Source organism: Pseudomonas sp. M20 (assembly GCF_045037865.1).
Lineage (GTDB): Bacteria > Pseudomonadota > Gammaproteobacteria > Pseudomonadales > Pseudomonadaceae > Aquipseudomonas.
The window spans coordinates 4,660,901-4,716,754 of sequence record NZ_CP173611.1 but is presented as its reverse complement, the minus strand read 5'-3'; the positions used below and the strand labels follow the sequence as shown (position 1 = coordinate 4,716,754).

The 55,854-nt window shown below is 59.4% G+C and carries 56 protein-coding genes (2 of these 56 only partly in view); 35 read left to right on the top strand and 21 right to left on the bottom strand.

What is annotated here, in order from left to right; genetic code table 11:
* The 4 genes from ACI514_RS21070 to ACI514_RS21055 form a co-directional block, all read left to right on the top strand.
* A protein-coding gene (locus tag ACI514_RS21070; RefSeq protein WP_007915316.1) for an ATP-binding protein crosses the window boundary here: on the top strand, window positions 1-254 show its 3' portion. The gene continues 1,009 nt to the left of window position 1, outside the view; 254 of the gene's 1,263 nt are visible here — the last part of the coding sequence; its start codon lies beyond the left edge, outside the window; it ends in the stop codon at window positions 252-254.
* Window positions 247-807: a response regulator transcription factor gene (locus tag ACI514_RS21065; RefSeq protein ID WP_003221630.1), complete on the top strand. Its 561-nt coding sequence runs from the start codon at window positions 247-249 to the stop codon at window positions 805-807. The genes ACI514_RS21070 and ACI514_RS21065 overlap by 8 nt, the downstream gene beginning before the upstream one ends.
* Before the next feature lie 96 nt (window positions 808-903).
* Entirely contained in the window at window positions 904-2,631 is a 1,728-nt protein-coding gene (locus ACI514_RS21060; RefSeq protein ID WP_160055845.1) for an ABC transporter ATP-binding protein/permease, read from the top strand.
* 190 nt (window positions 2,632-2,821) lie between these two features.
* Window positions 2,822-3,553 carry a FadR/GntR family transcriptional regulator gene (locus tag ACI514_RS21055; RefSeq protein WP_405122307.1) on the top strand — a complete coding sequence of 244 codons (732 nt, stop codon included), beginning with the start codon at window positions 2,822-2,824 and terminating at the stop codon, window positions 3,551-3,553.
* Between the two features lie 527 nt (window positions 3,554-4,080).
* Here ACI514_RS21055 and ACI514_RS21050 read toward each other — a convergent pair.
* Window positions 4,081-4,461, bottom strand: a complete 381-nt coding sequence (locus ACI514_RS21050) for a hypothetical protein (protein WP_160055849.1) — start codon at window positions 4,459-4,461, stop codon at window positions 4,081-4,083.
* Window positions 4,462-4,757: 296 nt separating this feature from the next.
* Here ACI514_RS21050 and kdgD point away from each other — a divergent pair, with 296 nt between their 5' ends.
* The 5 genes from kdgD to ACI514_RS21025 all read left to right on the top strand — a co-directional run bounded on the left by kdgD (window position 4,758) and on the right by ACI514_RS21025 (window position 11,411).
* Window positions 4,758-5,669 carry a 5-dehydro-4-deoxyglucarate dehydratase gene (gene kdgD / locus ACI514_RS21045; RefSeq protein WP_034154457.1) on the top strand — a complete coding sequence of 304 codons (912 nt, stop codon included), beginning with the start codon at window positions 4,758-4,760 and terminating at the stop codon, window positions 5,667-5,669.
* Between the two features lie 75 nt (window positions 5,670-5,744).
* On the top strand, window positions 5,745-7,190 hold the full coding sequence (locus tag ACI514_RS21040; protein ID WP_123375760.1) for an aldehyde dehydrogenase family protein: 1,446 nt from the start codon (window positions 5,745-5,747) through the stop codon (window positions 7,188-7,190).
* Between the two features lie 110 nt (window positions 7,191-7,300).
* Window positions 7,301-8,662: an MFS transporter gene (locus ACI514_RS21035; protein WP_095049741.1), complete on the top strand. Its 1,362-nt coding sequence runs from the start codon at window positions 7,301-7,303 to the stop codon at window positions 8,660-8,662.
* 11 nt (window positions 8,663-8,673) lie between these two features.
* Window positions 8,674-10,227, top strand: a complete 1,554-nt coding sequence (garD, locus tag ACI514_RS21030; RefSeq protein ID WP_405122306.1) for a galactarate dehydratase — start codon at window positions 8,674-8,676, stop codon at window positions 10,225-10,227.
* A gap of 242 nt (window positions 10,228-10,469) precedes the next feature.
* A complete protein-coding gene (locus ACI514_RS21025) occupies window positions 10,470-11,411 on the top strand; it encodes an AEC family transporter (protein ID WP_034154462.1) in 942 nt (313 codons plus the stop codon).
* Window positions 11,412-11,495: 84 nt separating this feature from the next.
* Here the strand turns inward: ACI514_RS21025 and ACI514_RS21020 are convergent, their stop codons facing one another.
* The 6 genes from ACI514_RS21020 to gatC all read right to left on the bottom strand — a co-directional run bounded on the left by ACI514_RS21020 (window position 11,496) and on the right by gatC (window position 16,712).
* On the bottom strand, window positions 11,496-11,873 hold the full coding sequence (locus tag ACI514_RS21020) for a carboxymuconolactone decarboxylase family protein (RefSeq protein WP_007915345.1): 378 nt from the start codon (window positions 11,871-11,873) through the stop codon (window positions 11,496-11,498).
* A complete protein-coding gene (locus tag ACI514_RS21015; protein ID WP_405122305.1) occupies window positions 11,870-12,931 on the bottom strand; it encodes a calcium/sodium antiporter in 1,062 nt (353 codons plus the stop codon). The genes ACI514_RS21020 and ACI514_RS21015 overlap by 4 nt, the downstream gene beginning before the upstream one ends.
* 46 nt (window positions 12,932-12,977) lie before the next feature.
* Window positions 12,978-13,352: a septal ring lytic transglycosylase RlpA family protein gene (locus ACI514_RS21010; RefSeq protein ID WP_160055857.1), complete on the bottom strand. Its 375-nt coding sequence runs from the start codon at window positions 13,350-13,352 to the stop codon at window positions 12,978-12,980.
* A 148-nt stretch (window positions 13,353-13,500) separates the two neighbouring features.
* Complete coding sequence (gene gatB / locus ACI514_RS21005) at window positions 13,501-14,946, bottom strand: Asp-tRNA(Asn)/Glu-tRNA(Gln) amidotransferase subunit GatB (protein WP_034154465.1); 1,446 nt, start codon at window positions 14,944-14,946, stop codon at window positions 13,501-13,503.
* 10 nt (window positions 14,947-14,956) lie between these two features.
* A complete protein-coding gene (gene gatA / locus ACI514_RS21000; RefSeq protein WP_095119488.1) occupies window positions 14,957-16,408 on the bottom strand; it encodes an Asp-tRNA(Asn)/Glu-tRNA(Gln) amidotransferase subunit GatA in 1,452 nt (483 codons plus the stop codon).
* Window positions 16,409-16,424: 16 nt separating this feature from the next.
* Entirely contained in the window at window positions 16,425-16,712 is a 288-nt protein-coding gene (gatC, locus tag ACI514_RS20995) for an Asp-tRNA(Asn)/Glu-tRNA(Gln) amidotransferase subunit GatC (protein WP_007915356.1), read from the bottom strand.
* A gap of 211 nt (window positions 16,713-16,923) precedes the next feature.
* Between gatC and mreB the strand changes: the two genes are divergently transcribed.
* From mreB to tldD, 8 genes are all read left to right on the top strand, one after another.
* Window positions 16,924-17,961 (top strand): rod shape-determining protein MreB, encoded by a 1,038-nt coding sequence (gene mreB / locus ACI514_RS20990; RefSeq protein ID WP_002555108.1) that lies wholly within the window; start codon window positions 16,924-16,926, stop codon window positions 17,959-17,961.
* 141 nt (window positions 17,962-18,102) lie between these two features.
* Window positions 18,103-19,245, top strand: coding sequence for a rod shape-determining protein MreC (mreC, locus tag ACI514_RS20985; protein WP_077571116.1), 1,143 nt, complete (start codon window positions 18,103-18,105; stop codon window positions 19,243-19,245).
* Entirely contained in the window at window positions 19,245-19,736 is a 492-nt protein-coding gene (mreD, locus tag ACI514_RS20980) for a rod shape-determining protein MreD (RefSeq protein WP_077571118.1), read from the top strand. Before mreC ends, mreD begins: the two co-directional genes overlap by 1 nt.
* A gap of 37 nt (window positions 19,737-19,773) precedes the next feature.
* The gene (locus ACI514_RS20975; protein ID WP_160055859.1) at window positions 19,774-20,370 is read left to right on the top strand and encodes a nucleoside triphosphate pyrophosphatase; all 597 of its coding nucleotides are present in this window, start codon (window positions 19,774-19,776) and stop codon (window positions 20,368-20,370) included.
* Between the two features lie 58 nt (window positions 20,371-20,428).
* Window positions 20,429-21,886: a ribonuclease G gene (gene rng / locus ACI514_RS20970; RefSeq protein ID WP_077571121.1), complete on the top strand. Its 1,458-nt coding sequence runs from the start codon at window positions 20,429-20,431 to the stop codon at window positions 21,884-21,886.
* A 75-nt stretch (window positions 21,887-21,961) separates the two neighbouring features.
* Window positions 21,962-25,768: a YhdP family protein gene (locus ACI514_RS20965; protein ID WP_160055861.1), complete on the top strand. Its 3,807-nt coding sequence runs from the start codon at window positions 21,962-21,964 to the stop codon at window positions 25,766-25,768.
* Between the two features lie 131 nt (window positions 25,769-25,899).
* A complete protein-coding gene (locus ACI514_RS20960) occupies window positions 25,900-26,760 on the top strand; it encodes a carbon-nitrogen hydrolase family protein (RefSeq protein ID WP_405122304.1) in 861 nt (286 codons plus the stop codon).
* Between the two features lie 4 nt (window positions 26,761-26,764).
* Window positions 26,765-28,207 carry a metalloprotease TldD gene (gene tldD, locus ACI514_RS20955; RefSeq protein ID WP_405122303.1) on the top strand — a complete coding sequence of 481 codons (1,443 nt, stop codon included), beginning with the start codon at window positions 26,765-26,767 and terminating at the stop codon, window positions 28,205-28,207.
* 117 nt (window positions 28,208-28,324) lie between these two features.
* Here tldD and yjgA read toward each other — a convergent pair whose 3' ends face one another.
* On the bottom strand, window positions 28,325-28,849 hold the full coding sequence (gene yjgA, locus ACI514_RS20950) for a ribosome biogenesis factor YjgA (protein ID WP_007915377.1): 525 nt from the start codon (window positions 28,847-28,849) through the stop codon (window positions 28,325-28,327).
* A gap of 108 nt (window positions 28,850-28,957) precedes the next feature.
* On the opposite strand from yjgA, the gene pmbA reads away from it, so the two are divergent.
* From pmbA to ACI514_RS20920, 6 genes are all read left to right on the top strand, one after another.
* Window positions 28,958-30,304 (top strand): metalloprotease PmbA, encoded by a 1,347-nt coding sequence (gene pmbA, locus ACI514_RS20945; RefSeq protein WP_160055867.1) that lies wholly within the window; start codon window positions 28,958-28,960, stop codon window positions 30,302-30,304.
* A 251-nt stretch (window positions 30,305-30,555) separates the two neighbouring features.
* A complete protein-coding gene (locus tag ACI514_RS20940) occupies window positions 30,556-30,963 on the top strand; it encodes a FagA protein (protein WP_160055869.1) in 408 nt (135 codons plus the stop codon).
* Window positions 30,944-32,320, top strand: a complete 1,377-nt coding sequence (locus ACI514_RS20935) for a lyase family protein (protein WP_160055871.1) — start codon at window positions 30,944-30,946, stop codon at window positions 32,318-32,320. The genes ACI514_RS20940 and ACI514_RS20935 overlap by 20 nt, the downstream gene beginning before the upstream one ends.
* 27 nt (window positions 32,321-32,347) lie before the next feature.
* Entirely contained in the window at window positions 32,348-32,788 is a 441-nt protein-coding gene (locus ACI514_RS20930) for a hypothetical protein (protein ID WP_007953590.1), read from the top strand.
* Window position 32,789: 1 nt separating this feature from the next.
* Window positions 32,790-33,401 (top strand): superoxide dismutase, encoded by a 612-nt coding sequence (locus tag ACI514_RS20925; RefSeq protein WP_160055873.1) that lies wholly within the window; start codon window positions 32,790-32,792, stop codon window positions 33,399-33,401.
* Between the two features lie 30 nt (window positions 33,402-33,431).
* Entirely contained in the window at window positions 33,432-34,325 is an 894-nt protein-coding gene (locus ACI514_RS20920) for a ZIP family metal transporter (RefSeq protein ID WP_405122301.1), read from the top strand.
* 90 nt (window positions 34,326-34,415) lie between these two features.
* Here ACI514_RS20920 and ACI514_RS20915 read toward each other — a convergent pair whose 3' ends face one another.
* The 10 genes from ACI514_RS20915 to ACI514_RS20870 form a co-directional block, all read right to left on the bottom strand.
* A complete protein-coding gene (locus tag ACI514_RS20915; protein WP_008085079.1) occupies window positions 34,416-34,691 on the bottom strand; it encodes an HPr family phosphocarrier protein in 276 nt (91 codons plus the stop codon).
* Between the two features lie 15 nt (window positions 34,692-34,706).
* On the bottom strand, window positions 34,707-35,564 hold the full coding sequence (rapZ, locus tag ACI514_RS20910) for an RNase adapter RapZ (RefSeq protein ID WP_122597937.1): 858 nt from the start codon (window positions 35,562-35,564) through the stop codon (window positions 34,707-34,709).
* Between the two features lie 2 nt (window positions 35,565-35,566).
* Window positions 35,567-36,031 (bottom strand): PTS IIA-like nitrogen regulatory protein PtsN, encoded by a 465-nt coding sequence (gene ptsN, locus ACI514_RS20905; protein WP_405122300.1) that lies wholly within the window; start codon window positions 36,029-36,031, stop codon window positions 35,567-35,569.
* Between the two features lie 11 nt (window positions 36,032-36,042).
* On the bottom strand, window positions 36,043-36,351 hold the full coding sequence (gene hpf, locus ACI514_RS20900; RefSeq protein WP_093435973.1) for a ribosome hibernation-promoting factor, HPF/YfiA family: 309 nt from the start codon (window positions 36,349-36,351) through the stop codon (window positions 36,043-36,045).
* 73 nt (window positions 36,352-36,424) lie between these two features.
* Window positions 36,425-37,918: an RNA polymerase factor sigma-54 gene (locus tag ACI514_RS20895; RefSeq protein WP_405122299.1), complete on the bottom strand. Its 1,494-nt coding sequence runs from the start codon at window positions 37,916-37,918 to the stop codon at window positions 36,425-36,427.
* A gap of 187 nt (window positions 37,919-38,105) precedes the next feature.
* Window positions 38,106-38,831 (bottom strand): LPS export ABC transporter ATP-binding protein, encoded by a 726-nt coding sequence (gene lptB, locus ACI514_RS20890; RefSeq protein ID WP_008085069.1) that lies wholly within the window; start codon window positions 38,829-38,831, stop codon window positions 38,106-38,108.
* Complete coding sequence (gene lptA, locus ACI514_RS20885; RefSeq protein ID WP_007912414.1) at window positions 38,831-39,376, bottom strand: lipopolysaccharide transport periplasmic protein LptA; 546 nt, start codon at window positions 39,374-39,376, stop codon at window positions 38,831-38,833. Before lptA ends, lptB begins: the two co-directional genes overlap by 1 nt.
* Window positions 39,363-39,935: an LPS export ABC transporter periplasmic protein LptC gene (lptC, locus tag ACI514_RS20880; RefSeq protein WP_007912413.1), complete on the bottom strand. Its 573-nt coding sequence runs from the start codon at window positions 39,933-39,935 to the stop codon at window positions 39,363-39,365. Before lptC ends, lptA begins: the two co-directional genes overlap by 14 nt.
* 8 nt (window positions 39,936-39,943) lie before the next feature.
* Window positions 39,944-40,468 (bottom strand): HAD family hydrolase, encoded by a 525-nt coding sequence (locus ACI514_RS20875; RefSeq protein WP_007912407.1) that lies wholly within the window; start codon window positions 40,466-40,468, stop codon window positions 39,944-39,946.
* Window positions 40,468-41,442: a KpsF/GutQ family sugar-phosphate isomerase gene (locus ACI514_RS20870; protein WP_007912405.1), complete on the bottom strand. Its 975-nt coding sequence runs from the start codon at window positions 41,440-41,442 to the stop codon at window positions 40,468-40,470. Before ACI514_RS20870 ends, ACI514_RS20875 begins: the two co-directional genes overlap by 1 nt.
* Window positions 41,443-41,717: 275 nt before the next feature.
* On the opposite strand from ACI514_RS20870, the gene ACI514_RS20865 reads away from it, so the two are divergent.
* The 10 genes from ACI514_RS20865 to hisC all read left to right on the top strand — a co-directional run bounded on the left by ACI514_RS20865 (window position 41,718) and on the right by hisC (window position 49,668).
* Entirely contained in the window at window positions 41,718-42,527 is an 810-nt protein-coding gene (locus tag ACI514_RS20865; protein ID WP_007912403.1) for an ATP-binding cassette domain-containing protein, read from the top strand.
* A complete protein-coding gene (gene mlaE, locus ACI514_RS20860) occupies window positions 42,527-43,324 on the top strand; it encodes a lipid asymmetry maintenance ABC transporter permease subunit MlaE (RefSeq protein WP_003221704.1) in 798 nt (265 codons plus the stop codon). Before ACI514_RS20865 ends, mlaE begins: the two co-directional genes overlap by 1 nt.
* Window positions 43,324-43,791, top strand: a complete 468-nt coding sequence (mlaD, locus tag ACI514_RS20855) for an outer membrane lipid asymmetry maintenance protein MlaD (RefSeq protein WP_007912400.1) — start codon at window positions 43,324-43,326, stop codon at window positions 43,789-43,791. The genes mlaE and mlaD overlap by 1 nt, the downstream gene beginning before the upstream one ends.
* 11 nt (window positions 43,792-43,802) lie before the next feature.
* Window positions 43,803-44,444: a phospholipid-binding protein MlaC gene (locus tag ACI514_RS20850; RefSeq protein ID WP_160055879.1), complete on the top strand. Its 642-nt coding sequence runs from the start codon at window positions 43,803-43,805 to the stop codon at window positions 44,442-44,444.
* Window positions 44,441-44,746 carry a lipid asymmetry maintenance protein MlaB gene (locus ACI514_RS20845; RefSeq protein ID WP_150792348.1) on the top strand — a complete coding sequence of 102 codons (306 nt, stop codon included), beginning with the start codon at window positions 44,441-44,443 and terminating at the stop codon, window positions 44,744-44,746. The genes ACI514_RS20850 and ACI514_RS20845 overlap by 4 nt, the downstream gene beginning before the upstream one ends.
* Window positions 44,747-44,861: 115 nt before the next feature.
* Entirely contained in the window at window positions 44,862-45,101 is a 240-nt protein-coding gene (locus tag ACI514_RS20840; protein ID WP_008085051.1) for a BolA family protein, read from the top strand.
* Between the two features lie 22 nt (window positions 45,102-45,123).
* A complete protein-coding gene (murA, locus tag ACI514_RS20835; RefSeq protein WP_007912385.1) occupies window positions 45,124-46,389 on the top strand; it encodes a UDP-N-acetylglucosamine 1-carboxyvinyltransferase in 1,266 nt (421 codons plus the stop codon).
* Between the two features lie 124 nt (window positions 46,390-46,513).
* Window positions 46,514-47,149: an ATP phosphoribosyltransferase gene (gene hisG / locus ACI514_RS20830; RefSeq protein WP_007912384.1), complete on the top strand. Its 636-nt coding sequence runs from the start codon at window positions 46,514-46,516 to the stop codon at window positions 47,147-47,149.
* 125 nt (window positions 47,150-47,274) lie between these two features.
* Window positions 47,275-48,612, top strand: coding sequence for a histidinol dehydrogenase (gene hisD / locus ACI514_RS20825; protein ID WP_160055881.1), 1,338 nt, complete (start codon window positions 47,275-47,277; stop codon window positions 48,610-48,612).
* 3 nt (window positions 48,613-48,615) lie between these two features.
* The gene (gene hisC / locus ACI514_RS20820) at window positions 48,616-49,668 is read left to right on the top strand and encodes a histidinol-phosphate transaminase (protein ID WP_405122298.1); all 1,053 of its coding nucleotides are present in this window, start codon (window positions 48,616-48,618) and stop codon (window positions 49,666-49,668) included.
* Window positions 49,669-49,876: 208 nt separating this feature from the next.
* Here the strand turns inward: hisC and ACI514_RS20815 are convergent, their stop codons facing one another.
* From ACI514_RS20815 to algW, 3 genes are all read right to left on the bottom strand, one after another.
* The gene (locus ACI514_RS20815) at window positions 49,877-50,596 is read right to left on the bottom strand and encodes a DUF4198 domain-containing protein (RefSeq protein ID WP_405122297.1); all 720 of its coding nucleotides are present in this window, start codon (window positions 50,594-50,596) and stop codon (window positions 49,877-49,879) included.
* 12 nt (window positions 50,597-50,608) lie between these two features.
* A complete protein-coding gene (locus tag ACI514_RS20810) occupies window positions 50,609-52,714 on the bottom strand; it encodes a TonB-dependent siderophore receptor (protein ID WP_405122296.1) in 2,106 nt (701 codons plus the stop codon).
* 88 nt (window positions 52,715-52,802) lie between these two features.
* Window positions 52,803-53,960, bottom strand: a complete 1,158-nt coding sequence (gene algW, locus ACI514_RS20805) for a Do family serine endopeptidase AlgW (protein WP_064387994.1) — start codon at window positions 53,958-53,960, stop codon at window positions 52,803-52,805.
* A 103-nt stretch (window positions 53,961-54,063) separates the two neighbouring features.
* Between algW and ACI514_RS20800 the strand changes: the two genes are divergently transcribed.
* Both ACI514_RS20800 and cysD read left to right on the top strand, forming a co-directional pair.
* Window positions 54,064-54,822, top strand: a complete 759-nt coding sequence (locus tag ACI514_RS20800) for a Nif3-like dinuclear metal center hexameric protein (protein ID WP_405122295.1) — start codon at window positions 54,064-54,066, stop codon at window positions 54,820-54,822.
* 247 nt (window positions 54,823-55,069) lie between these two features.
* A protein-coding gene (gene cysD / locus ACI514_RS20795) for a sulfate adenylyltransferase subunit CysD (protein ID WP_007912374.1) crosses the window boundary here: on the top strand, window positions 55,070-55,854 show its 5' portion. It continues 133 nt past the right edge of the window; the window shows 785 of its 918 coding nt (coding positions 1-785); its start codon is at window positions 55,070-55,072; its stop codon lies off the right edge, out of view.

Below are 55,854 nucleotides of genomic sequence, written 5' to 3'. Positions count from 1 at the left end.
CTCTGGACTGGGACGTCGAGAACCTGACCATCAGCATTCGTGACCACGGCGCCGGTGTGCCGCTGGCCATCGCCGAACAGATCGGCAAACCGTTTTTTACCACCAAGGGCAAAGGTTTCGGCCTGGGCCTGTTTTTGAGCAAGGCCAGCGTGACACGCGCCGGCGGCTCAGTGAAACTCTATAGTCATGAGGAAGGCGGCACGCTCACCGAGCTGCGCCTGCCCCACGGCGCCCGAGGAGACCAACATGAGTGACGAAATCCAAGTCGAAGGCGAAGAACTGCCGCATTTGCTGCTGGTCGACGACGACGCAACGTTTACCCGAGTGATGGCCCGCGCGATGGCTCGTCGTGGCTTTCGCGTCAGTACTGCCGGCTCGGCCGAAGAAGGCCTGACCATTGCCCAGGCCGATCTGCCTGATTACGCTGCGCTCGACCTGAAAATGGACGGCGACTCCGGTCTGGTGCTGCTGCCCAAGCTGCTGGAGCTGGACCCGGAAATGCGCGTGGTGATCCTTACCGGTTATTCGAGCATTGCCACCGCGGTCGAAGCGATCAAGCGCGGCGCCTGCAATTACCTGTGCAAACCGGCCGATGCCGACGACGTGCTGGCCGCGTTGTTGTCCGAGCACGCCGACCTCGACAGTCTGGTGCCGGAAAACCCGATGTCGGTTGACCGCTTGCAGTGGGAGCACATTCAGCGTGTGCTGACCGAGCACGAAGGCAACATCTCCGCCACTGCCCGTGCCTTGGGCATGCACCGCCGCACCCTGCAGCGCAAACTGCAGAAGCGCCCGGTTCGTCGCTGAACCTGCGCTGAACGACTATCGCCAGCCCTCGCGATAAAACGCACCGATCATCTATGATCGGTGCGTGTCTGTTCTTTTCTATATTGAGCCTTATCCATGAATCAGAACGCTGAATATTCCGCGGTCAACGATGCTGTGCGCGGACAGTTTTTTCGCAAGGTGTGGGCGATCATCACGCCGTACTGGCGCAGTGAAGAGAAGGGCAAGGCCTGGACGCTGCTGATTGCGGTGATCGCCCTGTCGTTGCTCAGTGTGGGCATCTCGGTGTGGTTCAACACCTGGTACAAGGATTTCTACAACGCCCTGCAAAAGAAGGACGAAGCGGCGTTCTGGCGCTTGATTCTGTATTTTTGCGGCATTGCGGCCGTGGCGATTATCGGTGCGGTGTACAGGCTCTATCTGACGCAGATGCTGACGATTCGCTGGCGGGCCTGGCTCACTGAAAAGCATTTCTCGCGTTGGCTTGCCGACAAGAATTACTACCAGTTGGAGCAGGGCGGTTACACCGATAACCCGGACCAGCGTATTTCCGAGGACCTCAACAACTTCACCTCCAACACCCTCGAACTGGGTATCGGCCTGCTGCGCAATATCGTCAGTCTGGTGTCGTTCTCGATCATTTTGTGGGGCGTGTCGGGTAGCATCGAAATCTATGGCGTCACCATTCCCGGCTACATGTTCTGGTGTGTGCTGGTGTATGCGGTGGTGGGCAGCTGGCTGACGCATTTGATTGGTCGTCGCTTGATCGGACTGAACAACCAACAACAACGTTTCGAAGCTGACCTGCGTTTTTCCATGGTGCGGATTCGCGAGAATGCCGAAAGCATCGCGTTGTACAACGGAGAGCCGAACGAAAATCGTCGTCTGAGCGCCCGCTTCGGCAATGTCTGGCACAACTTCTGGGACATCATGAAAGTGTCCAAGCGCCTGACGTTCTTCACCGCCGGTTACAGCCAGGCAGCGATCATCTTCCCGTTCATCGTGGCTTCGCCGCGTTACCTTGCCGGCAAGATCGAACTCGGCGAACTGATGCAGATCAGCTCGGCATTCGGCAACGTTCAAGAGAGTTTCAGCTGGTTTATCAGTGCTTATCAGAGCCTTGCTGCGTGGCGCGCTACCTGTGATCGTCTGCTGAGTTTCCGCCAGGCCATGACCGACAACGAGCAACGCGTGCCGGCCATCGATGTGCAGAATCAGGGCAGTGAATTGAAGGTGCACAAACTGGGGCTGGATCTGGCCGATGGCCGTCATCTGCTGACCAGCGCAGACATGACCGTCGAACCGGGTGAGCGGGTGATGCTCAGCGGGCGATCTGGCAGCGGCAAGTCGACCTTGCTGCGGGCGATGGGCCATTTGTGGCCTGCGGGCCACGGCAACATTCGTTTGCCGGCAGCGCGGTATCTGTTCTTGCCGCAAAAGCCGTATCTGCCGATCGGCACGCTGCGCGAGGCGTTGAGTTATCCACAACCGGGCGACACCTACGCGCCGGAACGTTATGCACAAGTGCTGGAAACCTGCCGTCTGCCGCATCTGGTCGCGCGGCTGGACGAGGCCAATCACTGGCAACGCATGCTCTCGCCGGGCGAGCAGCAACGTTTGGCCTTCGCCCGTGCGCTGCTTTACGCACCGCAGTGGCTGTACATGGATGAAGCGACGTCGGCGATGGATGAGGAAGATGAAGCGACGCTGTATCAGGCGCTGATTGACCAGTTGCCGGGGCTGAGCATTGTCAGTGTCGGCCATCGCAGCAGCTTGAAACGTTTCCATCCACGGCACGTGCGGATCGACAGCGGGCATTTGGTTGAGCAAACCGTGACTGCCTGATCACCGCTAAACCCCTGCAGGAGTGAGCCTGCTCGCGATAGCGTTGGGTCAGTCACATTGATGCTGAATGTGCGGACGTCATCGCGAGCAGGCTCACTCCTACATAAAGCGATGTAAACCGGAAAGTGATCGTACAACCCGCTTGAGCTATGATGCCCACAAGCCGAATTTTCGAGACAAGATGCACACCATGGAAAACCTGATCGACACCCCGCGTCTCCCACGCAAGCGCCGCAGCCTGGCCCAGGAACTGGTGACGGTGCTGAGCGAGCAGATCCGCGATGGCCTGCTCAAACGCGGTGACAAACTGCCTACCGAGTCGGCAATCATGGAAGCCCATGGCGTCAGCCGCACCGTGGTGCGCGAGGCGATTTCCCGTTTGCAGGCTGCTGGCCAGGTGGAAACCCGCCACGGCATCGGCACCTTCGTACTCGACACGCCGAGCCCGAGTGGTTTTCGTATCGACCCGGCCACTGTCGTCACCCTGCGTGATGTGCTGGCCATTCTCGAGTTACGTATCAGCCTCGAAGTGGAATCTGCCGGCCTTGCCGCGCAACGTCGCAGCCCCGAGCAACTGGCGACCATGCGCGCCGCGCTCGATGCGCTCAACGAAAGTGCAGCCCACGCCAGCGATGCTGTGGCGTCGGACTTTGCTTTTCACCTGGAAATCGCGCTGTCCACCGGCAACCGCTATTTCACCGACATCATGACCCACCTGGGCACCAGCATCATTCCGCGTACGCGGCTGAACTCGGCGCGGCTGGCCCATGATGATCAACAGCACTACATGGGGCGCCTGAGCCGTGAACACGAAGAAATCTGTCAGGATTCCGATGCGGCGCGTGCGGCGATGCGTCTGCACCTGACCAACAGCCGCGAAAGACTGCGCCAGGCACATGAAGAGGCGCAGGCGCAGGGGTGACGGGTAATTAAAGCTCGAGTTGAACTGTCAGCACTGGCGACTCCGAAATATTACTGGCGCGGGTAACGCTGTAGCGAAGGCTGGCGGTTGCACCTGGAACGAGTTTTTTCTCAAAAAACATCTTTGGGAATGGCGAAGAGCAGTAGCTTTCCTACCGTCGCTGCAGTCAATGTGGTTTGGTCTTTGAAGTTGTTGCCGGTAGTAGTTTCTACGTGCAGCGTAACTACGTCTCCGACAGCTGAGTTGTCGTAGGTCACTTCGCCGTGAGCTTTTCCCTCCAACTTCCCGACATAAAGAACTCCTTTAACTGCTTCTCGGAGTACTGGTGCTGCGAGCTTTTACTTGTGCATTCATGAGTAAATTCCTTTTCGTTATCTCTTCTAACCGTTTTAGGGGCGCAAGCGACGGCATGCGCTGTCGGAGCCGGTTCGTTAGCTCCTGCGTCATTAACGCCAAATCCGTGATCGCCTGGCACCTGTAAGAAATACCAGTTCCGACGAACGGTAATCGCTCCCGCACGACCTCGTTCAGCCCTCGATCCGCAACCTCAACACCTGCGAAAACGGCTCCATACTCGACTCATCGCAAAACTTGTAGCGCAATTCAACCTCTCTGTTCAGGTACGGACGTAGCACCTCTTTAGGCAACTGCAACTCGATCCCCGTCAGTTTTTCCATCTCGTCCTCGGCATCGTCCCAGGTGCCAGTGTCCACTTCCTCGCCTGCCCATTCCGGCTCTTCCGGGTCTTCACCGAGAATCGGGTAGACGCTCCAGTTCGCCGGAAAATCGCTGGAGTCCGGGACTTGTACGATCAATACATCGGGTAGCGCGGATAGCTGAAGGGTGAGGGGGGCAGAGGCAGAAGAGGCGATTTGCGCGAGGGTCGGTGCAGCATAATTCACAAACATTTCGGTTTCCTTCGAAGGTCCGCCACGATCCTTCGTGGCAGTCGTCGCACCTTACCCGGCGTTTCTCCAACGCTCAGTAAACGAATCTTGACCAGACATTTCCGCGCTAGAACCCTTTAAACACGGGCTTTTGCGACGATTTCTGCCAAGCCTTAAACAGCTTTGTCCGACAAAAAAACACCCACAACGATGAAATGCAGTTGACGGTTATTATTTAAGTTGTACGATGACCTACAACTTCAGCGAAGGCTGAACGGACCAATCACAAAAAACGTTGCTACCAGGGTGTTCGAATAATGAATCCACAAGAACTGAAGTCCATCCTCTCTGCCGGCCTGCTGTCTTTCCCGGTGACCGATTTCAACGCGCAGGGCGATTTCAACCGCGCCGGCTACATCAAACGTCTGGAGTGGCTGGCTCCGTATGGCGCTTCAGCCTTGTTCGCCGCCGGCGGCACCGGTGAGTTCTTCTCCCTGGCTGCCAGCGAGTACTCGGAAATCATCAAGACTGCCGTCGACACCTGTGAAACCAGCGTGCCGATCCTCGCCGGTGTCGGTGGTTCGACCCGTCAGGCCATCGAATACGCTCAGGAAGCCGAGCGTCTGGGCGCCAAAGGTCTGTTGCTGCTGCCGCACTACCTGACCGAAGCGAGCCAGGACGGTGTTGCCGCTCACGTTGAAGCCGTGTGCAAATCGGTCAACATCGGCGTAGTCGTTTACAACCGCAACGTTTGCCGCCTGACCGCGCCGCTGCTGGAACGTCTGGCCGAGCGCTGCCCGAATCTGATCGGGTACAAGGACGGTCTGGGCGATATCGAGTTGATGGTGTCGATCCGTCGCCGCCTCGGTGATCGCTTCAGCTATCTGGGTGGCCTGCCGACCGCCGAAGTCTATGCCGCCGCCTACAAGGCGCTGGGCGTACCGGTTTACTCTTCGGCGGTGTTCAACTTCATCCCGAAAACCGCGATGGACTTCTACCACGCGATCGCCCGTGAAGATCACACCACCGTCGGCAAGATCATCGACGACTTCTTCCTGCCGTACCTGGATATCCGTAACCGCAAGGCCGGTTATGCCGTGAGCATCGTCAAGGCAGGCGCGAAAATCGCCGGCTATGACGCAGGCCCGGTGCGGGCGCCGCTGACCGATCTGACCGGTGAAGAGTACGAAATGCTCGCCGCGCTGATCGACAAGCAAGGTGCGCAGTAACACCCGATAAAAGCGAGGCCGCTGAGCAATCAGCGGCTTTTTGCGTGAAGGCTTTGAGATGTGAGGGCTGCCCCTGTGACAACTGCAAAACGCTACGACAACTACATCAACGGCGAATGGGTTGCCGGTGCCGACTACTCGGCCAACATCAACCCGTCCGAACTGAGCGACACCATCGGCGATTACGCCAAGGCTGATCTGACTCAGGTTCACGCCGCCATCGACGCTGCCCGCGCGGCATTCCCGGCGTATTCGACTTCGGGTATTCAGGCCCGTCACGATTCGCTGGATAAAGTCGGCACGGAAATCCTCGCCCGTCGTGAAGAGCTCGGCACCCTGCTGGCCCGGGAAGAGGGCAAGACCCTGCCTGAAGCCATCGGTGAAGTGACCCGCGCCGGTAACATCTTCAAATTCTTCGCCGGTGAATGTCTGCGCCTGTCAGGCGACTACGTGCCGTCGGTGCGTCCGGGCGTCAATGTTGAAGTGACTCGCGAAGCACTGGGCGTGGTTGGTCTGATCACTCCGTGGAACTTCCCGATCGCCATTCCTGCATGGAAAATCGCGCCAGCCTTGGCCTACGGCAACTGCGTGGTGTTGAAACCGGCCGATCTGGTACCGGGTTGTGCGTGGGCACTGGCGGAAATCATCTCCCGCGCAGGCTTCCCGGCCGGCGTGTTCAACCTGGTGATGGGCAGCGGTCGTGTGGTTGGCGATGCGCTGGTGCAGAGCCCGAAAGTCGACGGCATCAGCTTCACCGGTTCGGTGGGCGTGGGTCGTCAGATCGCGGTCAACTGTGTCTCGCGTCAGGCCAAGGTTCAGCTGGAAATGGGCGGCAAGAACCCGCAGATCATTCTCGACGACGCCGACCTCAAACAAGCGGTCGAGCTGTCGGTGCAGAGCGCGTTCTACTCCACCGGTCAGCGTTGCACCGCGTCGAGCCGTTTGATCGTCACCGCCGGGATTCACGACAAGTTTGTTGAAGCCATGGCCGAGCGCATGAAGTCGATCAAGGTCGGCCACGCACTGAAATCCGGCACCGATATTGGTCCAGTTGTTTCGCAAGCGCAGCTGGAACAGGACATGAAGTACATCGATATAGGCCAGTCCGAAGGTGCGCGTCTGGTCAGCGGCGGCGGTCTGGTAACTTGCGACACCGAGGGTTACTTCCTCGCGCCAACGCTGTTTGCCGACAGTGAAGCGTCGATGCGCATCAGCCGCGAAGAGATCTTCGGCCCGGTGGCCAATATCGTTCGCGTAGCTGACTACGACGCGGCGCTGGCGATGGCCAACGACACCGAATTTGGTCTCTCGGCGGGTATTGCAACCACCTCGCTGAAGTACGCCAACCACTTCAAGCGCCATTCGCAGGCCGGGATGGTCATGGTCAATCTGCCGACCGCTGGCGTCGATTACCACGTTCCGTTCGGTGGCCGTAAAGGTTCATCCTATGGATCACGTGAGCAAGGCCGCTATGCGCAAGAGTTTTACACGGTCGTGAAGACCAGTTACATCGGCTCCTGATACACGCAATACCCCTGTAGGAGCTGCCGAAGGCTGCTCCTACAGGGAATAGATGCAAGACCAAAGAAGATTCACCCGCGCATAAAAATAATCAGTGGGAGTACATCTACATGCAATCGTCCAAGCCGACTCACGTCCGCTATTTGATCCTGCTCATGCTGTTTCTGGTGACCACGATCAACTACGCCGACCGTGCGACTATCGCCATCGCCGGTTCCAGCCTGCAAAAAGACCTCGGTATCGACGCGGTCACCCTCGGTTACATCTTCTCCGCATTCGGTTGGGCCTATGTGGCCGGGCAAATTCCCGGTGGCTGGCTGCTCGATCGCTTCGGCTCGAAAAAAGTCTATGCCCTGAGCATTTTCACCTGGTCGCTGTTCACCGTGCTGCAAGGCTTTGTCGGTGAGTTCGGCATGTCCACCGCCATCGTTGCGCTGTTCATGCTGCGCTTCCTGGTCGGTCTGGCTGAAGCGCCATCCTTCCCCGGCAACGCGCGCATCGTCGCCGCTTGGTTCCCGACCGCTGAACGCGGCACCGCTTCGGCGATCTTCAACTCGGCGCAATACTTTGCCACCGTGTTGTTCGCACCGCTGATGGGCTGGATCGTTTACTCCTTTGGCTGGGAGCACGTGTTTATCGTCATGGGCATCCTCGGGATCATCTTCTCGCTGGTCTGGCTGAAAGTGATCTACAGCCCGCGTGAGCACCCGCGTATCAACGAAGCCGAGTTCAAACACATCGCTGAAAACGGCGGCATGGTCGACATGGACCAGAAGGGCAAAAAGTCCGACGGTCCGAAGTGGGATTACATCCGTCAGCTGCTGACCAATCGCATGATGCTCGGCGTGTATCTGGGCCAGTACTGCATCAACGGCATCACTTACTTCTTCCTGACCTGGTTCCCGGTGTATCTGGTGCAAGAGCGTGGCATGACCATTCTCAAGGCGGGTTTCATCGCCTCGTTGCCGGCAATCTGCGGCTTTATCGGCGGCGTACTCGGCGGGGTGATTTCCGACTACCTGCTGCGCAAGGGCCACTCGCTGACCTTCGCCCGCAAAGCGCCGATCATTGCCGGCCTGCTGGTTTCCAGCAGCATCGTTGCCTGCAACTATGTTGAAGTGGAATGGATGGTCGTTGGCTTCATGGCCCTGGCCTTCTTTGGCAAAGGCGTTGGCGCACTGGGCTGGGCGGTGGTTTCCGACACCTCGCCAAAACAGATCGCCGGTCTGAGCGGTGGCCTGTTCAACACTTTCGGCAACATCGCTTCGATTACCACGCCGATCGTGATTGGCTACATCATCAGCTCCACCGGTTCGTTCAAATGGGCGCTGGTGTTCGTCGGTGCCAACGCACTGGTCGCGGTGTTCAGCTATCTGGTCATCGTTGGCCCGATCAAACGTGTGGTACTCAAAGAGCCGCCAACCAATGGCGGTACTGAAGCCACCGGCAAATTGTCCCAAGCGCATTCCTGAGGAGCGGCGTCATGCAGTTGATTGAACATTCCGACTCGCCGCGCCACATCCGCCTGCACGAGCGGGACAATGTGGTGGTAGTGGTCAACGACCAGGGCGCCCCGGCCGGCACTGAATTTGCCGATGGCCTGGTGACGCTGGAATTTGTGCCGCAGAGCCACAAGGTCACCCTCGAAGACATTCCCGAGGGCGGCCAGGTGATTCGCTACGGTCAGGTGATTGGCTACGCGTTGCAGCCGATTCGCCGTGGCAGTTGGGTCAAGGAAGATCAACTGCGCATGCCGACTGCGCCGCCGCTGGACAGCTTGCCGCTGTCCACCGAGGTGCCGGTCGCGCAGGCACCGCTGGAGGGCTTCACGTTCGAGGGCTATCGCAACGCTGACGGCACCGTCGGCACGCGCAATATTCTCGGCATCACTACGACCGTACAGTGCGTTACCGGCGTGCTTGATCACGCGGTAAAACGCATCAAGGAAGAGCTGCTGCCGAAGTATCCGCACGTCGATGACGTGGTGGCGCTGACTCATAGTTACGGTTGCGGCGTGGCAATTACCGCCACCGACGCCTACATCCCGATTCGCACCGTGCGCAATCTGGCGCGCAACCCGAACCTCGGTGGCGAGGCGTTGGTGATCAGTCTGGGCTGCGAGAAATTGCAGGCCGCTCAGGTCATGCACGAAGACGATGCGTCGGTGGATCTCAGCGATCCTTGGCTGTATCGCTTGCAGGATTCCAGTCACGGTTTCACCGAGATGATCGAGCAGATCATGGAACTGGCTGAAGTCCGTTTGAAGAAGCTCGACCAGCGCCGCCGCGAAACCGTGCCGGCGTCCGAGTTGATCCTCGGCATGCAGTGCGGTGGCAGTGATGCGTTTTCCGGCATCACCGCCAACCCGGCGCTGGGTTATGCCTCGGACTTGCTGCTGCGAGCGGGGGCGACGGTGATGTTTTCCGAAGTCACCGAAGTGCGCGATGCGATTTACCTGCTGACTTCACGCGCCGAAAGCAAAACCGTTGCCGAGGAACTGGTGCGCGAGATGGACTGGTACGACCGTTACCTGGCCAAGGGCGAGGCGGATCGCAGCGCCAACACCACGCCGGGCAACAAGAAGGGCGGGCTGTCGAACATTGTCGAGAAGTCGCTGGGCTCGATCGTCAAATCCGGCAGCAGCGCGATCAATGGCGTGCTTGGCCCTGGCGAGCGCTTCAAGCAGAAGGGTTTGATTTTCTGTGCGACCCCGGCGAGTGATTTTGTCTGCGGCACGTTGCAGTTGGCGGCGGGAATGAACCTGCATGTGTTCACTACCGGGCGTGGCACGCCGTATGGTTTGGCGATGGCGCCGGTGGTGAAAGTCTCGACGCGGACAGAGTTGGCGCAACGTTGGCCGGATCTGATCGACATTGATGCCGGGCGGATCGCGACCGGGCGCGCGACGATCGAGGAATTGGGTTGGGAGTTGTTTCACTATTACCTGGATGTTGCGAGCGGCAAACAGCAGACGTGGGCGGAGAAGCACAAGCTGCATAACGACATTACGTTGTTCAATCCGGCGCCGATTACCTGATGTGTGATCGGCTTGCCCTCACCCCAGCCCTCTCCCGGAGGGAGAGGGGGCCGACCGAGTTGTCTTGCGCTGTACATCGACCTGAAAAATCGGGTCGATTATGGATTCAGCGATGTCATTTCAGGTCGGTGGATTTTTAGAATATCCCCCGATCGGTCCCCTCTCCCTCGGGGAGAGGGCTAGGGTGAGGGGCTTTTGCTTTATCATTGGCATCCAACGACGCTCACCCAAGGCTCCCCGGCATGCTGGCAATTTTCCTCGAAACCCTGAACATCACCGCGCCGGTGTTTGCCATGCTGTTTCTCGGTGTGCTGCTCAAGCGCATCGACTGGATCAACGACAACTTCATCCACACCGCCTCGTCGCTGGTGTTCAACGTGACCATGCCGGCGCTGCTGTTTCTCGGCATTCTGCATGCCGACCTGCACGCAGCATTGCAACCGTCCCTGCTGATCTACTTCTCCCTCGCCACGCTGGTGAGCTTTGCCCTGGCCTGGGGCTGGGCGATTTTCAAATGCCCGCGTGAAGATCGCGGCATCTACACCCAGGGCGCGTTTCGCGGCAACAACGGCGTGATTGGTCTGGCACTGGCGGCGAGCATGTACGGCGATTACGGGATTTCCCTCGGGGCGATTCTCGCGGCGCTGGTGATCCTGTTCTACAACACGCTGTCGACCATCGTACTGGCGGTGTATAGCCCGGTGATCAAGTCCGATCCGTGGAGCATCTGCAAAAGCGTGTTCAGCAATCCGTTGATCATCAGCGTGATTGCGGCGGCGCCGTTTGCCTATTTCAAGATCGGTTTGCCGGGCTGGCTGGAGACCTCAGGTCAATATCTGGCGCAGACCACCTTGCCGCTGGCGTTGATCTGCATTGGCGGCACACTGTCGCTGGCGGCGTTGCGCAAGAGCGGTAGCATGGCGCTCAGTTCCAGCCTGGTGAAGATGATCGGTTTGCCGGTGCTGGCGACGCTCGGCGCGTGGTTGTGGGGATTTCGCGGGGCGGAACTGGGAATTCTGTTTTTGTATTTCGGCAGCCCGACGGCGGCGGCGAGTTTTGTCATGGCCCGGGCGGCGCAGGGCAATCATGAACTGGCGGCAGCGATTATCGTGATGACCACGTTGATGGCGGCGATCACTACCAATATCGGGATCTTTGTTTTGCAGTGGGGTGGGTGGATATAAAGGCAAGATCAAAAGATCGCAGCCTGTGTCAGCTCCTACAGGAGACCGCATTTCCATGTAGGAGCTGCCGAAGGCTGCGATTTTTTAGCTTTTCTCGTAACTGTCGATCACTTCCTGCGCCGCGCGAAACGCATCAATCGCCGCCGGTACGCCGGCATACACCGCGCAATGCAGCAGCGCTTCGCGAATCTCGTCCACCGTGCAGCCGTTATTCAGCGCGCCGCGCACATGGCCTTTCAACTCTTGCGGGCACTTCAATGCGGTCAGCGCGGCGAGGGTGATCAAACTGCGGGTTTTCAGCGGCAAACCTTCACGATTCCACACGCCACCCCAGGCATGCTCATTGACGAAATCCTGCAGCGGCTGGGTGAACTCGGTGGCGTTGCCCAAGGCGCGATCAACAAACGCATCGCCCATTACCTGGCGGCGGACTTCAACCCCGGACTTCTTCGATTCGGTCATGGTTTTTCACTCTTGTGGTGTTGGCGGCGCCAGGCGCGGATCGACGTGAACAGCAAAAACGTCAACAGCGTCGGCAAGACATAAAACAGCATCAGCCGCTCCAGCCTGCCGGCCAGCGGCATGCCGGTGGTGAACGACACCACGTGCAGCCCGTAAACCAGATACAAACCGAGCAGCAACAAACCTTCGGCGCGGGTCACGCGGTAGCCGGAATAGAACACCGGCAGGCACAGCGCGGCGACGCCGAGCATCACCGGCAGGTCGAAATCCAGTGCGTTCGGCGATACCGACAGCGGCGTCGGTGCGATCAATGCGGTCAGGCCGAGTACCCCGAGCAGATTGAACAGGTTGGCACCGATCACGTTGCCCACGGCGATGTCGCGTTGCCCGCGCAATGCCGCGATCAGCGAGGTTGCCAGTTCCGGCAGCGAAGTGCCGACGGCGACCACGGTCAGGCCGATCACTCGCTCGGAGAATCCCAGATCCGTGGCCACCACGACGGCAGCGCCCAGCAGCAGATGCCCGGCGAATACCAGCATTGCCAGACCGATAACGATCATCAGCAAGCTGCTGATCCACGAGGCTTGCACTGCTTCGGCATGTTCCGAATGCGGCCGGGTCGAGTGCCGCGATTGACGCAGCAGCAAGCCGAGGTACAACGCCAGTGCGCCCAGCAGCAGGAGGCCGTCGAAGCGACCGATCTCTTCATTCCAGGCCAGGACGAACACCAGCAGGGTGGCACCGATCATCAGCGGAATATCGAGCCGCACCAGTTGCCGCGAGACGCGCAGCGGAATGATCAGCGCCGACAGGCCGAGGGTGACGAGGATATTGAAGATACTGCTGCCGACCACGCTGCCGACGGCGATGTCCGGGTTGTGCGCTAACGCTGCCTGCAGGCTGACGGCCATTTGCGGCGCGCTGCTGCCAAGGGCGACGATGGTCAGGCCGATGATCAGCGGCCGCACATGCAGGCGCGCCGCCAGACGCACCGCTGCGCGCACCATCAGTTCGGCGCCGAAGATCAGCAGGCACAGGCCGGCGAGCAGTTCGATCACGCTGATGAGAGGTAAGTCGGCTAGTCCGAAAATGGTCGGCGCTCCATCAGTCGTCGAGGGCTTGCACGCGAACCCGTGCGGTGCCGCTGCGCAGCATGCCGAGCTGTTCGGCGGCCTCGCGGGATACGTCGATCAGGCGCCCACGGGTGTGCGGGCCGCGGTCGTTGATGCGGACCACGACGGATTCATCGTTTTTCAGGTTGGTGACCTTCACCCGTGTGCCAAAGGGCAGCTGGCGGTGGGCGGCGGTCAGGGAATTCTGGTTGAACGGCTCGCCACTGGCGGTGCGTTTACCGTGGTGCTTGGCACCGTAATAGGAAGCGACGCCGGTCTGGTCGTAACCGTGCGGGTCGATGGTGCCGGTGCTGGCGCAACCGGCCAGCAAAGAAAGCAGGGCAAAAAGGCTGAGCAGACGCTTCATTCAAGGTTTCCCGAAAACAAATGTAGGAGTGAGCCTGCTCGCGATCGCGCAATGTCAGACACCGGAAAAGTGACTGTCAAATCGCTATCGCGAGCAGGCTCACTCCTACAGGGGATGGAGCCAGGCTGTTTGTCTGGCTCCATTTTCATCAGCCTTCGAGCTTGCTTTTCAGCAGTTCGTTCACTTGCTGCGGGTTGGCTTTGCCTTTCGACGCTTTCATCGCCTGGCCGACGAAGAAGCCGAACATCTTGCCGCGTTTGGCTTCATCCGCTGCACGATACTGTTCAACCTGCTCGGCGTTGGCCGCGAGCATTTCGTCGAGCACGGCCGAGATTGCGCCGCTGTCGGTCACTTGCTTCAGGCCGCGTTTTTCGATGATCTCGTCTGCGCTGCCTTCACCGTTGGCCATCGCTTCGAACACAACCTTGGCAATCTTGCCGGAGATGGTGTTGTCCTTGATGCGCTGCAGCATGCCGCCCAACAGTTCAGCCGAAACCGGCGACTCGTCGATGTCCAGGCCTTGCTTGTTGAGCAGGCTGCCCAACTCGACCATCACCCAGTTCGCCGCCAGTTTGGCGTCACCGCCGATGCTCGCGACTTTCTCGAAGTAGTCGGCTTGCTCGCGGCTGGTGGCCAGCACGCTGGCGTCATAGACCGACAGACCGAATTGCTCCTGGAAGCGCTCGCGCTTTTGCGGAGGCAGTTCCGGCAGGGTGGCACGCACCTCGCCGAGGAACGATTCCTCGATAACCACCGGCAGCAGGTCCGGATCGGGGAAGTAACGGTAGTCGTTGGCTTCCTCTTTCGAACGCATCGGACGGGTTTCGTCCTTGTTCGGATCGTACAAACGGGTCTGCTGGATCACTTTACCGCCGTCTTCGATCAGCTCGATCTGACGCTGGATCTCGGAGTTGATCGCCTTCTCGATGAAACGGAACGAGTTGACGTTCTTGATCTCGCAACGCGTGCCGAACTCAACCTGGCCTTTCGGACGGATCGACACGTTGCAGTCGCAACGCAGCGAGCCTTCGGCCATGTTGCCGTCGCAGATGCCCAGATAACGCACCAGTGCGTGGATCGCCTTGACGTAAGCCACGGCTTCCTTGGCGCTGCGCATGTCCGGCTCGGACACGATTTCCAGCAGCGGCGTGCCGGCACGGTTCAGGTCGATGCCGGTGGCACCGTTGAATTCTTCGTGCAGGCTCTTGCCGGCGTCTTCTTCCAGGTGCGCGCGGGTGATGCCGACACGTTTGACCGTGCCGTCTTCCAGCGCGATATCCAGATGGCCTTTGCCAACAATCGGCAATTCCATCTGGCTGATCTGGTAGCCCTTCGGCAGGTCTGGGTAGAAGTAGTTTTTACGGGCGAACACGTTGTGCTGACCGATCTCGGCGTCAATCGCCAGACCGAACATCACCGCCATACGCACCGCTTCCTGGTTCAGCACCGGCAACACCCCGGGCATGCCCAGGTCAATCAGGCTGGCCTGGGTGTTCGGCTCGGAACCGAATGTGGTGGAACTACCGGAAAAGATTTTCGACCGGGTAGTGAGCTGAGTGTGAATCTCCAGCCCGATCACGACTTCCCATTGCATGTGTGTCTCCTCAGAAGCCGGTTGGGGTGCGGGTGTGCCAGTCAGTGTTCAACTGATACTGGTGCGCAACGTTGAGCAAACGGCCTTCCTGGAAATATGGCGCGAGCAACTGCACGCCCACCGGCAAGCCGTCGACAAAACCGGCTGGCATCGACAGGCCCGGCAGGCCCGCGAGGTTGGCGGTAATGGTGTAGACGTCTTCCAGATAGGCAGCGACCGGGTCGCTGTTCTTGGCGCCAAGCTTCCAGGCCGGGTTCGGCGTGGTTGGGCCGAGGATGATGTCGACTTCATTAAAGGCAGCCATGAAGTCGTTCTTCACCAGACGACGGATCTTCTGCGCTTTCAGGTAGTAGGCGTCGTAGTAACCGGCGGACAGCGCGTAGGCACCGACCATGATCCGGCGCTGCACTTCCGGGCCGAAGCCTTCGCCACGGGAGCGCTTGTACAGGTCGATCAGGTCTTTCGGTTGCTCGCAGCGATGGCCGAAACGCACGCCGTCGAAACGCGACAGGTTCGACGAGGCCTCTGCTGGCGCGATCACGTAGTACGCAGGAATCGCGTGCTGCATGTTCGGCAGGCTGATTTCCTTGATCACGGCACCGAGCTTCTGCAGCTCTTTGATGCTGTTCTGGATCAGCTCGGCGATACGCGGGTCGAGACCGGCGCTGAAGTATTCCTTCGGCACGCCGATGCGCAGGCCTTGCAGCGAATCGCCCAGGCTTGCGGAGTAATCCGGCACCGGCTCATCGATGCTGGTGGAATCGTTCTGATCGAAGCCAGCCATACCTTGCAACAAAATTGCGCAGTCTTCGGCCGTGCGCGCCAACGGACCGCCCTGATCGAGGCTGGAGGCGTAAGCGATCATGCCCCAGCGTGAAACGCGACCATAGGTCGGTTTCAAGCCGGTGAGGTTGGTGAATGCCGCCGGCTGACGAATCGAACCGCCAGTGTCGGTGGCCGTTGCCGCGGGCAACAGACGCGCGGCAACGGCCGCCGCCGAGCCACCGGACGAGCCACCCGGAACGTGTTCCAGGTTCCACGGGTTTTTCACCGCGCCATACCAGCTCGACTCGTTGGCCGAACCCATGGCGAATTCGTCCATGTTGGTCTTGCCCAGGGTCACGGCACCGGCCGCGGCCAGTTTCGCGACCACGGTGGCGTCGTACGGGGCTTTGAAGTTGTCGAGCATCTTCGAGCCGCAGCTGGTACGAATGCCCTGGGTGCAGAACAGGTCTTTGTGAGCGATCGGCGCGCCGAGCAGGGCGCCGCTCTCACCGTTGGCGCGGCGGGCATCGGCGGCTTTCGCCTGCTCGATGGCCAGCTCTTCGGTGAGGCTGATGAAACTGTTGAGCTGCGGATCGAGCTGGGTGATGCGCGCCAGCAGGACTTTGGTCAGCTCTTCGGAGGAAAACTTTTTATCGGCGAGACCGCGGGCGATCTCGGCCAGAGTCATTTGATGCATTGCAGGCTCTTTCCCTTTAGTCGATGACTTTCGGAACCAGATACAGGCCGTTTTCGACCGCTGGTGCGATGGACTGGTAGGCCTCGCGGTGATTGCTCTCGGTCACGACGTCGGCGCGCAGGCGCTGACTGGCTTCCAGCGGGTGGGCCAGAGGCTCGATTCCGTCGGTATTAACAGCCTGCATTTCGTCGACCAGACCGAGAATGCTGTTGAGAGCGGAAGTAATGTGTGGAAGATCGGCATCATTGAGGCCAAGGCAGGCCAGATGAGCGATTTTTTCCACGTCGGAGCGTTCTAGCGCCATCGGGATTCTCCTGTGGAAAACAGAACGGACGGCGTCCGTGTGTTAGATTGTCGGAACACTACCGCACTTCTACGGTCATAAGGCCGCGATTGTGGGGCTTGGTGCACAGAAAAGCGGCCAATTTAACATATTGGCGCCTTGCCCAAAATCCCTGTCGTTGTTAGAGTTTGCCGCACTTTTTTACCCACGCGTTGCCTAGGGTCCCTTTCCCATGTTCAAGAAACTGCGTGGCATGTTTTCCAGCGATCTTTCCATTGACCTGGGCACTGCCAACACCCTTATTTACGTGCGCGAGCGCGGTATCGTCCTGAATGAGCCATCGGTTGTGGCCATTCGGACACACGGTAATCAGAAAAGTGTCGTTGCTGTCGGCACCGAGGCCAAGCGCATGCTCGGCCGTACGCCGGGCAACATTGCTGCCATTCGTCCGATGAAGGACGGCGTGATCGCCGACTTCAGCGTCTGCGAAAAGATGCTGCAATACTTTATTAACAAGGTTCACGAAAACAGCTTTCTGCAGCCTAGCCCTCGTGTGCTGATCTGCGTTCCATGCAAATCCACTCAGGTTGAGCGTCGTGCCATCCGTGAATCGGCCCTCGGTGCCGGTGCCCGTGAAGTGTTCCTGATCGAAGAGCCAATGGCTGCTGCGATCGGTGCCGGCCTGCCGGTAGAAGAAGCACGCGGTTCGATGGTCGTGGATATCGGTGGTGGTACCACTGAAATCGCGCTGATCTCCCTGAACGGTGTGGTCTATGCCGAATCCGTCCGCGTTGGCGGCGACCGCTTCGACGAAGCGATCATCACCTACGTGCGTCGTAACTACGGCAGCCTGATCGGTGAATCCACCGCTGAGCGCATCAAGCAGGAAATCGGCACGGCCTACCCGGGCGGCGAAGTTCGCGAAGTCGACGTTCGCGGTCGCAACCTGGCCGAAGGCGTTCCACGCGCATTCACCCTGAACTCCAACGAAGTGCTGGAAGCTCTGCAAGAGTCTCTGGCGACCATCGTTCAGGCCGTGAAAAGCGCCCTTGAGCAATCGCCACCGGAACTGGCTTCCGACATCGCCGAGCGCGGCCTGGTGCTGACCGGTGGTGGCGCGTTGCTGCGTGATCTCGACAAGTTGCTGGCCCAGGAAACCGGTCTGCCAGTCATCGTTGCCGAAGATCCGCTGACCTGTGTTGCTCGCGGCGGTGGCCGTGCATTGGAAATGATGGATAAGCACACCATGGATCTGCTCTCGAGCGAATAAGTCGCCGGGTGCAATACGTGGGTGAGCGCGCAGGCAGCACTTTGCAGTGCTGCCTGTTGGCGTTTATCTTCTGTCAGTCTTCATCCAGGCCGGTTTGATGCCGTATGAATAAACAGAACATTTGCCTGGGAGGAGCGGCTTATTAAACCGCTTTTCGCCAAAGGCCCTTCGTTGGGTGTGCGCCTGTTGGTGCTGGCCGTGCTGTCGGTCGCACTGATGGTGGTCGATGCCCGCTTCGACCTGCTCAAGCCTGCGCGCAAACAAGCGTCGCTGGTGTTGATGGACGCCTACTGGATCACTGACCTGCCCGGACGGCTGTGGGAAGGGATTGCCAGCCAGTTCGGCAGTCGCACCGAACTGGTCGCCGAAAACGAAAAACTCAAGACCGAAAATCTGCTGTATCAGGGCCGCATGCAAAAGCTTGCTGCACTGACCGAGCAGAACGTCCGGCTGCGCGAGTTGCTCAATTCCTCTGCGCTGGTCAATGAAAAGGTCGAAGTGGCCGAGTTGATCGGCATGGACCCCAACCCCTTCACTCATCGCATCATCATCAATAAGGGTGAGCGCGATGGCGTGGTACTGGGGCAGCCGGTGCTCGATGCACGCGGTCTGATGGGGCAAGTGGTCGAGTTGATGCCGTACACCTCCCGTGTACTGCTGCTGACCGACACCACTCACAGCATTCCTGTGCAGGTGAACCGTAACGGTTTGCGCGCGATTGCCAGTGGCACCGGCAACCCGGAGCGTCTGGAATTGCGTCACGTCGCTGACACCGCCGATATCAAAGAGGGCGATCTGCTGGTCAGCTCCGGCCTTGGGCAGCGTTTCCCGGCCGGTTATCCGGTCGCCACGGTGAAAGAAGTCATCCACGATTCCGGTCAGCCGTTCGCGATTGTCCGCGCCGTGCCGACCGCCGCACTCAACCGCAGCCGTTACCTGCTGTTGGTATTCAGCGACAACCGCACCGCCGAAGAACGCGCCAACGATGTCGCGCAAGCACAGGAAAATCTTGATGCCTTTGGCGGCGGCCCGATTGTTCCGGCCACTGTGCCGAAAACCGTGACACCGCCTGCAGCTGCTGCGACGACGCCAGCGACGCCTGCCGCACCGGCCGCTGCCACCAGCACCACACCGGTCAAACCCGCAGCAAGCAAACCGCCAGCGGCTGCCAAACCACCGGCAGCGACGCCGGCGGCCAGCAAACCTCCAGCTGCCCAGCCCGCTGCACGACCTGCGGCCAAACCGCCCGTCAGTGCACCGGCGACAACCGGGAGACAAGAATAATGGTCGGGGCTACTGCATCGCGAAACGGCTGGATCGTCTGGCTGACGTTTCTCATTGGCATGTTGCTCAGTGTCTCGCCGTTGCCGCAATTCATGGAAATTCTGCGCCCGCTGTGGCTGGCGCTGCTCCTGACTTTTTGGGCGCTGTACATGCCGCAAACGGTCGGCATGGTCACGGCGTTCTGTCTCGGCCTGGCTGAAGATGTGCTCTACGGCACGCTGCTGGGGCAGAACGCGTTGATCCTGACGCTGATCACCTTCCTCGTGCTGTCATTGCAACAACGCCTGCGGATGTTTCCGATGTGGCAGCAATGCCTGGTGATCCTGGTGATCTTCGGTCTCGCGCAACTGGTGCAGTTGTGGCTCAGTGCCTTGACCGGTAACCGTCAACCAACCCTGGCGCTGGTGCTACCGGCGCTGGTCAGTGCCTTGCTCTGGCCTTGGGTCAGCTTTGCCCTACGCGGATTGCGCCGACGCTACAAAATCAATTGAGCCGGTGAAGCTGGGCACTGAACAGGGAGATGTTTTGATGAAGCCGCTTTACCTCGCCTCCGGATCGCCGCGTCGCCGTGAATTGCTCACGCAGATCGGCGTTCCATTCTCCGCCATCAGTGCAGATATCGACGAAACTCCATTACCCGAAGAATCGCCGTCGGCCTATGTCGAGCGTCTGGCGTGCGGCAAGGCCGAGGCCGGGCGTCGCACAGTCGTGTCCGCTCAGCCATTCTGCGTGCTGGGTGCCGACACCGCCGTGGTGCTGAACGGCAAAATTCTTGGCAAACCGGTGGACGAAGCCGATGCATGCGCCATGCTGATGATGTTGTCCGGCAAGGAGCATGAAGTGCTGACCGCCATCGCTGTGCTGGAAGACGAGCGCTGCGAGTCGCGGGTGGTGCGCAGTCTGGTGCGGTTTCGCCCGATCAGCAGTGAAGAAGCCGCCGCCTATTGGGCCAGTGGCGAGCCCCGGGACAAGGCCGGCGGTTATGGCATTCAGGGGCTCGGTGCGGTGTTTGTCGCGGGGCTCAACGGCAGTTACTCGGCAGTGGTCGGGTTGCCGGTTTGCGAAACCGCAGAACTGTTAGGCCATTTCGGCATACCCTGTTGGCAAAACCTGAACGCGCAATAAGCGTCGTACGAATCCAGATGCGGCCATTATCGTGAACACACCTGAACGAGATCCTGCCATGAGTGAAGAGATTCTGATCAACATCACGCCGATGGAGTCGCGCGTGGCGGTGGTCGAAAACGGTGTGCTGCAAGAAGTCCACGTTGAGCGCACGCAAAAACGCGGGATCGTCGGCAACATCTATAAAGGCAAGATTGTTCGGGTACTGCCGGGTATGCAGGCAGCATTCGTCGACATCGGCCTGGATCGCGCGGCATTCATTCATGCTGCGGAAATTTCTCTGCGTGAAGGCCCAGCGGTGGAAAGCATCAGCGCGCTGGTGCACGAAGGCCAGAGTCTGGTGGTGCAAGTCACCAAGGACCCGATTGGCTCGAAAGGCGCGCGGTTGACTACGCAGCTGTCGATCCCGTCGCGCTACCTGGTGTACATGCCGCGCACCGCCCACGTCGGCATCTCTTTGAAAATCGAAGACGAAGCCGAGCGCGAACGCCTCAAACAGGTGGTCAGCGATTGCGTGGCCAAAGAAGGGATCAAGGAGGCCGGCGGTTTTATTCTGCGCACCGCCGCCGAAGGCGCTGGCGCCGATGAAATCCTCATGGACATCCGTTACCTGCGGCGCCTGTGGGATCAGATCAACGAGCAGATCAAAACCATCGGCGCGCCGAGTGTGATTTACGAAGACCTCGGTCTGGCGTTGCGTACGTTGCGTGACCTGGTCAATCCGAAAATCGAGAAGATTCGCATCGATTCCCGGGAAACCTTCCAGAAAACCACGCAGTTCGTCGCCGAACTGATGCCGGAAATCGCTGATCGTCTGGAGCATTACCCGGGTGAACGGCCGATTTTTGACCTGTACGGCGTCGAAGACGAAATCCAGAAAGCCCTCGAACGCAAGGTGCCGCTGAAATCCGGCGGTTATCTGGTGGTCGATCCGGCGGAAGCCATGACCACGATCGATGTGAATACTGGCGCGTTCGTTGGCCATCGCAACCTCGAAGAAACCATCTTCAAGACCAATCTCGAAGCGGCCACCGCGATTGCGCGGCAGATGCGCCTGCGCAATCTGGGCGGGATCATCATCATCGACTTCATCGACATGGAAGATGAAGAGCACCAGCGCCAGGTGCTGCGCACTTTGGAAAAACAACTGGAACGCGATCACGCCAAGACCAACATCATCGGCATCACCGAGTTGGGCCTGGTGCAGATGACCCGCAAGCGCACCCGTGAAAGTCTCGAGCAAGTGCTGTGCGAACCGTGCAGCAGTTGCCAGGGCCGCGGCAAACTGAAAACCGCGGAAACCATCTGTTACGAGATCTTCCGCGAGATCCTCCGTGAGGCGCGGGCTTATCAGGCCGAGGGTTATCGGGTGCTGGCGAACCAGAAAGTCGTCGACCGTTTGCTCGACGAAGAATCCGGTAACGTTGCCGAGCTTGAAGGGTTTATCGGGCGCACCATACGCTTCCAGGTGGAAACCATGTATTCCCAGGAACAATATGACGTGGTGTTGCTCTGATCCCCTGCGCCACTTTTATTTCACCGCGGCTGGCCTCAGCTTTTCGCAGTATTTTTGCCATGGGAGCCATCTGACATGGAGCGTCTGACACGCATTCTGGCCGCACTCACCCGTTGGGGGCTGGGCCTGTGCGCGTTGGTTCTGGTGTTGATGGCGTTGTACGTCAGTCTCGGCCGTGAGCTGACCCCGTTGGTGGCCGAGTATCGCGCCGACATCGAAGACAAGGCCAGCGCCGCCCTGGGTATGCCGTTGCAGATCGGCGAGCTGGAAGGTAACTGGAGCGGTTTTGCGCCGATCCTGTTGGCCCATGATGTGATGGTCGGCTCAGGTGCCAATGCGCTGCGTCTGGACCGCGTGCGAGCGGTACCGGATCTGTGGGCCAGCCTGTTGGCGCGCGAAGTGCGCATTGCCCACCTTGAACTCAACGGTCTGAAAATCAGCCTCAAGGAAGCCGAAGACGGCAGTTGGGCGCTGGAAGGTCTGCCGGTGCAGAACGATCAGCCGCTCGATCCGCAGCAACTGTTCAATCGCTCGCAAATGATTCAGCAACTGTCGGTACTCGACAGTCAGGTGACCTTGCAACCGCTGGATCACGCGCCACTGACCCTCACCTATGTCGGCCTCAATCTGAAAACCGGTGCCAGCCGTCAGCGGCTCGATGCGCGTTTGACCTTGCCGGATGGCCAGCCTGTTGCATTGAGCCTGCGCACGCGAATTCGCCCCGAGCAATTGAAGGACAGTGTGGTGGACGGTTACGCCAGCCTGCCGCAAAGCGACTGGTCGAAGTGGCTGCCGGAGCGTCTTACCCAACAATGGAATTTTTCCGAGATCAAAGCCGGCGGCGAGCTCTGGGTCAATTGGGCCAAGGGCACGCTGCAAAGTGCGGCGCTCCGTTTGAACGCGCCGCAACTGACCGGCGCTTACGCCGATCGCAAGCCGATCCAGATCAATAATCTGGCGCTTAACGCCTACTACGAGAACAGTGCCGAAGGCGCGACCGTTACCCTCGATTCGCTGGCGATGAGTTTCGGTGAAAACCGTTGGGAGTCGCATGTACAGCTGAAGCAGACGCGCGCGACCGACAAGGTGGACGAGCTCTGGCACTTGCAAGCGGATCGTCTCGATCTGACTCCGATCACCCCGTTGCTCAATGCGTTGGGGCCGTTGCCGCAAGGTTTTGCCAAAGCCGTTGATCATTTGAAAGTCACCGGTGGTCTGCGTAACGTGCTGCTGGATTTTCGCCCCAACGCCACCGATGGCAACAAATTCAGTTTCGCCACCAATCTGGACAATGTCGGTTTCGACGCCTATCACGGCGCTCCGGCAGCACGAAACGTCAGTGGCAGCCTCAGCGGTAACCTAGACGGTGGCGAGTTGCGCATGGACAGCAAGGATTTTGTCCTCCACCTCGACCCGATTTTTGCCAAGCCATGGCAGTACCTTCAGGCCAACGCACGCCTGACCTGGAAGCTCGATAAAGACGGCTTCACCCTGATCGCCCCGTACCTGAAGGTGCTCGGCGAAGAGGGCAAGATTGCCGGCGATTTCCTGATTCGCCTGCATTTCGATCATAGCCAGGAAGACTACATGGACCTGCGGGTCGGTCTGGTCGATGGTGATGGTCGCTATACGGCCAAATACCTGCCCGAAGTGCTCAGTCCGGCGCTCGACGAGTGGCTGCGTACGGCAATCCTCAAAGGCGCGGTCGATCAGGGTTTCTTCCAGTATCAGGGCTCGCTTAGCAAGAATGCCGGGGAGGCCGATCGCAGCATCAGTCTGTTCTTTAAGGTGCGCGACGCTGAACTGGCCTTCCAGCCAGGCTGGCCGCACGTGAGCAAGGTCAGTGGCGACGTGTTCATCGAGGACAGTGGCGTGCGGATCTGGGCCGACAAGGGCCAATTGCTCGACACTCAGGTCAGCGATGTCTTCGTCAATATTCCCCACGTACCGTCCGGGCAACACACGCACATGTATCTTGATGGCGGCTTTGCCGGCGGTCTCGGTGATGGTCTGAAAATTCTCCAGGACGCCCCGATCGGCACGGGTGAAACCTTTGCCGGTTGGGAAGGCGCGGGCGATCTGCAAGGCAAGCTCAAGCTCGATATCCCGTTGGACAAGGGCGGCGACCAGCCGAAAATCCTCGTCGATTTCAAAACCGCCAACGCGCGGCTGAAACTGGCTGAGCCGAAGCTGGAGCTGACTCAACTCAAAGGCGATTTGCGCTTTGACAGCGCCAAGGGGCTTAGCGGGCAGAACATCGCCGCGCGGGCGTTCGACAAACCGGTAACTGCGCAGATCTTCGCCGATGGCAGCCCCGGCAAGCTCAAGACCCGGGTCGCCGCATCCGGTCAGGTCGAAGTGAAGAAGCTCACCGACTGGCTGGGCGTGACACAACCATTGCCGGTTTCCGGAACCATTCCTTATCAGTTGCAATTGAATCTGGACGGCGCCGACAGCCAGTTGATGGTCAGCTCCAGCATGAAAGGTGTGGTGGTGGATTTGCCGGTACCGTTCGGCATGGCGGCTGATGTAGGGCGCGATACTGTGTTCCGCATGACCTTGCAGGGGCAGGAGCGGCGTTATTGGGTTAATTACGACCAACTGGCCAATTTCACCTTCGCGGCACCGCCGAGCAATTTTGCCGAGGGCCGTGGCGAATTGTTTCTTGGTGCCGGCGAAGCGGTGCTGCCGGGCGCCAAAGGCTTGCGGATTCGCGGGGTGCTTTCGGAGCTGGACGTCGCGCCGTGGCAGGACCTTGTCAGCAAATACGCTGGGCAGGATCCGGGCGGCAGCGCCAAGCAATTGCTCAACAGTGCTGATTTCAAGGTCGGCAAGCTCACCGCATTCGGAACTACGCTGGATCAGGCGTCGGTTCAGGTCAATCGCAAGCCGGGCGCGTGGAATCTGGCCCTCGACAGCCAGCAGGCCAAAGGCTCGGCAAGCCTGCCAGACGCCAAGGGCGTGCCGATTGCGGTCAATCTGCAATACGTGAAACTGCCGGCGCCGGACCCGACGGTGCAGGCTGACGAGAATTCGCCGGATCCATTGGTATCGGTCGATCCGACGAAGATTCCGGCGTTGGATATCACCATCAATCAACTGTTCCTCGGCCCGGATCTGGTTGGCGGCTGGTCGCTGAAGGTGCGCCCGACCGCCAAAGGCATCGCTCTGAACAACCTCGACATGGGCCTCAAAGGCATCCTGTTGCAGGGTAATGGCGGCTGGGAGGGCACGCCGGGAGCGACCAACAGTTGGTTCAAAGGCCGGATTGGCGGCAAGAATCTTGCCGACGTCCTCAAGGGCTGGGGCTTTGCTCCGAGCGTGACCAGTGAAGAGTTTCACATGGACGTCGATGGCCGTTGGCCGGGCTCGCCGGCGTGGCTGGCGACCAAACGCTTCTCCGGCACCCTTGATGCGTCGCTGAACAAAGGTCAGTTTGTTGAAGTGGAGGGCGGTGCACAGGCGTTACGGGTGTTCGGTCTGCTCAACTTCAACTCTATCGGCCGCCGTTTGCGTCTGGACTTCTCTGATCTGTTCGGTAAAGGCTTGAGCTACGACCGGGTCAAAGGTCTGCTGGTGGCGAACAATGGTGTGTATGTCACCCGCGAGCCGATTCGCCTGACCGGCCCTTCGAGCAACCTTGAGCTGGACGGTACGCTGGATCTGGTCGGCGACAAGGTTGACGCCAAGTTGCTGGTGACCTTGCCGGTGACCAACAACCTGCCGATCGCTGCGCTGCTCGTCGGCGCACCGGCGGTTGGCGGTGCGTTGTTCCTTATCGACAAGTTGATCGGTGACCGTGTGGCGCGCTTTGCCAGTGTGAAATACACCGTCAAAGGCCCATGGAAAGAGCCGAAAATCACCTTCGACAAGCCTTTTTAACTAGCAGACACTACCCCTGGTAGGAGCTGCCGAAGGCTGCGATCTTTTGATTTTGTTTTTAAGCGCCAGATCAAAAGATCGCAGCCTGCGGCAGCTCCTACACAGTTATGCGCAGATTCCGAGGAGTAGCCATGTCTTTAGCGGTGATTCAAATGGTCAGCCAGAGCGACGTGCTGGCCAATCTGGCTCAGGCCCGGCGCCTGCTCGAACAGGCTGCGGCCGCTGGCGCCAAGCTGGCGGTGCTGCCGGAAAACTTCGCCGCCATGGGCCGTCGCGACATCGCTGATATCGGCCGCGCCGAAGCATTGGGCGAAGGACCGATCCTGCCATGGTTGAAACAGACCGCCCGCGACCTCAAGTTATGGATAGTGGCCGGCACCTTGCCGTTGCCGCCGGTGGATCAGCCGACGGCCAAGGCCAATGCCTGCTCGTTGCTGGTCGATGAGCATGGCGAAATCGTTGCACGCTATGACAAGTTGCATCTGTTCGATGTCGATGTGGCGGACAATCGCGGCAGTTATCGCGAATCCGATGACTATGCTTATGGCAGTGGCGTGGTGGTTGCCGATACGCCGGTAGGCAAGCTCGGTCTGACCGTGTGTTATGACCTGCGCTTTCCCGAGCTGTATAGCGAATTGCGTGCCGCCGGTGCCGAGTTGATCACTGCACCGTCAGCCTTTACTGCGGTGACCGGCGCAGCGCATTGGGATGTGCTGATTCGCGCGCGGGCCATCGAGACCCAGTGTTATGTGCTCGCCGCAGCGCAGGGCGGGACCCACCCGGGACCGCGGGAAACTTTCGGCCATGCGGCGATTATCGACCCGTGGGGCCGTGTGCTGGCGAGTCAGGATCAAGGCGAAGCGGTGTTGTTGGCCGAACGCGACAGTATTGAACAAGCGTCCATCAGGGCGCGAATGCCGGTGGTGAGTCATCGGCGGTTTTTCTCGCAGGGCGCGCAGCGGCCTGCTTCAGAACACGAATTTAAGGCGTAAACCTATGAGCGAGTTGTTGTCCTCAGTCAGTGATCACCTGTTGGCGCCGGGCGGCGTGACGATCGAGAGTCTGCAAGGCGTGTTCGGCGATCTGGCCGGCCCCGGCATCGACGCTGCCGATCTGTATTTCCAGGGCCAGATCTCCGAGTCCTGGGCACTGGAAGACGGCATCGTCAAGGAAGGCAGCTTCAACCTCGACCAGGGCGTGGGGGTGCGCGCTCAGTCCGGTGAGAAAACCGGTTTTGCCTACAGCAACGCGATCACCCTCGAAGCCCTCGGCGCAGCCGCCCGCGCGGCGCGTTCGATCTCTCGTGCCGGGCAGAACGGCACGGTGCAGGCGTTCACCACGCAGGATGTCGCGCAACTGTACGCGCCGGACAACCCGCTGGAAGTGCTGAGCCGCGCCGAGAAGGTTGAACTGCTCAAGCGCATCGATGTGGCTACCCGCGCGCTCGACCCGCGTATTCAGCAGGTCAGTGTCAGCATGGCTGGCGTCTGGGAGCGCATTCTGGTGGCGTCCACCGACGGCGGCCTGGCGGCGGATGTGCGCCCGCTGGTGCGCTTCAACGTCAGTGTGATCGTGGAGCAGAATGGTCGTCGCGAGCGCGGCGGACATGGCGGCGGCGGGCGTACCGACTACCGTTATTTCCTCGCTGAAGACCGCGCCATGGGCTATGCCCGTGAAGCGCTGCGTCAGGCGCTGGTGAATCTGGAAGCGATTCCTGCGCCGGCCGGAACTTTTCCGGTGGTGTTGGGTTCTGGCTGGTCTGGCGTGCTGTTGCACGAAGCGGTCGGCCACGGTCTGGAAGGCGATTTCAACCGCAAGGGCAGTTCCGCCTACAGCGGACGCATGGGCGAAATGGTTGCCTCGAAGCTCTGCACCATTGTCGATGACGGCACCTTGAGCGGCCGTCGCGGATCGCTGAGTGTCGACGACGAAGGCACGCCGACCGAGTGCACCACGCTGATCGAAAACGGCGTGCTAAAGGGTTACATGCAGGACAAGCTCAATGCGCGTCTGATGGGCGTGGCCCGCACCGGTAACGGTCGTCGTGAGTCCTATGCGCATCTGCCGATGCCGCGAATGACCAACACCTACATGCTCGGTGGCGAAAGCGATCCGGCGGAAATCATTGCTTCGGTGAAGAAAGGTATCTACTGCGCCAACCTCGGCGGCGGTCAGGTCGATATCACCAGCGGCAAGTTCGTGTTCTCCACCAGCGAGGCGTACCTGATCGAAGACGGCAAGATCACTGCGCCGGTCAAGGGCGCGACGTTGATTGGCAACGGCCCTGAGGCGATGAGCCGGGTGTCGATGGTCGGTAATGATCTGGCGCTGGACAGCGGTGTGGGCATGTGCGGCAAGGATGGGCAGTCGGTGCCGGTAGGCGTCGGTCAGCCGACGTTGAAGATCGATGCGATCACCGTGGGTGGCACGGGCGCATAAATAAACGTGTGTAGGAGCTGCCGAAGGCTCGGGCCGCGATCGGACGATCTTTTGATCTTGCTTAACATCAAAGTCAAAAGATCGCAGCCTGCGGCAGCTCCTACAAGTGGCGAGATATCAACGCAGGCCGCGTTGAGTCTCGTCCAGCTCACGGATGTACTTGAAGATCTTGCGGCTGGAAGCAGGAGGTTTGTTTTGCGCAACCTCATGCTGAGCCTGACGGATCAGGGAGCGCAGTTGCTGGCGATCGGCGTCCGGGTACTCGACGACGAATTTTTCCAGCACGGCATCGTCGCCCGCGATCAGGCGATCACGCCAGCGTTCGAGATTGTGGAAACGCTCGTTGTATTGGCGAGTGGAGGCATCAAGTTGATCGAGCAAGGTCAGAATCGCGTCAGTGTCCTGATCGCGCATCAGTTTGCCGATGAACTGCAGGTGCCGTTTACGCGCGATGTTCGCGGTGTGCTTGGGCGCATCGGCCAAAGCCCGGCGCATGGCGTCGGTCAGCGGCAGTTTTGCGATCAAGTCAGGCTTGAGTGTGGTCAGGCGCTCGCCGAGGTCAACCAGAGCATGCAGCTCGCGTTTGACCTGAGATTTGCTTTTTTCTCCCGTATCGAGGGAGTCGTCGTAAGAATCAACCATGGTGGCAGTCCGCAAAGAAACGCCGCCATGATAACCAGTCGGGGGCCGCTTGTCCGGCCCGGTCGCTCGATGACCCTAGCCGAAAGCAGAATTTGAGTGGAGATGAGCATGAGTGCAGTTGAAAGCGTCGGCCCGCAGGCATTGCCGGCACTGCAGGAACAAGTCGAGCAGATCATCGCCGAAGCCAAGCGTCAGGGCGCCAGCGCCTGCGAAGTAGCCGTGTCGCTGGAGCAGGGGCTGTCGACCTCGGTGCGTCAGCGCGAAGTCGAAACGGTCGAATTCAACCGTGATCAGGGCTTTGGCATCACGCTGTACGTTGGCCAGCGCAAAGGCTCGGCCAGCACATCTGCCACTGGTCCGGATGCGATTCGTGAGACCGTCGCGGCTGCACTGGCCATCGCCAAACATACTTCCGAAGACGAGGCCTCGGGCCTGGCCGACGCGGCGTTGATGGCCAAGGAACAGCACGATTTCGACCTGTTCCACGAGTGGGACATCACGCCGGAGCAAGCCATTGAGAAGGCCTTGCTCTGTGAAGCAGCGGCATTCGACGCAGATGCGCGGATCAAGAACGCTGACGGCACCACTCTGAGCACTCATCAGGGTTGCCGCGTGTACGGTAACAGCCACGGGTTCATTGGTGGCTACGCCTCCACCCGACATAGCCTGAGTTGCGTAATGATCGCCGAAGCAGATGGCCAGATGCAGCGCGATTACTGGTACGACGTGAGCCGTCAGGGCAGTTTGCTGGCCGATCCGGTGAGCATCGGTCAGCGTGCTGCGCAACGGGCGGCGAGCCGTCTGGGCGCGCGTCCGGTACCGACCTGCGAGGTGCCGGTGCTGTTTTCCGCAGAGCTGGCGGGCGGTTTGTTCGGCAGTTTCCTCTCGGCGGTGTCTGGCGGCAGTCTGTATCGCAAGTCGTCGTTCCTTGAAGGCACTCTGGGGCAGAAGCTGTTCCCGGAATGGCTGACCATCGATGAGCGCCCGCACCTGATGCGCGCCATGGGTAGCGCTTCGTACGACGGTGATGGTCTGGCCACTTACGCCAAACCGTTCGTCGAAAAAGGCGAGTTGGTGTCGTACATCCTCGGCACTTACTCCGGGCGCAAACTCGGCATGCCGAGCACTGCCAACGCTGGCGGCGTACACAACCTGTTCGTCACCCATGGAGACGAAGACCAGGCGGCGTTGTTGAAGCGCATGGGCCGTGGCTTGTTGGTCACAGAACTGATGGGCCATGGCTTGAACATGGTCACTGGCGACTATTCGCGCGGGGCGGCGGGTTTCTGGGTCGAGAATGGAGAAATCCAGTTCGCCGTGCAGGAAGTGACTATCGCCGGCAACATGCGCGACATGTTCAAGCAGATTGTTGCCGTGGGTAATGATCTGGAGTTGCGAAGCAACATTCGCACCGGCTCGGTGTTGATCGAGCGGATGACGGTGGCGGGCAGCTAAACCCCGGCCGTCACACACAAAAGGCGCGCCACCTCATCGGGTGGCGCGCCTTTTTTATTGGCTCCATACAAAACCAATGTGGTAGCGAGCCTGCTCGCGAAAGCGATTTCACGGCCGACCGCAGTGGTGACCGGCACGACGCCTTCGCGAGCAGGCTCGCTCCCACCCTGAAATCTGCATAGCTCGGCGCTCTTGTTTTGGTTCTCATTATCATCTAATAATAAATCTCATTATCGGATGAGCCCCGGATCATGAGTTCTGCCTTGCACGAGCAGCCGTACCTCGAAAGCTGGCGCTGGATGAGTCGCCAGATCCGTTGCGCGATGGATCCCGACGAACCGCGCCTGATCGAACACTATCTGGCCGAGGGTCGGTATCTGGCCTGTTGTACGGCGACTTCTCCCTGGACCATCGCTGAAACTTCCTTCCGTCTGCTGCTCGACACGGCCATCGATATCGCCTTGCCGTGGCACTGGCGCAGCTTCTGTCTCGATCAAGCTTGGCGTCCGCTGCGTGAAATGGAGCGCCTGTCCCTGTGCAAATGCCGGCTCCAACGTTGGCAACGCTACACCTGGCAGCTCGCCACCTGCGAACTGCTGCCCTCGATTCCTCTTATTGAACTGGTGCAAGGATTTTCAGATGACCAAGACACGTATTGAGCGCGACAGCATGGGCGAACTGCAGGTGCCGGTGGACGCTCTCTACGGCGCGCAAACCCAGCGCGCGGTGGATAACTTCCCGATTAGCGGCAAACCGATGCCGACGCAATTCATCCGCGCGCTGATCCTCGCCAAAGCCGCCGCCGCCCGCGCCAACGTTGAACTCAACCAGATCAGCGCCGCCCAGGGCAAAGCCATCAGCGACGCCGCGCAAGGTCTGCTCGAAGGCGACTTCATGCAGCATTTCCCGGTGGACATCTTCCAGACCGGTTCCGGCACCAGTTCCAACATGAACGCCAATGAAGTGATCGCCACCCTGGCTAGCCGTTTGCTCGGCGAGCCGGTCAACGCCAATGATCACGTCAACTGCGGCCAGAGCAGTAACGACATCATCCCGACCACCATCCACGTCAGCGCCGCGCTGGCCCTGCACGAACAACTGCTGCCGGCGCTGCTGCACCTGGTGCAAGTGATCGAGCACAAAGCCGCGCAAGTACATCACCATGTCAAAACCGGCCGCACGCATTTGATGGACGCGATGCCGGTGCGCATGAGCCAGGTGCTCAATGGCTGGGCGCAGCAGCTCAAGGCCAACATCGGCCACCTGCAGGATTTGCTGCCGAGCCTGCAATCGCTGGCGCAGGGCGGCACGGCGGTCGGCACCGGGATCAACGCGCATCCTGAGTTCGCCGCACGTTTCAGCCGCCAGTTGAGTCAATTGACCGACGTGGAATTCACCCCGGGCAAGGATCTGTTCGCGCTGATCGGCTCGCAGGACACCGCCGTCGCCGTCTCCGGTCAGCTAAAAGCCATCGCTGTGTCGTTGATGAAAATCGCCAACGACCTGCGCTGGATGAACTCCGGCCCGCTCGCAGGCCTCGGCGAAATCGAACTCGAAGCCCTGCAACCGGGCTCGTCGATCATGCCGGGCAAGGTCAATCCGGTGATCGCGGAAGCCACCGCCATGGTCGCCGCGCAAGTGATCGGCAACGATTCGGTGATCACCATTGCCGGCCAGTCGGGCAACTTCGAACTCAACGTGATGTTGCCGATCATCGCGCAAAACTTGTTGAGCAGCATCGAACTGCTGGCCAACTCCAGCCGCCTGCTCGGCGACAAAGCCATCGCCAGCTTCAAGGTCAACGAGTCGCGCCTGAAAGAAGCGTTGTCACGCAACCCGATTCTGGTCACCGCACTCAACCCGATCATCGGTTACCAGAAAGCCGCTGAAATCGCCAAGCAGGCCTACAAGGAAGGTCGCGCGGTGATCGATGTCGCTCTGGAACACACCGACCTGTCGCGCAGCCAACTGGAAGAGTTGCTCAATCCCGAGAAACTCACCGCCGGCGGCGTGTAAGCACCGCAACCGCTTTGGAGGCTCACCATGGAGCACTGGAAACGCACGATCGAACGGGCCAATCGCTGCTTCATGCTGGGCGAATTGATCGACGCCCGTGAGGCTTACCTGCAAGCCCTGGCCTTGGCGCAAGTGTTGTTCGAACGCTGGGCGGATGCCGACGAAGCGGTGGCGGCCTGCGTCATCTCCCATCACAACCTGGCGGATCTGCACTTGCGCCTGAACCAGCCGGAGGAGAGCGCCGAATACCTCTGCGCGATCCATCAACGACTGTTGCAGACCATGCAGGACGAGCGCCTGCGCCCGGCATTGCGTGAAGCGGCGCTGCGCCAGAGCAGCAAGACCTACGTCGAGCTGCTGAATTTCATCAGTGAACACGGCGAATACCCGCGCACCCAGCGCCTGCTGCACCCGGATACCGGCAATGCGCGCCGCGCGCCTGCCCCTCATCACCATGGAGTCCATTGAAATGGCTTTTACCTTGCCTGCCTTGCCTTACGCCTACGACGCGCTCGAACCGCACATTGACGCGCAGACCATGGAGATTCACTACACCAAGCATCACCAGACCTACATAAACAACCTCAACGCGGCGGTAGAAGGCACTGAATACGCAGAATGGCCGGTGGAAAAACTGGTCGCCAGCGTTAAGGATCTGCCGGAAAAACTCCGCGCGGCAGTGATCAATCAGGGCGGCGGTCATGCCAACCATTCGCTGTTCTGGGAAGTCATGGTGCCGAGCGGTGGCGGCAAGCCGGACGGCGTACTGGCCAAGGCGATTGATGAACAACTGGGTGGTCTCGACAGTTTCAAAGAAGCCTTCACCAAAGCCGCGCTGACCCGTTTCGGCAGCGGCTGGGCCTGGCTCAGCGTCACCCCGGAAAAGAAACTGGTGGTGGAAAGCAGCGGCAATCAGGACAGCCCGTTGATGAATGGCAACACGCCGATCCTCGGTCTCGACGTCTGGGAACACGCCTATTACCTGCGCTATCAGAACCGTCGCCCGGAATACATCAATGCGTTCTACAACGTGATCAATTGGCCTGAAGTGGCTGCGCGCTATCAGGCCGCACTGGTTTAAGTCTTCTATAAAAACAATCCAAGGCTGACTATGGGCACTGAAACACTGGCGATCGGAAGTGGGCGTATGTTTCGCTACGCAGTGGGATCGCTGTTGCTGTTGGCGGGCATGACCTTGCTGGTCGCTCACGGGCTGGAATGGCTGAATCTGCAACCGAGGCTGTCGCGGGCATTGCAGGGCGGTGCGATCTGCGCCCTCGGCACGGCGCTTGGCGCGGTGCCGGTGCTGGTGATTCGGCGCATGCCACAGGCACTCAGCGATACCTTGCTGGGTTTTGGCGCGGGTGTGATGCTGGCCGCTACGGCGTTTTCGCTGATTGTGCCGGGCATTGCCGCCGCTGAAAGCCTGGGCCTCACTCCGTGGGGGGCCAGTGGCCTGATCTGCTTCGGCATCATGTCCGGTGCGTTTGGTTTGTATCTGGTTGATCGCAAGGTGTCGGGCGCATCCCCGGAAATGCTCGTCGGCACCGTCGAGCATCCGGTGATTCCGCCACGGATCTGGTTGTTCGTGTTCGCCATCATTGCCCATAACATCCCGGAAGGCATGGCTGTCGGCGTGTCTGCTGGCGGCGGCATGCCGGATGCGGACAGCCTGGCCATGGGCATTGCCCTGCAGGATGTGCCGGAAGGTCTGGTGATTGCGCTGGTATTGGCCGGGGCAGGGATGTCGCGGGTCAAGGCGTTCCTGATCGGTGCGGCGTCAGGTCTGGTCGAGCCGGTGTTTGCGTTGTTGTGTGCGTGGCTGGTCGGGCTGGCGCAGGTATTGTTGCCATTAGGTCTGGCACTGGCGGCGGGGGCGATGTTGCTGGTGGTGACCCACGAGGTCATTCCGGAATCACGACGCCATGGTCATGACAAACTGGCCAGTCTTGGCTTGTTGATCGGGTTTTGTTTGATGATGGTGATGGATACCTCATTAGGTTGAAGATCAAAAGATCGCAGCCTTCGGCAGCTCCTACATTGGAATGCGTTCACATAGGAGCTGCCGAAGGCTGCGATCTTTTGATTTTGGCTGTCAGCCGCCTTCATCGAAGTAGTTGTTGATCAACGCCACCAGCGCATCCAGCGCTTCCTGTTCCTGATGCCCTTCAGTACTCAAATAAATCTTTGTGCCCTTGCCAGCCGCCAGCATCATCATCGCCATGATGCTTTTGCCATCGACCGTAGTCTCTGGCGTGCGGCCCACCCTGATCGTGCAATCCGGATACTGCCCAGCCACCCCGACGAACTTGGCCGATGCGCGGGCATGCAGGCCCAGCTTGTTGATGATTTCGATTTCCAGAGCAGGCATCGCGGTGTGAATCCTTTAAGTGAGGTCGCGGTGGCGAACCTGGACGTTCTTCAGGGTTTTCTGCAGGGCCTGACCCAGTCGTTCAGTCAGGTAGACGGAGCGGTGATGTCCGCCGGTGCAGCCAATGGCAATGGTGACGTAGGCGCGGTTGCTCGCAGCGAAGCGCGGCAGCCACTTGTGCAGGTAGGCGAAAATGTCCTGGAACATTTCTTCGACCTCCGGCTGCGCCGCCAGATATTCCGCCACCGGCGCATCGAGACCCGATTGCGCACGCAGCTCCGGCTTCCAGTACGGATTGGGCAGGCAGCGCACATCGAATACCAGATCCGCGTCTACCGGCATGCCGCGTTTGAAGCCGAATGACTCCACCAGAAACGCCGTGCCCGGCTCCGGCTGGTTCAGCAGGCGCAGCTTGATCGAGTCGCGCAGCTGATACAGGTTCAGATTGGTGGTGTTGATCTTCAGGTCCGCGAGGTCGGCAATCGGGCCGAGCAGGGCGGTTTCATCCTGGATCGCCTCGGCCAGCGAGCGATTGGCGTTGCTCAGCGGGTGGCGACGGCGGGTTTCGGAGAAACGCTTGAGCAGGGTTTCTTCGTCGGCGTCCAGATACAGGACATCGCACTGGATGTGCTTGGCGCGGACATCTTCGAGCAGCTCGGGAAAGCGCGTCAGATGACTCGGCAGGTTACGCGCATCGATCGACACGGCCACCAGCGGTTGCGCCAGCTCAGTATGAATCAGCGCACGTTCGGCCAGTTCCGGCAGCAAGCCTGCGGGCAGGTTGTCGATGCAGTAATAGCCGTTGTCCTCAAGGACATCCAGAGCCGTACTTTTACCCGAGCCGGAGCGGCCGCTGACGATGATCAAACGCATGATTAATGCCCGTTCTGCTCGCTCAGGACGACCTGATACAAGGCTTCGCTACTCGGTGCGCTACGCAGCTTTTCGCGCACTTCCTTACGATCCAGCATGCTGGCGATCTGACGTAGCAACTCCAGATGCGCATCGGTGGCGGCTTCCGGGACCAGCAATACGAACAGCAGGTCAACCGGCGCACCGTCGATGGCGTCGAAATCAATAGGCGCTTCAAGATGCATCAAGGCGCTGATAGGCGACTGGCAACCCTTGAGGCGGCAGTGAGGAATGGCGATGCCGTTGCCAAAACCGGTGGAACCGAGTTTTTCACGGGCAATCAACGCCTCGAAGACATCTTGCATCTCCAGAGCCGGCACTTCGCGGGCGATCAGGTTGGCAATTTGTTCGAGGGCTTTCTTTTTACTGCCGCCCGGCACGTTCACGAGGGAACGGCCGGGGGTCAGGATACTTTCAAGTCGGATCATGGAATGGGGGGTTATCGACCTGTCGCGCCCTGGAGGAGGCTTTGGGTCTTTTCCTTATGCTTTTTGAGTTGGCGATCCAGCTTGTCGGTCAGTAGGTCAATGGCGGCATACATGTCGTCATGCTCGGCATTGGCAACCACTTCTCCGCCGGGAATATGCAAGGTGGCTTCGATTTTCTGCTTCAGCTTTTCGACGCACATCGTGACTTGCACGTTGGTGATCTTGTCGAAATGGCGCTCTAATCGGTCGAGTTTTTCGTTGATGTAGGTGCGCAGAGGTTCGGTCACTTCCAGTTGGTGTCCACTGATGTTGACTTGCATACAGCTTCTCCTTCGTTGCCAGTGCATAAAGCGGCAGGCTGGATAGCCTGCCACTGGAACGCTGTAACGTGGCTTACATCAACCGCTTGCGTTCGCTCGAAGGCGCGATCCCGAGGGATTCGCGGTACTTGGCGACGGTGCGGCGAGCCACCTGAATGCCTTGTGCCTCCAGTAAACCAGCGATCTTGCTGTCACTCAACGGCTTTTTCTGATTTTCCGCGGCAACCAGTTTTTTGATGATCGCGCGGATCGCCGTGGACGAGCATTCGCCGCCTTCGGAGGTGCTGACGTGGCTGGAGAAAAAGTATTTCAGTTCATAAATACCGCGTGGGGTATGCATGAATTTTTGCGTGGTCACCCGGGAAATTGTCGATTCGTGCATGCCGACCGCCTCAGCGATATCGTGCAGGACCAACGGCTTCATGGCTTCGTCGCCGTACTCCAGAAAACCGCGCTGATGCTCGACGATCTGGGTGGCTACTTTCATCAGGGTTTCGTTGCGGCTCTGCAGGCTCTTGATGAACCAGCGAGCTTCCTGCAACTGATTGCGCATGAAGGTGTTGTCGGCGCTGGTGTCGGCACGACGGACGAAACCGGCGTACTGCGCGTTGACGCGCAGGCGTGGCACCGACTCCTGATTGAGCTCGACCAGCCAGCGTTCGTTATCCTTGCGTACGATAACGTCAGGGACGACGTACTCGGCTTCGGTGGATTCGATTTGCGAACCCGGGCGTGGATTAAGGCTCTGCACCAACTCGATGACCTGGCGCAGCTCGTCTTCCTTGAGCTTCATGCGGCGCATCAACTGGCTGTAGTCGCGGCCACCGAGCAGGTCAATGTAGTCGGTGACCAGACGTTTCGCTTCCGCCAGCCACGGGGTCTTGGCAGGCAACTGGCGCAATTGCAGCAGCAGGCATTCGCCGAGGTTGCGGGCGCCGATACCGGCTGGTTCAAATTGTTGAATGCGGTGCAGGACGGCTTCGATTTCGTCCAGTTCGATGTCCAGTTCCGGGTCGAACGCCTCGAGGATCTCTTCGAGAGTTTCGTCGAGGTAGCCCTGATTGTTGATGCAGTCGATCAGGGTGACCGCGATCAGGCGATCGGTGTCGGACATCGGTGCAAGGTTCAGTTGCCACAGCAGGTGGCTTTGCAAGCTCTCGCCGGCGGAAGTGCGGGTGGTGAAGTCCCACTCGTCATCATCGCTGCTGGGCAGGCTGCTGGCGCTGGTCTGGTAGACGTCCTCCCAGGCGGTGTCGACCGGAAGTTCGTTGGGAATACGCTCGTTCCATTCGCCATCCTCGAGATTGTCGACCGTCGGGGCGGTTTCCTGATAGGAGGGTTCCTGAATCTCGGTGTTGGGCTTCTGTTCGGCGTTGTCGGCCATGGGGTCGGAATTGTCGAAGTCTTCGCCTTCTTCCTGGCGTTCGAGCATCGGATTGGATTCCAGCGCCTCCTGGATTTCCTGTTGCAGATCCAGGGTCGACAATTGGAGCAGACGGATGGCCTGTTGCAGCTGCGGTGTCATCGTCAGCTGCTGGCCCATTCTCAAGACTAGCGATGGTTTCATGGCAGGGGCTTAACACCTTATTCGCCGGCGCTATGCGCCATCCACTACAGGGCGCCGGAGCGCCAAACTTAAGCAAATTATATGCCTGAAACTGAAGTGTTTGCCTAGAGCGCTGTAACAATTAAAGCGTATTAAATCCTGCTTGAATCGATACAGCGCCCGGGCGGCGCACCGGGCACTGTTGCGCTTACAGGCGAAACTCGTGGCCCAGATACACTTCCTTGACCAGATCGTTGGCCAGGATGGTTTCTGCATCGCCCTCGGCAATCAACTGACCGTCGTTGACGATGTAAGCGGTTTCGCAGATGTCCAGCGTCTCACGGACGTTGTGGTCGGTGATCAGTACACCGATGCCCTTGGCCTTGAGGTGGTGGATGATCTGCTTGATATCGCCGACCGAGATCGGATCGACACCGGCGAACGGTTCGTCGAGCAGGATGAATTTCGGTGCCGTTGCCAGCGCGCGAGCGATCTCCACCCGGCGGCGTTCACCACCGGACAGGCTCATGCCGAGGTTGTCGCGGATGTGACTGATGTGGAATTCCTGCAGCAGGCTTTCCAGCTCTTTGCGACGGCCGGCCTTGTCGAGCTCCTGGCGGGTCTCGAGTATGGCCATGATGTTGTCGGCCACCGACAGTTTGCGGAAGATCGACGCTTCTTGCGGCAGATAGCCGATCCCGGCCTTGGCACGACCGTGCATCGGCTGGTGGCTGACGTCCAGGTCATCGATCAGCACGCGGCCCTGATCGGCCTGTACCAGGCCGACGATCATGTAGAAGCAGGTCGTCTTGCCGGCGCCGTTCGGGCCGAGCAGGCCGACGATCTGGCCGCTGTCGATCGACAGGCTGACATCACGCACGACCTGGCGGCTTTTATAGGCCTTGGCCAGGTGCTGAGCTTTCAGAGTTGCCATTACTGGGTTTTCTCGTCGGTTTTCTTCTTCGGCTGGATCACCATATCGATGCGCGGACGCGCTTCGGTGACCTTGCTGCCGGTAGCGCGACCGGCGCTGGCCAGTTTCTTCACGGTGTCATAGACGATTTTCTCGCCTTGCGTCGTGTTGTTGTCCTTGTCGACCACCTTGGCCTTGTCGATCAGCACGACGCGGTTTTGCGCAGCGTGGTACTGGATCGTTACGCCCCAGCCCTGTACAGGCTTGGCATCACCTTGAGTCTGCAGCTGTTCGAAGTAGGCGAGGTTGCCCACCGACGTCACGACGTCGATATCGCCAGCCGGCGTACGGGTGATGGTCACCGTGTTGCCTTTAACGATCATCGAACCCTGGGTAATGATCACATCACCTTTATAGGTGGCGATGCCGTTCTTGTCATCCAGTTGGGCGTCGTCGGCCTGAATGCGGATAGGTTGCTGCTGATCGTTCGGCAGAGCCCAGGCGCTCACGCTTCCCAGTGCTGCGCCCAGACTGAGCAAAATAGGGAGGGTTTTAACGAGCCTCATACTGTCCTCTTACGTTCGATTGCAGGTGTATCCTGCTTTCCTTCAGGTACGCTTTCATTCCGACGCCAGTCGATACACCGCCAGCACCCTCGATTCTAACGGGTTGCTCGGTCTGCGCATATTCTTGCTGCGGGAACACGGTCATGCGGGTGCTGGTGATCAGAGTGCCGCGTTTTTTCTCATCGGTGCGCTGTACGCGTACCGAATCGATCAGTTCAACTTCGGTACCGCCCGAGTTCACTTCGCCGCGTTCGCTGGTCACGTGCCAAGGGAAGTCGGTGCCGCGATACATGTTCAGGTCCGGCTTTGTGACCAGGGTGACATCGGTAGCCTTGACGTGCTCGGCCTTGTCGGAAGTCATTTCGTACTGCACTTTGCCGTCCGGCAAATATTGCAGGGTATGCGTGTTGGTTGCATACCAGTCGATAGGTGTTTCGACCGAGGTGACCGGTGGCTTGTCGAGGAAGCGTTCCGGGCTGATGTTCCAGTAGCCAACCGCGGCGAATATCGCCGCGATGCAGCCGAACAGCAGGAAGTTGCGAAATTTTTTGCTGAACATGGTTTGGCTCACAGGTACGCGGCATTGGCCGCATCAAGGCGGCCCTGGGCGCGCAGGATCAATTCGCAGAATTCGCGGGCGGCACCTTCGCCACCACGGGCTCGGGTTACACCATGGGCGTGTTCGCGGACGAAATCGGCAGCGTTGGCCACCGCCATGCCCAGGCCAACGCGGCGGATCACCGGCAGGTCGGGCAGGTCATCGCCCAGATAGGCGACCTCTTCGTAGCTTAGGCCCAGTTGCTCAAGAAGACCGTCGAGAACAACCAATTTGTCTTCACGGCCCTGAAACAGGTGGGGAATCCCCAGATTTTTCGCTCGACGCTCGACCACCGGGGTCTTGCGGCCGCTGATGATAGCGGTCTGCACGCCAGCGTTCATCAGCATTTTGATGCCTTGTCCGTCGAGGGTATTGAAGGTCTTGAATTCGCTGCCGTCTTCAAGGAAATACAGGCGCCCGTCGGTGAGGACGCCGTCGACGTCGAAAACCGCCAGTTTGATCGCTTTGCCGCGTTGCAGCAGATCGTTACTCATTACATGACTCCTGCGCGCAGCAGATCGGAGAGGTTGAAGGCGCCGACCGGGCGATCCTCTTCGTCCACAACAACCAGTGCGTTGATTCGGTGATCTTCCATGATTTTCAGGGCTTCGGCGGCCAGCATCTCTGGCCGTGCAGTCTTGCCGTGGGCCGTCATTACCTGGTCGATGGTGGCGCTGCGAATGTCGATACTGCGATCCAGCGTGCGGCGCAAGTCGCCGTCAGTGAAGATTCCAGCCAGTTTACCGTCAGTTTCAAGGATGACGGTCATGCCCAGACCTTTACGAGTCATTTCCATCAATGCGTCTTTGAGCAACGTGCCGCGTTGTACTTGCGGCAATTCCTGCCCGGCGTGCATGACGTTTTCCACCTTCAGCAACAGGCGACGACCAAGAGCACCACCCGGGTGTGAGAACGCGAAATCTTCGGCGGTGAAACCGCGTGCTTCCAGCAGTGCTACAGCCAGCGCGTCACCCATGACCAGCGCTGCGGTGGTCGAGGAGGTCGGGGCCAGGTTAAGCGGACAGGCTTCATGCTCGACGTGAACGTTGAGATTGACCTCGGCAGCCTTGGCCAGCGGCGATTGCGGGTTGCCGGTGACGCTGATGAGCTGGATGCCCAGGCGTTTGATCAGCGGCAGCAGGGTAACGATTTCATTGGTCGAGCCGGAGTTCGACAGGGCCAGGATCACGTCGTCGCGGGTGATCATGCCCATGTCGCCATGGCTGGCCTCGGCCGGGTGCACGAAAAATGCCGGGGTGCCGGTGCTGGCCAGGGTCGCGGCAATCTTGTTGCCGATGTGCCCGGATTTTCCCATGCCGACCACGACTACACGGCCTTTACTGGCCAGAATCATCTCGCAAGCGCGTACGAAATCGGCGTCGATATGGGGCAACAAGCCTTGTACGGCTTCCACTTCGAGTTGGATGGTGCGTTGTGCCGATTGAATCAGGTCGCTGGATTGGCTCATGTCAGAAATCGTATAGCCCGATGAAAAGGCGGCGATTATAGCGGTTATGTTGCAAAGCCTCACGCAAGTTCGTCGTGCTTTGTCATTCCTCGTTACCAAAACCCGGCAAAACAGCCTCCAAGCCTGTCATATCGCCGAACACAGGGCGGTACAAGCCTTGGGCGCGCAGCCTTTGCAGTGATATAGTTCGCCGCCAGTTCGGCCTGCCCGGGATGTACGTACTTTTTAAGTAAAGACAGGCGTCCGAGTGAGAGGCTGCATCGCAAGGAGTTTAGATGAGTGCCGATAACGCCTACGCGGTCGAGCTGAAGGGAGTCTCCTTCAAGCGCGGTGCGCGCAGCATTTTCAATAACGTCGATATTCGCATCCCGCGCGGCAAGGTCACCGGCATCATGGGACCTTCCGGGTGTGGCAAGACCACGCTGCTGCGATTGATGGGCGCACAATTGCGTCCTGCCAGCGGCGAAGTCTGGGTCAACGGCCAGAACCTGCCTGCGCTTTCGCGCAGCGATCTGTTCGATGCGCGAAAGCACATGGGTGTGCTGTTTCAAAGCGGCGCGCTGTTCACCGATCTCGACGTGTTCGAGAACGTGGCTTTCCCTCTGCGTGTTCATACCGATTTGCCGGAAGAAATGATCCGCGACATCGTCCTGCTCAAATTGCAGGCGGTCGGTCTGCGCGGTGCCATCGAGTTGATGCCGGATGAGCTGTCCGGTGGCATGAAGCGCCGTGTCGCACTGGCGCGGGCGATTGCGCTCGATCCGCAGATCCTCATGTACGACGAACCGTTCGTCGGCCAGGACCCGATCGCCATGGGCGTGCTGGTCCGTCTGATCCGTCTGCTCAACGATGCGCTGGGGATCACCAGTATCGTGGTGTCCCACGATCTGGCTGAAACCGCGAGCATCGCCGACTACATCTATGTTGTTGGTGATGGTCAGGTGCTTGGGCAGGGTACGCCGGACGAGTTGATGAATTCGGACGAGCCGCGTATCCGTCAGTTCATGACCGGCGATCCCGATGGCCCGGTGCCGTACCATTTTCCAGCGACGGATTACCGCGCAGATCTTCTGGGGAAGCGCTGATGCGCAGAATTTCATTAATAGAGCGCGTGCGCCGGTTCGGCGAGGCGGCGATCGACGCCGTTGCGGTGTTCGGTCGTGCGACGCTGTTTCTGTTTCATGCCCTGCTGGGGCGTGGCGGGATCAGCGGTGGCTTCGGCCTGCTGGTCAAGCAACTGCATTCGGTCGGCGTGATGTCGCTGGTGATCATCGTCGTCTCCGGGATATTCATCGGCATGGTGCTGGCGCTGCAGGGCTTCAGCATTCTGTCGAGCTACGGTTCGGAACAGGCGGTAGGGCAGATGGTCGCACTGACCCTGTTGCGTGAACTGGGTCCGGTGGTGACGGCACTGTTGTTCGCCGGTCGTGCCGGTTCGGCGCTGACCGCCGAGATCGGCAACATGAAATCCACCGAACAGCTTTCCAGTCTGGAAATGATCGGCGTCGATCCGCTCAAGTACATCATTGCCCCGCGCCTCTGGGCCGGTTTCATTTCCCTGCCGGTGCTGGCGATGATTTTCAGCGTGGTCGGGATTTGGGGCGGTTCGTGGGTGGCTGTCGACTGGCTGGGTGTGTATGAAGGCTCTTATTGGGCGAACATGCAGAACAGCGTGAATTTCACCAGTGACGTGCTCAATGGCGTGATTAAAAGTATCGTTTTTGCCTTTGTAGTGACCTGGATCGCCGTATTCCAAGGCTACGACTGTGAGCCCACTTCCGAGGGAATCAGCCGTGCCACTACCAAGACCGTGGTGTTTGCCTCTCTGGCAGTGCTCGGCCTGGACTTTATTCTGACCGCTTTGATGTTTGGAGATTTCTGATGCAAAACCGCACCCTGGAAATCGGTGTCGGCCTGTTCCTGCTGGCAGGGATCCTGGCTTTGTTGTTGCTTGCTTTGCGGGTCAGTGGTCTGTCTCCGACTTCGACCACCGACACCTATAAACTTTATGCCTACTTTGACAATATTGCCGGTTTGACGGTCAGAGCCAAAGTGACCATGGCCGGTGTAACTATCGGCAAGGTCACGGCGATCGATCTGGATCGCGACAGCTTCACCGGTCGGGTCACTCTGCAAGTGGATAAAAAGGTCGACAATCTTCCGACCGACTCCACAGCGTCTATCCTGACCGCTGGTCTGCTGGGCGAGAAGTACATCGGTATCAGCGTCGGCGGGGAAGACAAACCGTTAAAGGATGGTGGAACCATCCATGACACGCAGTCGTCACTGGTACTGGAAGATCTTATCGGTAAATTCCTGCTCAATACCGTTAGCAAAGACGCCAAATGAGGAGCTTTTGAATGATTTCTACCTTGCGACGTGGCCTGTTGGTGTTGCTCGCGGCATTGCCACTGATGGCTAACGCTGCGCCTGGGCAATCCGCGCATGAACTGGTGCAGGACACTACCACCCGACTGCTGGCCGACCTGGCTGCCAACAAAGAGAAATACAAGCAGGATCCGACTGATTTCTACGCGGCGCTCAACAGCATCGTCGGGCCAGTGGTGGACGCCGAAGGCATTTCCAAGAGCATCATGACGGTCAAGTATTCGCGCAAGGCCACGCCGGCGCAGATGCAGACCTTCCAGGAAAACTTCAAGAAAGGCCTGTTCCAGTTCTACGGCAACGCTCTGCTTGAGTACAACAACCAGGGCATTACCGTTGACCCTGCCAAGGACGAATCGGGTGACCGCACCAGCGTCAACATGACCGTCAAGGGCAGCAGCGGCGCAATCTATCCTGTGCAGTACACGCTGGAGAAGATCAACGGCGAGTGGAAACTGCGCAACGTCATCATCAACGGCATCAATATCGGCAAACTGTTCCGTGATCAGTTCGCCGACGCGATGCAGCGCAATGGCAACGATCTGGACAAGACCATCAATGGTTGGGCCGGTGAAGTGGCCAAGGCCAAAGAAGCCACCGAGAAACCCGCGCAATGAGTGAGGCCGCAGTTCGTATGAGTGATGTCGACGAGCTTCTGCTCAGCGGAGTGCTGGACTATCGCACCGGTGCCGACCTGCGCAAGCAAGGCCAGACGCTGATCAAGTCCAGCAAGGCTGCTTCGCTGGTGATCGATTGCTCGGCGGTGAAGAAGTCCAGCAGCGTCGGCTTGTCGTTGCTGCTGTGCTTCATGCGCGATGCGAATGCGGCCGGCAAGGCTGTCAGCATCCGTGCGATGCCCGAAGACATGCGCGAAATTGCTCAGGTCAGTGAACTGACCGAACTGTTGGCGCACCCCTGAACCCACATCTATAAAGAAGCCCCCCGTCAGAGTCCTGCCATGCGGGGTTCGCAGGCGCGGGGCTTTTTTGTATGATGTCCGACCCGTGCGCACAGGGCGCCGATTGAGGTTGAGCATGCAGGCCGTAGAAGTGAAGAGCTTCCTTGAAGGAAAGCTGCCCGGAACGTTGGTAGAAGTTGAGGGCGAAGGCTGCAATTTCCAGCTGAACGTGATTAGCGATGAACTGGCGGCGTTGAGCCCGGTGAAGCGTCAGCAGCAGGTCTATGCCCATTTGAACCCATGGATCACCGATGGCAGCATCCATGCGGTCACTATGAAATTTTTCAGCAGCGCGGCCTGGGCCGAGCGCACCTGAGCCTAAGGGCGTCGAGATTCTTATGGATAAATTGATTATTACCGGTGGCGCTCGTCTTGATGGCGAGATCCGCATTTCCGGCGCAAAAAACTCCGCCCTGCCGATCCTGGCCGCCACCCTGCTGTGCGATGGCCCGGTGACCGTTGGCAACCTGCCGCACCTGCACGACATCACCACCATGATCGAGCTGTTCGGTCGCATGGGCATTGAGCCGGTGATCGACGAGAAGCTCAGCGTCGAAATCGATCCACGCACCATCAAGACCCTGATCGCGCCGTACGAACTGGTGAAAACCATGCGTGCGTCGATCCTGGTTCTGGGTCCGATGGTTGCCCGTTTCGGTGAAGCCGAAGTCGCCCTGCCTGGCGGTTGCGCCATCGGTTCGCGTCCGGTTGACCTGCACATCCGTGGCCTCGAAGCCATGGGCGCGGTGATCGACGTTGAAGGCGGCTACATCAAGGCCAAAGCGCCTGAAGGTGGCCTGCGTGGTGCGCACTTCTTCTTCGACACCGTCAGCGTGACCGGTACCGAGAACATCATGATGGCCGCTGCTCTGGCCAAGGGCCGCAGCGTGTTGCAGAACGCCGCTCGCGAACCTGAAGTGGTTGACCTGGCGAACTTCCTCAACGCCATGGGCGCCAAGGTTTCCGGCGCTGGCACCGACACCATCACCATCGATGGCGTCGAGCGTCTGGGTTCGGCTTTCTATAAGGTCATGCCTGACCGTATCGAAACCGGCACCTACCTCGTTGCCGCTGCCGTGACCGGTGGTCGCGTCAAGGTCAAGGACACCGATCCGACCATCCTCGAAGCCGTTCTGGAAAAACTCCGTGAAGCCGGCGCAGAAATCACCTGTGGTGAAGACTGGATCGAGCTGAACATGCACGGCAAGCGCCCGAAAGCGGTCAACGTGCGCACTGCACCGTACCCTGCTTTCCCGACTGACATGCAAGCGCAGTTCATCTCGCTCAACGCCATTGCCGAAGGCACGGGTGCGGTGATCGAGACGATCTTCGAAAACCGTTTCATGCACGTGTACGAACTGCACCGTATGGGCGCCAAGATTCAGGTCGAAGGCAACACTGCCATCGTTACCGGTACTGAAGTCCTCAAAGGTGCGCCAGTCATGGCCACCGACTTGCGTGCTTCGGCCAGCCTGGTGATCTCGGCTCTGGTTGCCGAAGGCGATACGCTGATCGACCGCATCTACCACATCGACCGTGGTTACGAGTGCATCGAAGAAAAACTGCAGATGCTGGGCGCCAAGATCCGTCGCGTTCCGGGCTGATTGCTGCATTGGGACACAGGGACGTGTCCACTGATTTTAAGAGTCGAGCCGGTTTCCGGCTCGATGTGTGTCCGGCGCCGATTGCGACCGGACATGAGTACCTTGATAAGGACTGACGTTTCCCATGTTGACCATCGCACTGTCCAAGGGCCGCATCCTTGACGACACTCTGCCGCTTCTTGCCGAAGCGGGCATCGTGCCGACCGAGAATCCGGACAAGAGCCGCAAGCTGATCATCCCCACGACGCAGGACGACGTTCGTCTGCTGATCGTGCGCGCCACTGATGTGCCGACTTATGTCGAACATGGCGCGGCTGACCTCGGCGTTGCCGGTAAAGACGTGTTGATGGAATACACCGGTCAGGGTCTGTACGAGCCACTGGATCTGCAGATCGCTCAGTGCAAGTTGATGACTGCCGGCAAGATCGGCGCGCCTGAGCCCAAGGGCCGTCTGCGTGTGGCGACCAAATTTGTCAACGTTGCCAAGCGTTACTACGCCGAGCAGGGCCGTCAGGTCGACATCATCAAGCTCTACGGTTCGATGGAACTGGCGCCGCTGATCGGTCTCGCTGACAAGATCATCGACGTGGTCGACACCGGCAACACCCTGCGCGCCAACGGCCTGGAACCTCAGGAACTGATCGCCACGATCAGCTCGCGCCTGGTGGTCAACAAGGCTTCGATGAAAATGCAACACGCCCGAATCCAGGCGTTGATCGATACCCTGCGCAACGCAGTGGAATCGCGACACCGCGGCTGATTTACCTGCGCGACCCCAGGTCGCGCCGTCTATCCGCCTCATAGCCAGAATTCTCAGGTGCCTAAGCGGATCGAATGATAGTTTCGGGCGCCTGAGTTTTTTGCCATTCCTATGAGGCTCTCGCTATGACCGCAACGACTGCAATTCGCCGACTCAACGCTGCTGACCCGGATTTCGCGCATCATCTGGATCATCTGCTGAGCTGGGAAAGTGTGTCTGACGACTCGGTCAATCAGCGTGTGCTGGACATCATCAAGGCTGTGCGCGAACGTGGTGACGCGGCGCTGGTCGAGTTCACCCAGAAGTTCGACGGCCTCGAAGTCGCGTCGATGGCTGACCTGATCCTGCCGCGCGAGCGTCTGGAACTGGCGCTGACGCGCATCACTGTGCAGCAGCGCGAAGCACTGGAAAAAGCGGCGGCCCGCGTGCGCAGCTACCACGAAAAACAGAAACAGGATTCCTGGAGCTACACCGAAGCCGACGGCACGGTACTCGGCCAAAAGGTCACACCGCTGGATCGTGCCGGCCTGTACGTGCCGGGCGGCAAGGCGTCGTATCCGTCGTCGGTGTTGATGAACGCGATTCCGGCCAAGGTCGCTGGCGTGACCGAAGTGGTCATGGTCGTGCCGACCCCGCGTGGTGAGATCAACGAGCTTGTGCTGGCGGCGGCGTGCATCGCTGGCGTTGACCGCGTGTTCACCATCGGCGGCGCGCAAGCCGTTGCCGCGTTGGCCTACGGCACCGAAAGCGTGCCGAAAGTAGACAAGGTGGTTGGCCCGGGCAACATCTACGTCGCCACCGCCAAGCGCCACGTATTCGGTCAGGTCGGCATCGACATGATCGCCGGCCCTTCGGAAATCCTCGTGGTGTGCGACGGCCAGACCGATCCGGACTGGATCGCCATGGACCTGTTCTCGCAAGCCGAGCACGACGAAGATGCGCAGGCGATTCTGGTCAGCCCGGACGCCGAGTTCCTCGACAAGGTCGCCGCGAGCATCGACAAACTGCTGCCGACCATGGACCGTGCGACCATCATCGAAACCTCGATCAATGGCCGTGGCGCACTGATTCACGTGAAGGACATGGCCCAAGCCATCGAAGTCGCCAACCGCATCGCCCCGGAACACCTGGAGTTATCGGTCGCTGACCCGCAAGCCTGGCTGCCGCTGATCCGCCACGCCGGTGCGATCTTCATGGGCCGTCACACCTCCGAAGCGCTGGGCGACTACTGCGCAGGCCCGAACCACGTGCTGCCGACCTCCGGCACCGCGCGCTTCTCTTCGCCGCTGGGCGTGTACGACTTCCAGAAACGTTCGTCGATCATCTTCTGCTCCGAGGCTGGTGCTTCCGAGCTGGGCAAAACGGCATCGGTGCTGGCCCGTGGCGAATCGCTGAGCGCCCATGCACGCAGCGCCGAATACCGCATCAAAGACGAAGACTTTCTACAAGGGCAGGGGAACTGAGCGATGAGTAAATTCTGGAGCCCGTTCGTCAAGGATCTGGTGCCGTACGTGCCGGGCGAACAGCCGAAGCTGACCAAACTGGTCAAGCTCAACACCAACGAAAACCCGTACGGCCCGTCGCCAAAAGCCTTGGCAGCGATGCAGGTTGAACTGAATGACAACCTGCGTCTGTACCCGGACCCGAACAGCGACCTGCTGAAAACTGCCGTCGCCAAATACTACGGTGTGCAGAGCAATCAGGTGTTCCTCGGCAACGGTTCGGATGAAGTGCTTGCGCACATTTTTCACGGCTTGCTGCAACACGATAAGCCGCTGTTGTTCCCGGACATCAGCTACAGCTTCTATCCGGTGTATTGCGGTTTGTACGGCATCGAGTTTGATGCGGTCCCGCTGGATGCGCAGTTCCAGATCGACCCGGCAGACTACGCCAAGCCGAATGGCGGGATCATTTTCCCGAATCCGAACGCACCCACCGGTTGCCTGCTGGCGCTGGACGCGGTTGAGCAGATCCTCAAGGCCAGCCCGGATTCGGTGGTGGTGGTAGACGAGGCGTACATCGACTTCGGTGGCGAAACGGCGATCAGTCTGGTGGATCGTTATCCGAACCTGCTGGTGACGCAGACCCTGTCCAAGTCGCGCTCGCTGGCGGGCCTGCGTGTGGGCTTTGCGGTGGGGCATCCGGACCTGATCGAGGCACTGGAGCGGATCAAGAACAGCTTCAACTCATATCCGCTGGATCGTCTGGCGATTGTCGGCGCGGCGGCGGCGTTCGAGGATCGCGAGCATTTCGACAAGACCTGCCGACTGGTGATCGAGAGCCGTGAGTGGGTGATTGCGCAATTGCAGACCAAGGGTTTTGAAGTATTGCCTTCGGCGGCGAACTTCATTTTCGCGAGGCATCCGCAGCATGATGCGGCGCGGCTGGCGGCTAAATTGCGCGAGCAGGGCGTAATCGTGCGGCACTTCAAGCAGGAGCGGATTGCGCAGTTCCTGCGGATTTCGATTGGCACGCCGGAGCAGAATCAGGCGCTGGTCGATGGACTTGGCGATCTCTAAAAGCAAGAGCCCCTCACCCTAACCCTCTCCCAAAGGGAGAGGGGACTGATTGGGGGATATTGCAGAGCTTCGTCGACGTGAAAGTGCTGTACCGAATCCATAATCGACTCGGTCTTTCAGGTCGACGTACTTCGCAAGACAACTCGGTCGGCTCCCTCTCCCTCCGGGAGAGGGCTGGGCGGGCGGCGTTTCCGATGAGGGTGTGCTCTTATTCGTGATGCGGCTCGCCAAGGAAAGTCAGTGAGGTAAACAGCCCACGACTATCCACATCCGCGCTGCCCTTCACCGGCACCTCAACCTGCGCCGCAATCACATTCAACCCTTCATTCCTCACCAGCACCTGCGCCCGACCCTCCTTGTCAGTCTCGGTGCTCAACGTGTTCGGCGCACTGCGATAGTCGCCAATCAACTTCACCCCAGCCGCCGGTTTGCCATCGAGCAACACCCGCACCGGCAATGACTTGCCCGGCCCAACCGTCAGCGGATCAACCTCCGGCAGAATCAACAATTTGATCTGATCCAGCTTCGGCAACTTCGCCCCCGGCTGATAAATCGCCAGGCTGTATTTGAACGTCTCCGTCGCCTCGATAGCTCCAGGCACTTTGCTGCGACCTTGGTTGATCCACTTCTTGTCAGCTGTCTGCGACCACATGCCGTTGTTCAGCGCTACGGCCAGGACTGCCGGAGCTTTCAGTGGTTTCAGTCGTGCGTGATCCGTCAGGCGCTCGACGCTCACCGGAATCATCTTGCCGCCCGCGTCATAAGCCCAGGCGCCGCTGATCTTTTGTGCCTTGAACGCGTTGTCTTCGGCGCCATGGCCATAAACCACTTCGATATTGCCGCGCCGTTGTTCGGTCCACAGGCCATGGGCCGAGACTTCGCCTACGAACAGCGCGGCGATCAGCACAAAAGTTTTGCCGAATTGCATGGTGACGTCCTTTTACAGGTTGAGTGTCAGGCTGACGGTGAAGTTGCGCGGTTCGCCGGGGTTGACCCAGTAGTTGCTGTAGGAGCGCTCGTAATACTTCTCGTCGAAGAGGTTGTTCAGGTTCAGGCCGACAGTGACGTTGTCGCTGGCCTTGTAATGCGCGAGCAGGTCGACGGTCTGGTAGGCCGGCAATTCGAAGTCGCTGCCGGATTCTCCGGAGCGGTCGCCGACATAAGTGAACGCTGCGCCGACGTCCGAGCCGCGCAAATGGCCATCCTGGAACTCATAAACCCCGAGCAGACTGCCGCTGCGTTTGGCCACGCCGAGGATGCGACTGCCGGTGGGAATTGCCGCGTCGCCCTTGGTCACTTCTGCGTCAATGTAGGCAAAGGCACCAATGACTCGTACAGCGTCGGTGACCTGTCCGGTGACTTGCAGATCGAAACCACGACTGCGCGCCTTGCCCATGGCGCGGCTGGTGTCGGTGCCAGGATCAAGGGCGAGGACGTTTTCCTTGTCGATGTGGAAGAAGGCGAGGGTGCTACTCAGGCGTTCGTCAAACAACTCGTTCTTGATCCCGACTTCGTAGCCGACGCCTTCTTCCGGGTCGAAGGATTTTCCGGAGGCGTCGAGGCCGTTGTTCGGTTTGAAAGAGGTCGAGGCATTGGCGAACAGGCCGGTGTTCGGCGTCAGTTGGTAGAGCAGGCCGGCGCGCTGGGTGAGGGCGTCATGGTGCTGACTGCTCTTGGCGTTACGGCTGTGATCGTCGATGCGCTGGTCGAAATGTTCGAAACGTGCGCCGATCATTCCGCGCAATTTGTCGGTGAAGATGATCTGATCCTGCAGGTTCAGTGCATGACTTTCGACGTGTTCGAAAAAATCGCTGCCCGAGCGTGCGCCGTTGGGTTTTGGCTTGCCGTAGATCGGCTTATAGATGTCGATGGCGTACGGGCCGCCAGCAATCGTGGTGACGCGCTCGTTCTTGCGGAAGTTTTCATACTCGGTGCCGATCAGCAGTTCATGCTGCCAAGGACCGAGGTCGAACAGACCGCGCAATTCCAGTTGGGTGATGCTGTCGTGCCAACTTGTATCGCGTTCGCGCAAGCGACGGTTGACCGTGTGGCCGTCGGCGTTCAGCGCCCGTTGTTCCGAGGCGTCGCCCCAGAGTTTGCCTTCCTTGTAGTGGCTGGCCAGGCGCAGTTTCCAACTGTCGTTGAGGTGATGTTCCAGAGTCGCTTGAAGCAGATTGTTGTGGTTATCGATGTTGCCGTCGTTGGGCTCGCCGAGGAAGGTCGAGCGCGACACGCCGCTCCATTTGTTGTTCGGCGCGACGATGCCGCGATCGAAGGTGGAGCTGTGACGGACGATCTCGCTTTCCACCAACAGCGACGTGTCCGGGTTCAATTGCCAACTGATCGAAGGCGCGACGAACACACGCTTGCTGTCGACGTGATCGCGAAAGCTGTTGTTATCTTCGACTGCGAGGTTGATCCGCGAAAGCACATCACCTTGTTCATCAAGTGGCGTGTTGACGTCCAGCGCGGTGCGATAGCGGTCCCAACTGCCGGCGCTGGTCTGTAGGGTGGTGAACGCTTCGGGCTGCGGTTTCTTGGTGACGATGTTTACCGTGCCGCCGGGATCGCCTCGGCCATACAAACTGGCGGCGGGCCCTTTGAGCACTTCGATGCGCTCGATGTTGGCCGCATCCGGTGTGCTCGGATAGCCGCGATTGGCGCTGAAGCCGTCCTTGTAGAACTCCGAGGTGGTGAAGCCGCGCACGCTGTATTCGTACAGCGTCAGGCCGCCGAAGTTGTTCTGCTTCGATACGCCACCGGCAAAATCCAGCGCGCGCTCGACACTGGTGCTGCCCAGATCTTTGAGCACGCTGGCGGGCACTACGCTGATCGCCTGCGGGATATCACGGATCGCGGTGTCGGTTTTGGTTGCACTGGATGAACGTGTGGCGCGATAGCCCTTGACCGGGCCGGTCGGCGATTCGTAGTCGGAGATGACGCTGATGGCGTCCAGTTCGAGGGGTTTGGATTCTTCGGCGAAGGCTGGGTCGACCAGCAGACCAAGGCTCAGGCCGAGCAGTGAGGCCTTTGTTCGAGACGACATGTTATGTTGTTCCAATTCTTAGAATTGAAACAATATAACATGCCTGTTGAGAATGTCTTTTATTCGCGTGCTTAGCGCGAAGAAAATTTTATTCTTCTTTTTCTTTCACCGGCGCCGGTGGCGGACGCAGGCCGATTTCAGCGGTGAGCTTGAGCTCTTTGCCGTTGCGCATCACCTGAATCGTCACTTTGTCAGTCGGTTTGATCCGCGCGACCTGGTTCATCGAACGACGGCCATCACCGGCTGGCTCGCCATCGATGCTCAGAATCACATCGCCCAATTGCAGGCCGGCCTTCTGTGCCGGGCCATCGCGGAAGATCCCCGCGACGACAATCCCCGGACGCCCGGACAAACCGAACGACTCGGCCAGTTCCTGGGTCAGCGGTTGCACTTCAATGCCCAGCCAGCCACGAATCACCTGACCGTGCTCAATGATCGACTTCATCACCTCCATCGCCAGTTTCACCGGGATCGCAAAGCCAATGCCCTGCGAACCGCCGGACTTGGAGAAAATCGCCGTGTTGATGCCGGTGAGGTTGCCGTTGGCATCGACCAGCGCGCCGCCGGAGTTACCCGGGTTGATCGCCGCGTCAGTCTGGATGAAGTCTTCGTAGTTGTTCAGGCCCAGCTGATTACGCCCGGTGGCGCTGATGATGCCCATGGTCACGGTCTGGCCAACGCCGAACGGGTTGCCGATGGCCAGCGCGACGTCGCCGATACGAATGTTGTCCGAGCGGCCGACGGTGATGGCCGGCAGGGTTTTCAGATCGATCTTCAACACCGCGAGGTCGGTTTCCGGATCGCTGCCGATGACGCGGGCGAGGGTTTCGCGGCCATCCTTCAGCGCCACGACGATTTGGTCGGCACCGCTGGTCACGTGGTTGTTGGTGAGAATGTAGCCTTCCGGGCTCATGATCACGCCGGAACCGAGGCTCGATTCCATGCGTTTCTGCTTCGGCGAGTTATCACCGAAGAAACGCCGGAACTGCGGATCTTCAAACAGTGGATGCGCCGGTTTGTTGATGACTTTGGTGGTGTAGAGGTTGACCACTGATGGCGCGGCGATGGTCACCGCATCCGCATAGGACACAGGCCCCTGCTGCACGCTGGTGGTTTGCGGGGCCTGTTGCAGGTTGACGTCGAGGCTCGGCAGCCCGACCCACTGCGGGTAACGCTGAATAATCAACAGAGCGATAAGCACACCGGCCAACAACGGCCAGCCCATAAAACGCAGCGCCTTGAACATTAAGCACGTCCTGGAAGAGTTGCAGGCGGGGTCAGACCGCCCATAATGTCGCGCATTATACGAGGCCGCGCGTGCCTCTGAACGGGATATTTAGGAGTCTTTCATGGCCGTTGCCCTCAGCACCCTCGTCGAAGAAGCCGACCGTTACCTCGGCAGTGCGAAAATTGCCGATTATTGCCCGAACGGATTGCAGGTCGAGGGCCGTCCTCAGGTGATGCGTATCGTCAGTGGCGTCACGGCCAGCCAGGCGTTGCTGGACGCTGCCGTCGAGACCGGGGCCGATCTGGTGCTGGTGCATCACGGTTATTTCTGGAAGGGCGAGAACCCTTGCGTCACTGGCATGAAGCAGCGTCGACTGAAGACGTTGCTCAAGCACGATATCAGTCTGCTCGCTTACCACTTGCCGCTGGATTTGCATCCCGATGTCGGCAATAACGTGCAACTGGCGCGTCAACTGGACATCACTGTGGAAGGCCCGCTGGACCCGGACAATCTCAAAATCGTTGGTCTGGTCGGGTCTTTGAAAGAACCGCTGACCGCTCGCGATTTCGCCCGCAAGGTGCAAGAAGTGATGGGTCGAGAACCTTTGCTGATTGAAGGCAATCCGATGATTCGCCGGGTTGGCTGGTGCACCGGCGGTGGTCAGGGCTATATCGATCAGGCCGTCGCGGCGGGCGTCGATCTGTATCTCAGCGGTGAAGCCTCCGAGCAGACCTTCCACAGCGCCCGCGAAAACGACATCAGCTTCATCGCCGCCGGCCACCACGCGACCGAGCGCTACGGCGTACAGGCGCTGGGCGACTACCTGGCGAAACGCTTTGCCGTCGAACACATCTTCATCGACTGCCCCAACCCGATCTGACGAACGCCACTCACCTGTGTAGGAGCTGCCGAAGGCTGCGATCCTTTGATCTTGTTTTTTAAAAGACCAGATCAAAGGATCGCAGCCTTCGGCAGCTCCTACAGGACCGTCATCGCCCAAACGAGTGGGCATATTCATATGCCCTTTCGATCTAGTTGGCGTCCTGATTAGAAGAGGTCGCTGTGCTAGGATTCCCCGCTCGAACACGGCCCGCTGGCCGTTCATAAGAAAGTTTTCGTGAGTAGCCATGGTCGACAAACTGACGCATCTGAAACAGCTGGAGGCGGAAAGCATCCACATCATCCGCGAGGTGGCCGCCGAGTTCGATAACCCGGTGATGCTGTACTCCATCGGTAAAGACTCCGCCGTGATGCTGCACCTGGCACGCAAGGCGTTCTTCCCGGGCAAACTGCCGTTTCCGGTGATGCACGTCGACACCCGCTGGAAATTCCAGGAAATGTACAAGTTCCGCGACAAGATGGTCGAAGAACTGGGCCTGGACCTGATCACCCACATCAACCCCGATGGCGTGGCGCAGAACATCAACCCGTTCACCCACGGCAGCGCCAAGCACACCGACATCATGAAAACCGAAGGCCTGAAGCAGGCACTCGACAAGCATGGTTTCGACGCAGCGTTCGGCGGCGCCCGTCGCGATGAAGAGAAATCCCGTGCCAAAGAGCGCGTGTACTCGTTCCGCGACAGCAAGCACCGCTGGGACCCGAAAAACCAGCGTCCAGAACTGTGGAACGTCTACAACGGCAAGGTCAACAAGGGCGAATCCATTCGCGTATTCCCTTTGTCAAACTGGACCGAACTGGACATCTGGCAGTACATCTACCTCGAAGGCATCCCGATTGTGCCGTTGTACTTCGCCGCCGAACGCGAAGTGATCGAGAAGAACGGCACGCTGATCATGATCGACGACGAGCGCATCCTTGAGCACCTGTCCGACGAAGACAAAGCGCGCATCGTCAAAAAGAAAGTGCGTTTCCGCACCCTTGGCTGCTACCCGTTGACGGGGGCCGTGGA

What these genes read in the sequence shown, in the direction of transcription:
- ACI514_RS21065 (WP_003221630.1), top strand. Translation starts at nt 247, where the DNA reads ATGAGTGACGAAATCCAAGTCGAAGGCGAAGAACTGCCGCATTTGCTG.
- ACI514_RS21060 (WP_160055845.1), top strand. Translation starts at nt 904, where the DNA reads ATGAATCAGAACGCTGAATATTCCGCGGTCAACGATGCTGTGCGCGGA.
- ACI514_RS21055 (WP_405122307.1), top strand. Translation starts at nt 2,822, where the DNA reads ATGGAAAACCTGATCGACACCCCGCGTCTCCCACGCAAGCGCCGCAGC.
- ACI514_RS21050 (WP_160055849.1), bottom strand. Translation starts at nt 4,461, where the DNA reads ATGTTTGTGAATTATGCTGCACCGACCCTCGCGCAAATCGCCTCTTCT.
- kdgD (WP_034154457.1), top strand. Translation starts at nt 4,758, where the DNA reads ATGAATCCACAAGAACTGAAGTCCATCCTCTCTGCCGGCCTGCTGTCT.
- ACI514_RS21035 (WP_095049741.1), top strand. Translation starts at nt 7,301, where the DNA reads ATGCAATCGTCCAAGCCGACTCACGTCCGCTATTTGATCCTGCTCATG.
- garD (WP_405122306.1), top strand. Translation starts at nt 8,674, where the DNA reads ATGCAGTTGATTGAACATTCCGACTCGCCGCGCCACATCCGCCTGCAC.
- ACI514_RS21025 (WP_034154462.1), top strand. Translation starts at nt 10,470, where the DNA reads ATGCTGGCAATTTTCCTCGAAACCCTGAACATCACCGCGCCGGTGTTT.
- ACI514_RS21020 (WP_007915345.1), bottom strand. Translation starts at nt 11,873, where the DNA reads ATGACCGAATCGAAGAAGTCCGGGGTTGAAGTCCGCCGCCAGGTAATG.
- ACI514_RS21010 (WP_160055857.1), bottom strand. Translation starts at nt 13,352, where the DNA reads ATGAAGCGTCTGCTCAGCCTTTTTGCCCTGCTTTCTTTGCTGGCCGGT.
- gatB (WP_034154465.1), bottom strand. Translation starts at nt 14,946, where the DNA reads ATGCAATGGGAAGTCGTGATCGGGCTGGAGATTCACACTCAGCTCACT.
- gatA (WP_095119488.1), bottom strand. Translation starts at nt 16,408, where the DNA reads ATGCATCAAATGACTCTGGCCGAGATCGCCCGCGGTCTCGCCGATAAA.
- gatC (WP_007915356.1), bottom strand. Translation starts at nt 16,712, where the DNA reads ATGGCGCTAGAACGCTCCGACGTGGAAAAAATCGCTCATCTGGCCTGC.
- mreB (WP_002555108.1), top strand. Translation starts at nt 16,924, where the DNA reads ATGTTCAAGAAACTGCGTGGCATGTTTTCCAGCGATCTTTCCATTGAC.
- mreD (WP_077571118.1), top strand. Translation starts at nt 19,245, where the DNA reads ATGGTCGGGGCTACTGCATCGCGAAACGGCTGGATCGTCTGGCTGACG.
- ACI514_RS20975 (WP_160055859.1), top strand. Translation starts at nt 19,774, where the DNA reads ATGAAGCCGCTTTACCTCGCCTCCGGATCGCCGCGTCGCCGTGAATTG.
- rng (WP_077571121.1), top strand. Translation starts at nt 20,429, where the DNA reads ATGAGTGAAGAGATTCTGATCAACATCACGCCGATGGAGTCGCGCGTG.
- ACI514_RS20965 (WP_160055861.1), top strand. Translation starts at nt 21,962, where the DNA reads ATGGAGCGTCTGACACGCATTCTGGCCGCACTCACCCGTTGGGGGCTG.
- ACI514_RS20960 (WP_405122304.1), top strand. Translation starts at nt 25,900, where the DNA reads ATGTCTTTAGCGGTGATTCAAATGGTCAGCCAGAGCGACGTGCTGGCC.
- tldD (WP_405122303.1), top strand. Translation starts at nt 26,765, where the DNA reads ATGAGCGAGTTGTTGTCCTCAGTCAGTGATCACCTGTTGGCGCCGGGC.
- yjgA (WP_007915377.1), bottom strand. Translation starts at nt 28,849, where the DNA reads ATGGTTGATTCTTACGACGACTCCCTCGATACGGGAGAAAAAAGCAAA.
- pmbA (WP_160055867.1), top strand. Translation starts at nt 28,958, where the DNA reads ATGAGTGCAGTTGAAAGCGTCGGCCCGCAGGCATTGCCGGCACTGCAG.
- ACI514_RS20940 (WP_160055869.1), top strand. Translation starts at nt 30,556, where the DNA reads ATGAGTTCTGCCTTGCACGAGCAGCCGTACCTCGAAAGCTGGCGCTGG.
- ACI514_RS20935 (WP_160055871.1), top strand. Translation starts at nt 30,944, where the DNA reads ATGACCAAGACACGTATTGAGCGCGACAGCATGGGCGAACTGCAGGTG.
- ACI514_RS20930 (WP_007953590.1), top strand. Translation starts at nt 32,348, where the DNA reads ATGGAGCACTGGAAACGCACGATCGAACGGGCCAATCGCTGCTTCATG.
- ACI514_RS20925 (WP_160055873.1), top strand. Translation starts at nt 32,790, where the DNA reads ATGGCTTTTACCTTGCCTGCCTTGCCTTACGCCTACGACGCGCTCGAA.
- ACI514_RS20920 (WP_405122301.1), top strand. Translation starts at nt 33,432, where the DNA reads ATGGGCACTGAAACACTGGCGATCGGAAGTGGGCGTATGTTTCGCTAC.
- ACI514_RS20915 (WP_008085079.1), bottom strand. Translation starts at nt 34,691, where the DNA reads ATGCCTGCTCTGGAAATCGAAATCATCAACAAGCTGGGCCTGCATGCC.
- rapZ (WP_122597937.1), bottom strand. Translation starts at nt 35,564, where the DNA reads ATGCGTTTGATCATCGTCAGCGGCCGCTCCGGCTCGGGTAAAAGTACG.
- ptsN (WP_405122300.1), bottom strand. Translation starts at nt 36,031, where the DNA reads ATGATCCGACTTGAAAGTATCCTGACCCCCGGCCGTTCCCTCGTGAAC.
- hpf (WP_093435973.1), bottom strand. Translation starts at nt 36,351, where the DNA reads ATGCAAGTCAACATCAGTGGACACCAACTGGAAGTGACCGAACCTCTG.
- ACI514_RS20895 (WP_405122299.1), bottom strand. Translation starts at nt 37,918, where the DNA reads ATGAAACCATCGCTAGTCTTGAGAATGGGCCAGCAGCTGACGATGACA.
- lptB (WP_008085069.1), bottom strand. Translation starts at nt 38,831, where the DNA reads ATGGCAACTCTGAAAGCTCAGCACCTGGCCAAGGCCTATAAAAGCCGC.
- lptA (WP_007912414.1), bottom strand. Translation starts at nt 39,376, where the DNA reads ATGAGGCTCGTTAAAACCCTCCCTATTTTGCTCAGTCTGGGCGCAGCA.
- lptC (WP_007912413.1), bottom strand. Translation starts at nt 39,935, where the DNA reads ATGTTCAGCAAAAAATTTCGCAACTTCCTGCTGTTCGGCTGCATCGCG.
- ACI514_RS20875 (WP_007912407.1), bottom strand. Translation starts at nt 40,468, where the DNA reads ATGAGTAACGATCTGCTGCAACGCGGCAAAGCGATCAAACTGGCGGTT.
- ACI514_RS20870 (WP_007912405.1), bottom strand. Translation starts at nt 41,442, where the DNA reads ATGAGCCAATCCAGCGACCTGATTCAATCGGCACAACGCACCATCCAA.
- ACI514_RS20865 (WP_007912403.1), top strand. Translation starts at nt 41,718, where the DNA reads ATGAGTGCCGATAACGCCTACGCGGTCGAGCTGAAGGGAGTCTCCTTC.
- mlaE (WP_003221704.1), top strand. Translation starts at nt 42,527, where the DNA reads ATGCGCAGAATTTCATTAATAGAGCGCGTGCGCCGGTTCGGCGAGGCG.
- mlaD (WP_007912400.1), top strand. Translation starts at nt 43,324, where the DNA reads ATGCAAAACCGCACCCTGGAAATCGGTGTCGGCCTGTTCCTGCTGGCA.
- ACI514_RS20850 (WP_160055879.1), top strand. Translation starts at nt 43,803, where the DNA reads ATGATTTCTACCTTGCGACGTGGCCTGTTGGTGTTGCTCGCGGCATTG.
- ACI514_RS20845 (WP_150792348.1), top strand. Translation starts at nt 44,441, where the DNA reads ATGAGTGAGGCCGCAGTTCGTATGAGTGATGTCGACGAGCTTCTGCTC.
- ACI514_RS20840 (WP_008085051.1), top strand. Translation starts at nt 44,862, where the DNA reads ATGCAGGCCGTAGAAGTGAAGAGCTTCCTTGAAGGAAAGCTGCCCGGA.
- murA (WP_007912385.1), top strand. Translation starts at nt 45,124, where the DNA reads ATGGATAAATTGATTATTACCGGTGGCGCTCGTCTTGATGGCGAGATC.
- hisG (WP_007912384.1), top strand. Translation starts at nt 46,514, where the DNA reads ATGTTGACCATCGCACTGTCCAAGGGCCGCATCCTTGACGACACTCTG.
- hisD (WP_160055881.1), top strand. Translation starts at nt 47,275, where the DNA reads ATGACCGCAACGACTGCAATTCGCCGACTCAACGCTGCTGACCCGGAT.
- hisC (WP_405122298.1), top strand. Translation starts at nt 48,616, where the DNA reads ATGAGTAAATTCTGGAGCCCGTTCGTCAAGGATCTGGTGCCGTACGTG.
- ACI514_RS20815 (WP_405122297.1), bottom strand. Translation starts at nt 50,596, where the DNA reads ATGCAATTCGGCAAAACTTTTGTGCTGATCGCCGCGCTGTTCGTAGGC.
- ACI514_RS20810 (WP_405122296.1), bottom strand. Translation starts at nt 52,714, where the DNA reads ATGTCGTCTCGAACAAAGGCCTCACTGCTCGGCCTGAGCCTTGGTCTG.
- algW (WP_064387994.1), bottom strand. Translation starts at nt 53,960, where the DNA reads ATGTTCAAGGCGCTGCGTTTTATGGGCTGGCCGTTGTTGGCCGGTGTG.
- ACI514_RS20800 (WP_405122295.1), top strand. Translation starts at nt 54,064, where the DNA reads ATGGCCGTTGCCCTCAGCACCCTCGTCGAAGAAGCCGACCGTTACCTC.